The organism is Methanothrix soehngenii GP6 (genome assembly GCF_000204415.1).
Taxonomy (GTDB): domain Archaea; phylum Halobacteriota; class Methanosarcinia; order Methanotrichales; family Methanotrichaceae; genus Methanothrix; species Methanothrix soehngenii.
Genome location: NC_015416.1, coordinates 1,825,221 through 1,882,891, shown reverse-complemented (window position 1 = coordinate 1,882,891; position 57,671 = coordinate 1,825,221). Strand labels below are relative to the sequence as shown.

At 45.9% G+C, this 57,671-nt stretch carries 48 protein-coding genes and 5 pseudogenes (1 of these 53 only partly in view); 27 read left to right on the top strand and 26 right to left on the bottom strand.

Annotated features, from left to right (window positions below):
* Positions 1-58: 58 nt before the first annotated feature.
* Together MCON_RS09460 and MCON_RS09455 are read right to left on the bottom strand one after the other, a co-directional pair.
* Entirely contained in the window at positions 59-373 is a 315-nt protein-coding gene (locus MCON_RS09460) for a hypothetical protein (protein ID WP_013719761.1), read from the bottom strand.
* Positions 374-395: 22 nt separating this feature from the next.
* Positions 396-1,709: an IS4 family transposase gene (locus tag MCON_RS09455; RefSeq protein ID WP_083804753.1), complete on the bottom strand. Its 1,314-nt coding sequence runs from the start codon at positions 1,707-1,709 to the stop codon at positions 396-398.
* Positions 1,710-2,254: 545 nt separating this feature from the next.
* Here MCON_RS09455 and MCON_RS16550 point away from each other — a divergent pair.
* On the top strand, positions 2,255-2,785 hold the full coding sequence (locus MCON_RS16550) for a zinc ribbon domain-containing protein (protein ID WP_013719760.1): 531 nt from the start codon (positions 2,255-2,257) through the stop codon (positions 2,783-2,785).
* A gap of 450 nt (positions 2,786-3,235) precedes the next feature.
* Positions 3,236-4,054 (top strand): hypothetical protein, encoded by an 819-nt coding sequence (locus tag MCON_RS09445; protein WP_162144972.1) that lies wholly within the window; start codon positions 3,236-3,238, stop codon positions 4,052-4,054.
* 416 nt (positions 4,055-4,470) lie between these two features.
* Here the strand turns inward: MCON_RS09445 and MCON_RS09440 are convergent, their stop codons facing one another.
* Positions 4,471-4,719 carry a hypothetical protein gene (locus tag MCON_RS09440; protein ID WP_048132275.1) on the bottom strand — a complete coding sequence of 83 codons (249 nt, stop codon included), beginning with the start codon at positions 4,717-4,719 and terminating at the stop codon, positions 4,471-4,473.
* Between the two features lie 115 nt (positions 4,720-4,834).
* Between MCON_RS09440 and MCON_RS09435 the strand changes: the two genes are divergently transcribed.
* Both MCON_RS09435 and MCON_RS09430 read left to right on the top strand, forming a co-directional pair.
* The gene (locus tag MCON_RS09435; RefSeq protein WP_157863765.1) at positions 4,835-5,131 is read left to right on the top strand and encodes a MarR family transcriptional regulator; all 297 of its coding nucleotides are present in this window, start codon (positions 4,835-4,837) and stop codon (positions 5,129-5,131) included.
* A gap of 118 nt (positions 5,132-5,249) precedes the next feature.
* Positions 5,250-5,675, top strand: a pseudogene (locus MCON_RS09430) (ABC transporter substrate-binding protein); the annotation flags it as partial.
* A 243-nt stretch (positions 5,676-5,918) separates the two neighbouring features.
* On the opposite strand, the gene cobN reads toward MCON_RS09430, so the two are convergent.
* Both cobN and MCON_RS09420 read right to left on the bottom strand, forming a co-directional pair.
* On the bottom strand, positions 5,919-9,638 hold the full coding sequence (gene cobN, locus MCON_RS09425) for a cobaltochelatase subunit CobN (protein ID WP_013719755.1): 3,720 nt from the start codon (positions 9,636-9,638) through the stop codon (positions 5,919-5,921).
* Between the two features lie 143 nt (positions 9,639-9,781).
* Positions 9,782-10,858 carry an ABC transporter substrate-binding protein gene (locus tag MCON_RS09420; protein ID WP_157863764.1) on the bottom strand — a complete coding sequence of 359 codons (1,077 nt, stop codon included), beginning with the start codon at positions 10,856-10,858 and terminating at the stop codon, positions 9,782-9,784.
* Between the two features lie 466 nt (positions 10,859-11,324).
* Between MCON_RS09420 and MCON_RS09410 the strand changes: the two genes are divergently transcribed.
* The gene (locus MCON_RS09410; RefSeq protein WP_013719753.1) at positions 11,325-11,525 is read left to right on the top strand and encodes a PUA domain-containing protein; all 201 of its coding nucleotides are present in this window, start codon (positions 11,325-11,327) and stop codon (positions 11,523-11,525) included.
* A gap of 209 nt (positions 11,526-11,734) precedes the next feature.
* On the opposite strand, the gene MCON_RS09405 is transcribed toward MCON_RS09410, so the two are convergent.
* Positions 11,735-12,097, bottom strand: a complete 363-nt coding sequence (locus tag MCON_RS09405; RefSeq protein ID WP_013719752.1) for a hypothetical protein — start codon at positions 12,095-12,097, stop codon at positions 11,735-11,737.
* A gap of 170 nt (positions 12,098-12,267) precedes the next feature.
* Between MCON_RS09405 and MCON_RS09400 the strand changes: the two genes are divergently transcribed.
* Positions 12,268-13,398 (top strand): hypothetical protein, encoded by a 1,131-nt coding sequence (locus MCON_RS09400; RefSeq protein ID WP_157863762.1) that lies wholly within the window; start codon positions 12,268-12,270, stop codon positions 13,396-13,398.
* 1 nt (position 13,399) lies between these two features.
* Positions 13,400-14,980, top strand: a complete 1,581-nt coding sequence (locus MCON_RS09395; protein ID WP_013719750.1) for a COG1361 family protein — start codon at positions 13,400-13,402, stop codon at positions 14,978-14,980.
* On the opposite strand, the gene MCON_RS09390 is transcribed toward MCON_RS09395, so the two are convergent.
* Both MCON_RS09390 and MCON_RS09385 read right to left on the bottom strand, forming a co-directional pair.
* Entirely contained in the window at positions 14,940-15,740 is an 801-nt protein-coding gene (locus MCON_RS09390) for an ATP-binding cassette domain-containing protein (RefSeq protein ID WP_013719749.1), read from the bottom strand. The genes MCON_RS09395 and MCON_RS09390 overlap by 41 nt on opposite strands.
* Positions 15,731-16,666 (bottom strand): ABC transporter ATP-binding protein, encoded by a 936-nt coding sequence (locus MCON_RS09385; RefSeq protein ID WP_013719748.1) that lies wholly within the window; start codon positions 16,664-16,666, stop codon positions 15,731-15,733. Before MCON_RS09385 ends, MCON_RS09390 begins: the two co-directional genes overlap by 10 nt.
* A gap of 230 nt (positions 16,667-16,896) precedes the next feature.
* On the opposite strand from MCON_RS09385, the gene MCON_RS17145 reads away from it, so the two are divergent.
* Both MCON_RS17145 and MCON_RS09375 read left to right on the top strand, forming a co-directional pair.
* Positions 16,897-17,061, top strand: a complete 165-nt coding sequence (locus MCON_RS17145) for a DUF1670 domain-containing protein (RefSeq protein ID WP_013719747.1) — start codon at positions 16,897-16,899, stop codon at positions 17,059-17,061.
* Positions 17,062-17,627: 566 nt separating this feature from the next.
* Entirely contained in the window at positions 17,628-17,987 is a 360-nt protein-coding gene (locus MCON_RS09375) for a DUF1670 domain-containing protein (protein ID WP_013719746.1), read from the top strand.
* A gap of 35 nt (positions 17,988-18,022) precedes the next feature.
* Here the strand turns inward: MCON_RS09375 and MCON_RS17140 are convergent, their stop codons facing one another.
* Entirely contained in the window at positions 18,023-18,304 is a 282-nt protein-coding gene (locus MCON_RS17140) for a helix-turn-helix domain-containing protein (RefSeq protein ID WP_013719745.1), read from the bottom strand.
* Positions 18,305-18,742: 438 nt separating this feature from the next.
* On the opposite strand from MCON_RS17140, the gene MCON_RS09365 reads away from it, so the two are divergent.
* Together MCON_RS09365 and MCON_RS09360 are read left to right on the top strand one after the other, a co-directional pair.
* Positions 18,743-20,356, top strand: a complete 1,614-nt coding sequence (locus MCON_RS09365; RefSeq protein ID WP_013719744.1) for a right-handed parallel beta-helix repeat-containing protein — start codon at positions 18,743-18,745, stop codon at positions 20,354-20,356.
* A 157-nt stretch (positions 20,357-20,513) separates the two neighbouring features.
* Positions 20,514-21,671, top strand: a complete 1,158-nt coding sequence (locus MCON_RS09360) for a hypothetical protein (RefSeq protein ID WP_048132269.1) — start codon at positions 20,514-20,516, stop codon at positions 21,669-21,671.
* Positions 21,672-22,210: 539 nt separating this feature from the next.
* Here the strand turns inward: MCON_RS09360 and MCON_RS09355 are convergent.
* Positions 22,211-23,131, bottom strand: a complete 921-nt coding sequence (locus tag MCON_RS09355) for a cyanobactin maturation protease PatG family protein (protein WP_013719742.1) — start codon at positions 23,129-23,131, stop codon at positions 22,211-22,213.
* Positions 23,132-23,466: 335 nt separating this feature from the next.
* On the opposite strand from MCON_RS09355, the gene MCON_RS09350 reads away from it, so the two are divergent.
* Positions 23,467-24,642 (top strand): hypothetical protein, encoded by a 1,176-nt coding sequence (locus MCON_RS09350; protein ID WP_013719741.1) that lies wholly within the window; start codon positions 23,467-23,469, stop codon positions 24,640-24,642.
* A gap of 240 nt (positions 24,643-24,882) precedes the next feature.
* Here MCON_RS09350 and MCON_RS09345 read toward each other — a convergent pair whose 3' ends face one another.
* Positions 24,883-25,815, bottom strand: a complete 933-nt coding sequence (locus MCON_RS09345) for a cyanobactin maturation protease PatG family protein (RefSeq protein WP_013719740.1) — start codon at positions 25,813-25,815, stop codon at positions 24,883-24,885.
* A 335-nt stretch (positions 25,816-26,150) separates the two neighbouring features.
* Between MCON_RS09345 and MCON_RS09340 the strand changes: the two genes are divergently transcribed.
* A complete protein-coding gene (locus MCON_RS09340; RefSeq protein ID WP_013719739.1) occupies positions 26,151-27,296 on the top strand; it encodes a hypothetical protein in 1,146 nt (381 codons plus the stop codon).
* A gap of 346 nt (positions 27,297-27,642) precedes the next feature.
* On the opposite strand, the gene MCON_RS09335 is transcribed toward MCON_RS09340, so the two are convergent.
* Complete coding sequence (locus MCON_RS09335; RefSeq protein ID WP_013719738.1) at positions 27,643-28,563, bottom strand: cyanobactin maturation protease PatG family protein; 921 nt, start codon at positions 28,561-28,563, stop codon at positions 27,643-27,645.
* A gap of 336 nt (positions 28,564-28,899) precedes the next feature.
* Between MCON_RS09335 and MCON_RS09330 the strand changes: the two genes are divergently transcribed.
* The gene (locus tag MCON_RS09330) at positions 28,900-30,024 is read left to right on the top strand and encodes a hypothetical protein (RefSeq protein WP_013719737.1); all 1,125 of its coding nucleotides are present in this window, start codon (positions 28,900-28,902) and stop codon (positions 30,022-30,024) included.
* Between the two features lie 69 nt (positions 30,025-30,093).
* Here the strand turns inward: MCON_RS09330 and MCON_RS09325 are convergent.
* From MCON_RS09325 to MCON_RS09305, 5 genes and pseudogenes are all read right to left on the bottom strand, one after another.
* Positions 30,094-30,741: pseudogene (locus MCON_RS09325) on the bottom strand (IS701-like element ISMco3 family transposase); the annotation flags it as partial.
* A gap of 92 nt (positions 30,742-30,833) precedes the next feature.
* The gene (gene istB / locus MCON_RS09320; RefSeq protein ID WP_013719735.1) at positions 30,834-31,607 is read right to left on the bottom strand and encodes an IS21-like element helper ATPase IstB; all 774 of its coding nucleotides are present in this window, start codon (positions 31,605-31,607) and stop codon (positions 30,834-30,836) included.
* Positions 31,604-32,848, bottom strand: coding sequence for an IS21 family transposase (gene istA / locus MCON_RS09315; protein ID WP_048133126.1), 1,245 nt, complete (start codon positions 32,846-32,848; stop codon positions 31,604-31,606). The genes istB and istA overlap by 4 nt, the downstream gene beginning before the upstream one ends.
* Positions 32,849-32,932: 84 nt before the next feature.
* A pseudogene (locus MCON_RS09310) lies at positions 32,933-33,529 on the bottom strand (transposase); the annotation flags it as partial.
* A gap of 405 nt (positions 33,530-33,934) precedes the next feature.
* Positions 33,935-34,864 carry a cyanobactin maturation protease PatG family protein gene (locus tag MCON_RS09305; RefSeq protein WP_013719732.1) on the bottom strand — a complete coding sequence of 310 codons (930 nt, stop codon included), beginning with the start codon at positions 34,862-34,864 and terminating at the stop codon, positions 33,935-33,937.
* Positions 34,865-35,198: 334 nt separating this feature from the next.
* Here MCON_RS09305 and MCON_RS09300 point away from each other — a divergent pair, with 334 nt between their 5' ends.
* Positions 35,199-36,539 carry a right-handed parallel beta-helix repeat-containing protein gene (locus tag MCON_RS09300; protein WP_013719731.1) on the top strand — a complete coding sequence of 447 codons (1,341 nt, stop codon included), beginning with the start codon at positions 35,199-35,201 and terminating at the stop codon, positions 36,537-36,539.
* 129 nt (positions 36,540-36,668) lie between these two features.
* On the opposite strand, the gene MCON_RS09295 is transcribed toward MCON_RS09300, so the two are convergent.
* The 5 genes from MCON_RS09295 to MCON_RS09275 form a co-directional block, all read right to left on the bottom strand.
* Positions 36,669-37,094 carry a hypothetical protein gene (locus tag MCON_RS09295; RefSeq protein WP_048132264.1) on the bottom strand — a complete coding sequence of 142 codons (426 nt, stop codon included), beginning with the start codon at positions 37,092-37,094 and terminating at the stop codon, positions 36,669-36,671.
* A gap of 493 nt (positions 37,095-37,587) precedes the next feature.
* On the bottom strand, positions 37,588-38,838 hold the full coding sequence (locus tag MCON_RS09290) for an IS110 family RNA-guided transposase (RefSeq protein ID WP_013719730.1): 1,251 nt from the start codon (positions 38,836-38,838) through the stop codon (positions 37,588-37,590).
* A 314-nt stretch (positions 38,839-39,152) separates the two neighbouring features.
* Positions 39,153-40,298, bottom strand: a complete 1,146-nt coding sequence (locus MCON_RS09285) for a hypothetical protein (protein ID WP_048132262.1) — start codon at positions 40,296-40,298, stop codon at positions 39,153-39,155.
* A gap of 206 nt (positions 40,299-40,504) precedes the next feature.
* Positions 40,505-40,729, bottom strand: coding sequence for a helix-turn-helix transcriptional regulator (locus MCON_RS09280; RefSeq protein WP_013719728.1), 225 nt, complete (start codon positions 40,727-40,729; stop codon positions 40,505-40,507).
* The gene (locus MCON_RS09275) at positions 40,719-41,090 is read right to left on the bottom strand and encodes a DUF2178 domain-containing protein (RefSeq protein WP_013719727.1); all 372 of its coding nucleotides are present in this window, start codon (positions 41,088-41,090) and stop codon (positions 40,719-40,721) included. The genes MCON_RS09280 and MCON_RS09275 overlap by 11 nt, the downstream gene beginning before the upstream one ends.
* Before the next feature lie 167 nt (positions 41,091-41,257).
* On the opposite strand from MCON_RS09275, the pseudogene MCON_RS15660 reads away from it, so the two are divergent.
* The 6 genes and pseudogenes from MCON_RS15660 to MCON_RS09235 form a co-directional block, all read left to right on the top strand.
* A pseudogene (locus MCON_RS15660) lies at positions 41,258-42,203 on the top strand (IS66 family transposase); the annotation flags it as partial.
* A 402-nt stretch (positions 42,204-42,605) separates the two neighbouring features.
* Positions 42,606-43,738 (top strand): IS630 family transposase gene (locus MCON_RS15655; protein ID WP_157863761.1). Its coding sequence is split into 2 segments (ribosomal slippage): positions 42,606-43,032 and positions 43,032-43,738, totalling 1,134 coding nucleotides; the frame shifts between segments, so codons are not numbered across the junction.
* 9 nt (positions 43,739-43,747) lie between these two features.
* Positions 43,748-44,869, top strand: a pseudogene (locus tag MCON_RS09250) (IS4 family transposase); the annotation flags it as partial.
* A gap of 337 nt (positions 44,870-45,206) precedes the next feature.
* Entirely contained in the window at positions 45,207-46,316 is a 1,110-nt protein-coding gene (locus MCON_RS09245; protein ID WP_083804704.1) for an ABC transporter substrate-binding protein, read from the top strand.
* 18 nt (positions 46,317-46,334) lie between these two features.
* Positions 46,335-47,591: an ABC transporter substrate-binding protein gene (locus MCON_RS09240; RefSeq protein ID WP_048132257.1), complete on the top strand. Its 1,257-nt coding sequence runs from the start codon at positions 46,335-46,337 to the stop codon at positions 47,589-47,591.
* A 139-nt stretch (positions 47,592-47,730) separates the two neighbouring features.
* On the top strand, positions 47,731-48,672 hold the full coding sequence (locus MCON_RS09235; RefSeq protein WP_013719719.1) for a nucleoside recognition protein: 942 nt from the start codon (positions 47,731-47,733) through the stop codon (positions 48,670-48,672).
* 347 nt (positions 48,673-49,019) lie between these two features.
* On the opposite strand, the gene MCON_RS16235 is transcribed toward MCON_RS09235, so the two are convergent.
* On the bottom strand, positions 49,020-49,175 hold the full coding sequence (locus MCON_RS16235) for a hypothetical protein (protein ID WP_157863760.1): 156 nt from the start codon (positions 49,173-49,175) through the stop codon (positions 49,020-49,022).
* A gap of 52 nt (positions 49,176-49,227) precedes the next feature.
* Between MCON_RS16235 and MCON_RS15245 the strand changes: the two genes are divergently transcribed.
* From MCON_RS15245 to MCON_RS16710, 5 genes are all read left to right on the top strand, one after another.
* A complete protein-coding gene (locus tag MCON_RS15245; RefSeq protein WP_083804703.1) occupies positions 49,228-50,133 on the top strand; it encodes an ABC transporter substrate-binding protein in 906 nt (301 codons plus the stop codon).
* A gap of 265 nt (positions 50,134-50,398) precedes the next feature.
* Positions 50,399-51,112, top strand: coding sequence for a DUF4198 domain-containing protein (locus MCON_RS09225; RefSeq protein WP_013719718.1), 714 nt, complete (start codon positions 50,399-50,401; stop codon positions 51,110-51,112).
* Positions 51,109-51,894: an ATP-binding protein gene (locus MCON_RS09220; protein WP_013719717.1), complete on the top strand. Its 786-nt coding sequence runs from the start codon at positions 51,109-51,111 to the stop codon at positions 51,892-51,894. The genes MCON_RS09225 and MCON_RS09220 overlap by 4 nt, the downstream gene beginning before the upstream one ends.
* Complete coding sequence (locus tag MCON_RS09215) at positions 51,895-52,095, top strand: CooT family nickel-binding protein (protein ID WP_013719716.1); 201 nt, start codon at positions 51,895-51,897, stop codon at positions 52,093-52,095.
* A 151-nt stretch (positions 52,096-52,246) separates the two neighbouring features.
* Positions 52,247-52,996, top strand: coding sequence for a hypothetical protein (locus tag MCON_RS16710; protein ID WP_013719715.1), 750 nt, complete (start codon positions 52,247-52,249; stop codon positions 52,994-52,996).
* An 83-nt stretch (positions 52,997-53,079) separates the two neighbouring features.
* On the opposite strand, the gene MCON_RS09205 is transcribed toward MCON_RS16710, so the two are convergent.
* Positions 53,080-54,138: an IS5 family transposase gene (locus tag MCON_RS09205; RefSeq protein WP_013718487.1), complete on the bottom strand. Its 1,059-nt coding sequence runs from the start codon at positions 54,136-54,138 to the stop codon at positions 53,080-53,082.
* A 41-nt stretch (positions 54,139-54,179) separates the two neighbouring features.
* Here MCON_RS09205 and MCON_RS09200 point away from each other — a divergent pair, with 41 nt between their 5' ends.
* The gene (locus tag MCON_RS09200) at positions 54,180-54,830 is read left to right on the top strand and encodes an ABC transporter substrate-binding protein (protein ID WP_013719714.1); all 651 of its coding nucleotides are present in this window, start codon (positions 54,180-54,182) and stop codon (positions 54,828-54,830) included.
* A gap of 292 nt (positions 54,831-55,122) precedes the next feature.
* On the opposite strand, the gene MCON_RS09195 is transcribed toward MCON_RS09200, so the two are convergent.
* Both MCON_RS09195 and MCON_RS09190 read right to left on the bottom strand, forming a co-directional pair.
* Positions 55,123-56,790: a right-handed parallel beta-helix repeat-containing protein gene (locus tag MCON_RS09195; protein ID WP_013719713.1), complete on the bottom strand. Its 1,668-nt coding sequence runs from the start codon at positions 56,788-56,790 to the stop codon at positions 55,123-55,125.
* 842 nt (positions 56,791-57,632) lie between these two features.
* Positions 57,633-57,671, bottom strand: the 3' end of a protein-coding gene (locus MCON_RS09190) for an ABC transporter permease (RefSeq protein ID WP_013719712.1). It continues 816 nt past the right edge of the window; 39 of the gene's 855 nt are visible here — the last part of the coding sequence; the start codon falls outside the window, past its right edge; the stop codon is at positions 57,633-57,635.

Genomic DNA, 57,671 nt, shown 5'->3' with positions numbered 1-57,671 from the left:
AATTCCCATGATACACGTGGGTGCTAAACACATACCAAAAATCAATCTGCAATTTTCCTCAAAAAAAAAAAAATGAGATGGTAGATCTAAATGCGTCTAATTCGATCTTTGCGGGCAGCGTACCGTTATGTTTTAAGGAGACTCTTGCCTTATTTAATCTGCGCATAGATTCTTTTTGGGCGATCTCTTTTCCGTCTGGCAATTTTTGATTAATAAAATCAAAATACTTCATAAAACTTAAATCATTTCCTCCAGAATTCAAGTATTCTGAAGATAAATGCAAAAAAAGCTCTGCGCTATCATGAAATGATAAAAGAGCAATGGAACATAAAGGCTCAGGCCCATGTGACTGCTGTAATCCTATATTATACATGTACTTTATCATGCGTCTTCGGTTAAGACCACAATCCCTCCCTGAATCGTTCTCTATTGACATGCGGATCAAGTGCCTCACTTGAACACACATTTAAGACTGTAGAGAAATCATGCTCTATTCCAAGGTAATCCAATATCGCAGACAATAGATGCGAGGAATTTTGGACAAAGATGTTACTCCATCTCAATTGAGTAAAGCGAACCATTTTGGCACCGGGATTTAGTTTTCGCACTATCGAATACAATTTTCTGCTGACAAGAAGCGTCAAAATTGAGACCCAGATTAAGGCCTCAATCGCGTATGGGCTCTTTGTTGTTATCTGATCTAGCGCATATCTGCTCTTCAATTCTTTGAAGATGAGTTCGACTTCCCATCTCCCAGAATAAACCGCTGCAACCTCTGAAGCATTTAATATATCTGATGAAATATTAGTTAGATAAAAGTGATGTTCTTCTGCTTCGGTATTATAAATGGCGACTAATCTAAATATCTTATTATCTTTTTTGCTCTCGCCGCGATAGGATCTTCGGTCAAATGATACTTCCACATTTACATCAAAAATATCATCGGATTTTTCTAGTTTAATATCTTTCAAATGTTTCCCGTTTAGATCAACGCCACGGGTATTGCGTACCTGATTTGTTCCTACTATTAAGGGATTTGCATTGCTCTTGAGGCGAGAGACAAAGGATCCGCCGTTTTCAACTATCCTGCTGAACAGTTGATATTTGTAAAATCCTAGATCTATTAATAATATTATATCTTTTACCCAGGGACCTATTTTTAAGGTCTTTACATCGTTGGTATTCTCAGGCAGTATCGAAATGCTTTTTGGACTATTGGCTATGGCACTTGTTAAAAATGCCACTTTTACTCCTGCAGCCACTTTTCGGGAACGAGTGGCTGGCCACTTATCAGCAAGGCTTTTATGAAGCCGAATAATAGTGCTATCTTGAATCATTACATCCCGAAAGCTAGCTAGACGGTCACCCAAAATCCTACTGGGTTCTTCAGAAATGTGCTCTATGCCGTGAATCACACATTCTCTGAGAAATTTTACCAGTTCTGGAGTGAAACGATCATGCCAACTGCTGTCTGAAATTGATACTTTCCCTCTGACTTCGTAAACGCGTTTCAACTCCACTATAGTTCGATACAACTGTGAGCCATAGCCGATAGCGAGAGTCCAAAACATTATCACTGGATCAATCTTTCTTTCTCTTTCGATCAATCCGCTCTCTCTTGCTTTATCTCGAATCCACTTGGATTCAAACATCCTGGTTAGTTCTTGCTCGACTATATCTTTCTCAATTTGTGATACTCCTTTTCGCATGCTAATCCCTTGGATTGAATATAGTATCACATATTCCATATAAATCTTATTAGATGAACTATTTCAGAAGATAAATTAATGTGCATTTATAACGATTGTGCTAGGAATGATCTGCTAACCGAAGACGCATGTGTACTTTATGAGTGCAAGTCTTCGAATAATGCTTTCTCCAAGCGGCATATTACAGTCCTCTCTTCTTCCCTGGGTAGCGTGCCGATTTTTCTGTAATTTGTTAAGCCCGTTATCCTGCCTCACGAGTCAATTCTCATCCGTGGATAAATACCTTGGCTCCTCGCTATTTGGTATGGATGGACTTGAATCGCAATTTCCCTGTGTCTCCACGTCTCATTGGTGAACCGCTATTCCCTTACCCAACCTCAAGAGCTCATGATTCTCACGCAGGGATCATGCGCAAGCATGAAAACCAGTATGCTTTAAGGTTTTTTCATGCCATAATCACTGCTGGGCCCACCCACATAGATTCAGCGAAAAGCCACCCAAATTTATATAAGGTCACAGGACTAGTGATAATTTGGTGATGAGCAATGCCATATTGCTGGAAATGCGGATCTGAGTATCAAGAAGGGAGCAATTTTTGTCAGTCATGTGGCTATAATCTAGGTGCAGCATCCGATGCCCATCAACACACCGATTCCTCAGTTTCCAAAATGGAAAGATGGACTGGAGAATATGCCTACGACAAATCGGGATTATTTAAATCATTGCTTTCTCAAATTAGTGGCGCATCTAGAAATACTGTAGCTTTTTCGGCAGATCTGGTCTTTGATGGCAACAGGTTGTCTGGCACGATGAAAGAGGTCAACACATTTCTCACTGTTTATGGGGAAGACAGCCCCCGATACTTAATTTCCAATATTAGCGGCTATATAGATGGTAATGAAATTATATTTGATAAAAATTATGATGGCGGAGGAGGTTATGGGCACACAGTAAGATACAAAGGGAAATTTGATGCCGATGTGGAGAATATTTTTGGAGCTTGGGTATATCATGGTGAAAAAGGAAATTTTAAAATGAGCCGGATCTCAAAGGTGCTTCCTACTAGCTTAATCTAATTAGAATTTAAGATGCAGGATCTCTATAAAACGAATGCTGTATGAAATACTAGCGCATTGTTTGCGTCCTTGCCCGACTCTGAGTCGAGCTTGGGCGTAATCAAGCTATCGCAAATATGATCGGCTCCTTCAAGGAGGACACTGTGGATCGGTGTTTAAGCCCGCCTAGACTCAATTATTCCGCTCTTTGGGTTCCTATTAGTTTTCAGAACTCTCTTTCAGCAATGCTTGTGCTTCTGAATGAATGCTAGCTAGTTTCTTGGAGATTGAGTACTGCACGCCCGTGTTCCTGTTCTGCCAATCGAACTGCAACCATATGAAAAGGAAAGTGATATCTATTCGAAAGATTATGTGATCAAGGGTTCTGATTATGTGGCAACAGCGCTTAGGTTGGGTCTTTACCACTCCTATTATCGCAGCAGCATTACTGGTCTGTATATATATATATTATTGCCTGAGCAGCAGCTAAAGTGGTTCCTCCTTACACTTATTCTTTCAGCTGTAATATTATTTTTAATAGGTATATTAATATTTTATATAACTAAAAGTTTATCGAAAAGAGTTCTAGGGGAAGAGAAACGTAATGTTGATATCATTTTTGCGGGAGCGATTATTGTTGCATTATCTCAGTTGTTTGGCCCTTTGTTTGGTGCATCGTATCCATTGATTTTGGGGCCAGATGCCAGTAATTATAAATTATCGTTTTCATCCATGTACTATAATATAACATATGATGAAATATCAGAAAATTATACTTTTACATCCACAGATAATAATGGCACCATTGAAGATTATCATTTTCATAGAGGCGAATTAATTCGTATTCATACAAATATATCCGCTGAAAATAAAAACCCATTAATGAAATATGAGGATCAAATATTTTTAGATTTAGTGCCTCCTGCGAATGTAACGGCAAGCATAGCTAGGCCCGTTATTATGGTTGGTCAATCTTCTGATGTAATAATTGGTCTTTATGATCCCAATCCAGGTTCATATCCGATTAAAGTACATGGTATCGGAGCAGATGGAAAAACGCGTGATGCCATGACGGTTGTTGCAGTATCAAGCAAGATCGGAACAAGATCTTATGTGCCAAGTGGTGCCATTTCGATAGAAAAATTCATCCAGCTCTGGGGTAACTCCACCTGTGGAGCAATCAGCCTTGACTGGCAGCCTTGCGAAAATCAAAATTCATGCAGCCAGCCAGGGGCTTTTATCGTGGAAAGGCACGAGATAATAAGCCAGGGGCAGGAAACATATGATTGAACCACTCCACAGTGGACAAAATGTTAAGCAATGCCGACATATGGGGAGAAGTGCATGAAGAAGACAAGGCGACGTACGACCAGGACTTCAATATATCAGTATTGCCAAACTTGAGACAGTCAAGCCACTTGCTCAGATCTTCCCTACAGCTTCGGCAGATTCTGGGGCCATTGTGGGCCTGCACGGGGAGTTAGTTCCGCCACAGGGAGGACAGGTCTTTGAATTCGGGGGTTATATGCATGCCACCGGCCTTACAAACAACTGCGAAGATGAGCTTCGTCCTTTTGGCCTCACACATCCTTCACACACGGTCGATTGCTCGGTCGCATGCGTCTCATGGGTCACACCCTAAGATTAGATGCAAGCGATCAATCAAAAACCTTTTTCTCAGCTTCGCGATTGCCCTCAAAACGCGGTCAGGCCCGCTCTTTCATCTGCCTGCACTCCTCTATCCCGAGCTCTGTGAGCTGATAGGTCATCTCATTTCTTGTTGGATGCCTGGCGACATATCCTTTGCTGACCAACTTTCCCAGGGCCTTCTTGACCCTGTGCCCCAGGTTGGGGAATCTGCGAACAAGGACATGCTCGGGCAAATGTGCGGCCTTTGCCATGCCCGTCTCCTGGCACAGTTTAACGAGAATAGCCCTTTCGAAGTCGGTTATCACGCATAATACTATATGATATTTGGATTTAAGCCTTTTGATCTACCATTTGACATATCATTTTTTGCAATGACATATATCAAAAGGCTTAAATATGTTCAAGAGAATTGGACTGCATATGCAGTCTATTCAGAAAGCCACCCTGGTCAGGACGGCAAAAGCCGAGGACGATGAGTGGGACCTCTACGAAAAGATCAGCGAGGCACCCAGCTTAAACGTCTATGAGCTGGCAAAACGGATGGGCTGGTCTACCGGCAAAACGCGGGGGGCAGTAAAGAGACTGGAGGAGGAAGGCCTCATCAAGATAGAAAAGTCTATACGCAATGGGAGGGCGGTGGACCTGGTGACGGCTACTCCCTGGCAGGATATGCTCACGCCAGAAGAGCGGGATGAGTTCAAGCGGATGGAAATCTGAATTCTCCAAAACCCGTTTCTCCTATGCAGTAGGCTTATCGAGCATGCACGAGCATGATAAACCATTAGATAAAATTCGGTGAAATCTCTACTATAACTCCAGTTACGGCAGAGGCTCAAGCGGCGATGCGATGTGCAGCTCCACCGGAGGACGGAACATTGCTGGCGATCTCGATGAGTACCCCAAGCTGGACAGCGAATGGATCCTCAAGGAGAACCCGGATGTCATAATCAAGCTTCTGGCACCGGGAGGCGGAAAAGCGGGCTGGAACAGCACAAAAGAAGCTGATCAGATCCTGAATGGCTATTTAGAGGAACGTCCGGGATGGAGCAATCTGGATGCGGCGAAGAACAACAGGGTCCATCTGCTGAGCACTGAGATCGCCTGGGGACCTGACGGCATCGTGGGCCTCGCCTATTGCGCAGCGTGGCTGCACCCCGAGATGAATATAGATCCCGGGAAGATCTATCGGGAATACCTGGAGCAATTCCTGGAAGTGGAATATCCCGAGGGAGCGGTGCTGGGGTATCCTGCAGCAGCATGAGAGGCTCCTCAAAGCTTCTCCAGTAATCCAGCTAGCTCACTTGGTTCATCCTGATGTTGCCCCCAGTGCGAAAAAGAAGGCGGTGATGTAAAGCAGAGGAGCGGCCACCTTCGCCAGCAGATAATTGGGAAGGCTCCTATGCAAGGCTGCCAGATCGGCCCATAGGATAGCATAAGCCCCCTCTGCCCCCTTGCAGGAATCAAGCTCACCAGAAGTCCGTTCATCGTTATGCTTGGCCCCGGTTCAATCTCCCAGAACCTTGCTCATCCTCTTCTTCCAGGCAAGAACCTCATCGGCATTGAAGACATCGATCGATCCACCCTGGATCTCGCCCTCCACGTCTCCCATTCTCTCCTCTATCCAGCCCTCGATCTCCAGGTAAAGGTTCTTGAGGGCATCTAAAACCTCAGGATCTGCCTTCCACAGGCCTCTCTGCTCGGCCTCCAACAGCCTCCTGCTCATCTCTTCCATCGCCCAGGGATTGTTCTCCTGGAAGAACTTGCGGTTCTCCTCGTCCATGACGAAGGTCCGGGCAATGTCGTCGAATATCCAGTCATCCACCTCTTGTGTCGTCGCCTCCCAGCCGTAGACCCGGCCTACGCGTTTGGAGATGTCCCCTGCTCCCTTATAGCCGTGCCTTTTCATCCCCGCGATCCACTTGGGATTGAGCAGTTTGGTGCGAACGACCCGCCTGACCTCATCGCTCAGGGTGCGAACCTCCACCCGATCGGCATCTCTGGTATCACCATAGTAGGCCTCAACATGGTGCCCCGAGACCTCCCGGGCGGCCGCAGTCATACCTCCCTGGTTTCCAAAGTAACAGCAGCAGCCGAACAGATCCTTCTCATCCGTGGTGGTCTTGTTGAAGGTGACGTCCACGCTCTTCAGCTGCTTGATCAAACCATCCTGGGATTCCTCGCCGAAGACGCCCTTGCCGTAAGCGTAACCATTCCAGTAGATGAACACGTCCGAAAGATCCTTATCCGCTTTCCAGGCGCTGGCATAGACTGCCAGGTTCACTCCATTGCCATAGGTTCCTGGGCGGCTGGCGAAGATGCGATGATGAGATCCGTTCTCCAGGTCATGCTTATGCAGAAAGTTCATATCTTGTGGCTCGTCCAGTGCTGCGACCTCACAGATGGCCTGGTCCATGATCTCAATGCAGTTGTAAAAGCAGTCTCGGGTGATGCCTGAGACCCTCACGGTCAGGTCTATCCTGGGCCGGCCCAGTTCCTCGAGAGGTATCACTTCATAGCCCTTCAGCTTCCCCCCCTTCCAGACCGGCATGACGCCGATGAGATGGAACATCTGGGACATCTGCTCCCCATCGGCATACATCACATCGCCTGCCATCCAGAACATCCCCACGTTCTCAGGAAGCCGTCCCTGCTCTTTTTCATACTTCTCCAGCAGGCTGTCGGCCAGCCTTCGTCCCACCATCCAGGCGGCCTCGGTGGGAACTGCCGAGGGGTCCAGGGAGAAGAAGTTCCTCCCCGTGGGCAGGATCTCGATCTTTCCCTTGCTCATCAGCCCCGATGGTCCTGGCTCGATGAATCCTGCGGAAAAGCCCCTCAATAGGCTTTCCATCTCCCTGGACTCCTCGATCCTCCAGCTGAGCTCTTCTATTCGATCTCGCAAGAGGTCTAAGGCCGGGCTTTCCTTTCCAATAGAGCGCTCCTCCAGCAGTCTCGATATACTGCTCTTTTCCTGGCCTTCGATCTTGCCTCTCCTGTCGGCTATGATTGCCCGGACCAGGTCCCCACCCAGTCCGTCCAACTCTCTAAGATCCTCGATATTGGCCGTGACCTCCCGTCCCAGCAGGAGGGCAGCAGCTCCTCTCACCTCAGCCCGGAGAATGGCCCGGATCATCTCCTCTCTTCTCTTGCCCGCGGGAAGCTCTCCGAATATATGCATACCGTCGGGGATCTGGGTATTGTAGAGCTGGGAGATCTTGTCGTGTGCCCTCTCCAGGATCTCTTCGAAGCTCGCGCCGCTGGCGATGAGCCTCTTCAGATTGATCTCGCCTGCCAGGTTGCTCTTCTCCAGCAGATTTAGGATGATATGCTCGAGGGCATGGGCTCTTCCGCCCTCCGAGAGGACCGCCCGTCTGTACTCGGAGATCCTGTCCTCCAGCTCTTTAAGCTCTCCATAGAGTTCGGAGTCAGTCATCACCACCTGCATGTGGTCGACTAAAGTGGCATAGCTCCTTCTCTTGGCTATGGTCCCTTCCGGGGGGTTGTCCGAGTTGTAGATGTAAAGGTGCGGCATATCGCCGATCGCGATATCGGGATAGCAGTCGGCGGAGAGGCCCACCGACTTTCCGGGCAGAAACTCCAGGTTGCCATGGGTTCCTACATGCACAATCAGGTCTGCGCCAAAGCAGCTCTCGATATAGCGGTAGGTGGCCAGATACTGATGAGTGGGCGGCACCTGGGGATCGTGCAATATCTTGCAGACCTGGCCATCGCAGCGAGACCCGGCGCACCCCCTCTTGGGCTGGGTGCAGACCAGGGCATTTCCGTATTCCACCCCAGTGATAACGATCTTCCCCTGATAGAGCATGGCAGCGGGAATTCCGTCCTTCTCCTCCCCTGGCGGCCTTCCCCAGGCCTCGATCATCTGATCCCGGACGACGGGGGATAGCAGGTCGAACCATTGCCGGTATTCCTCTTCGCTCAAGAGGGCGAGGGCTCCTCCTCGCTTGATGATCTCCTCGATCGAGGTCCAGCGAAACTCCGATATCGCCTTTCTGGCCATGATGGTCTCAATCAGCTCCTTTCCCGTCTTGGGTGGGCTCTGCAGCGAGTATCCGGCCTGGACCATCCGGTCCATGATGCGAGCAACGCTCTCCAGGGTATCGATATGCGCTCCGCCACCAACTGAAGCCTCCACTGAAGCACAGGGATTGTTGTGCAGGATGAAAGCCACCCGGCGCTCGGATACCGGCTTGTTCTTCAGGGCGACCCATTTTTTGACCCTTCTCGCGAGCTTTGAAACCCTCTCCGGGATGGGCACATGCTTCTCTATCTGTGCCCCGTCCATCTCAGAGCGGCTCGTCGCTCCTATCATCAGAGGCTCTATCACTCCTTCAAACTCCGGCATGGCCACAGACCAGCCCACCTCGCTGCTGGACAGGCCGTGCACATCATCCTTCCATTCCTCCTCTGTCTTATGATAGACGACCGCAGGATGGAATATGGGCACATTCAGGGCTTTCATGGTCTGGAGTGCCTCATCGCTGTTTCTGGAGCGGAAGATGGGCTGGAGGTTGACTATAGCCTCCACTCTTCCTGAGAAGAACCTCTTGGCCACCTCTACGCTGGACCAGGCGCCCAGATCGGAATCTCCCATGCCGAAACAGAATGCAGGGAGGACGTCGAACTCCTTTTCCAGCTCCAGTATGGCGGCATCTACGACCTTCAGATCCTCGTTTGCCCAGGAGGTGCGGGAGAAGATCAGGCCCACCCACGATCGTTCCTTGCCCTGATACCATTCCAGGTACTCATCAACGGTTGCGAAGGCCGTCTCAGATCGGGGATGATAGAGCCCCTGCCAGAGGATCTCCTCTGGCGGTTCGAGCTGGAAGCTCGTCTTCAGGGCCTGGTTGCAGGCATACTTGAGCAGGTTCTTGAAGTTCTTCCGCCCGCCGAACAGGGCATAGCGGTTGACGGTCAGGGTAGTATCCATCGGGACATTGGCCACGGTCCAGAGCGATGGGTCCCGGCCAAAGGAGATCACTGGCGTGCTGGGGCTGAGGGAGGGAATGATCTCATCCCAGCAGGGGTCGTTCGATGGATGGATCAGGACCATCTGAGCGCTTTTCAGTGATTTCAGGCATTTCTCCAGTTGGACGGGATCGTCAAGCTGGGTATAGGACCAGGCCTCCAGGTTAAAGGAGAGCTCTCTGGCCCCCTGCATCAGGTGGGGCAGCTCACTGCTCCAGGTTATAGAGACTAACTTCATTCGATTACCTGCCGATTGAGGGATTGCAATTTGGTGTGATGTATTCTGTTTTTCTTGTATTCTATTAATAACTATTTCGGATCAAATAACATAAAAACCCATCTAAAAAAGAATAAGGATGCCTCACAGGCATCTTGTTGCGATCAATCCTCAATCTCCGGATAGACCATCGTCCTTCCCTCGGGATACTCAAGGCCCAGACGCTCTAAATATTCGCGGTATACCTCCTCCGGATTGAGATCCACGTCGGGGTGGAGCACCTTCGCCAGATAGGTCGCGCCCACCACCTGGTCCAGGCCGTTCATGATATCCCAATCTATGAAATAGATCCGGTCGGACTTTGCGGCTGAGGTTCCGCTTGCTCCTGATCTGTCCAGAAGCTCATTCTTCGCAGCCTGCAGTTTTGAGGCCTCCTGTGAGGGAGCAGACTCCCAGCCGATCTCGGTATGTCCTGCTGGTTGGGTCTGTCTCACGATGATTATCTCAGGATTTTCTGTTACCACCCATTCCCAGTCCACCTTTGGATAGCTCTCTTCCAGGGCGCTGGCGATGTTGTAGCCCTTTGCCACTTTCAGCACCTGGTCAAATGCAGACCCCGGGCCCAGAGTGGAAATATCGCCGCCACTGGAGCTCCACTCCACATATGCCTCGGGCAAGTTCATCCCGTCCACTGCATCCTTGACAGAGTTGATCTTTTCATCATACCAGCTAATGTAATCGGAAGCTTGCTCCTCCTTGCCCAGGATCTGGCCTAAAACCTCGATCTCGCGGGTCATGTTCTGCGGCTTGGTGAACTCCAGCGCTACCGCCTTGATGTTCTCGAAGGGCTCCAGTCCCTCCTCCAGGCCGTATATGCCGTAGCTCTTGTCCGGATAGCTGTAGCCAATGACCACGATATCTGGCACAATGGCATCCTCTCCATCGCTGGCGATCGCGCCGATCATCTCATAGTCCAGAGCATTCCATTTCCCTACACTCTGCTTTCCCTTGAGATCGGGGAAGTAGTAGCCCTTATTCTTCACTGTATCTGAGATTCCTACCACCTTATCTGCCGCTCCCAGCATCACAACTGCCTCGGCAGCATCCGAGCTGGTGACGATCACCCTCTCAATAGGCTGGTTGAAGGTGACCTCTCTTCCTGCAGAGTCGGTGATGGTCAGGGGATATTCAGCTGCCCATGCCGATGCCATCAGCATAGATGCTATCAGGCAAAGGGCCATAGGCGCGGAAAACAGTCGTATTTGCATATCAATTCCTCATATGAACTGTGGTTATTAAGACTAGGCGAAGTATAAATCGTTTTTGTTAATAATTATGTGCTTGCACATCCGAAAAAAAGCATGAAGATCATGCGGCCAGCCCAACGTTTGCACTAAGCCAGTATGCTGCCTCTCAAGCACCCGCCTGAATATCTCTCCCCTCGCGGCCAAGTTGCTGGCGAGGTCCGTCCTCTCAAAAGCTGGCAGGTTTAAATTAAGCATGCAGCCGCCAGCTCGTCCGGGGCCATTGTCATACTCCAACCGGCATCATTCGGGGATCAGAGACGATGAGATCGAGGCATGGGATATTGAGGACGCCCGGTTTGGCCGGACCCTTAACCATGGTAATAATTCAATCAAAAAGTTTATTACTTAATAAGATCTATATCCCTATTAATCACAGATAAAGGATAGAGGTGGTTGTGCAATGTGGAGTGATAAAAACGATTCGTCGGTTAGCAAAGTGGTGATCTCGGATGCGGCGGTGCCTTTTGTCGCCCGGGGGGGACGCTTATTCCCCGGGCAAGTGATCGCAACGGATCCGGGAATCGAGAATGGCGAAGATGTTCTGATTGTGGACAGGAAGGAAAGGCCGGTCAGGATGCTTAAAATCTACACCGGTCAGTGAAGTGCGGAGGTGATGATAGCAGAAAGCAGCATGTGTATGCAGGAATTAATAGCCCTCTAGTTTAGATGCCATTATGGATGCCTGGCCGCAATGGGTTTAGGAAGAGTGAGGACATCTTGCGGCCAGGGTGTCCTCTTCTGGGGTATTTTCTATGGATCTTCCAGTATTGTTGCGCCCTTATCGATGATCGCGGATTTGGTTCTCTTCTCTCATTTCAGCTCTGCCGGTCCATCAGAGCCATCAAGCGGGGCGGTCCTGTACTTGAGCAGCTCTCCGCCAATCAGCATGGCCAATCCGGCGCAGAGCAGTATCATGCTTACCAGCAGAAGGTCAAAGGATAGCTGTGCCTCTATTCCCGCAATGGATGCCAACTGAGGTGCCAGGATCATGGAGAATCCGGCCAGGGTTAAGAAGAGTCCATTGATTATTCTGCGCTCAGCTCTCACATATCTGTCCTCCTTCTTCTCGATCCCCCTCTCCAGCATGAACATCTGCTTCTTGTGAATCAGATAATAGACCAGGGCCAGGAAGGGCACTCCCTCCACTACCAAAAGCATGATGGCAGTATCCATCAATTATCTCATCCTCTCGATGGCTTTATCTCAACCTCTCGTAGATAATACTTTCGTTATGAGGAATAAAATATCCGATTTAAAATCTATTCAATAGACTAATATTAACATGAATCTTAATTTTTTGCTTACCAAATGATATTTAAAGCATCATGGCGCATTTGATATACATGAGGTGCAGTCCATTGCCTGGGAGAAGAGATACAACATTTGCTTTTATTCTCACCGCCCTTTTCGGGGCTAGCATTCTGCTTTCAATCATCATTCCCACCCAGATATGCCTTGCCAGCGGGGAGGAGACGAATCTCTCAACTGATGCTGCACCATCGAACTTGACGGAAGGGAATACATCGGCAAAAGAAGGAATCCCAGTACACGTCTATATCACGAACAATGACAATGAGAAGCTTGATGTCTCCCTGTTTATAGATTCGGAATTGATAGACCGCAAGTCGATCTCCTCAGGAGCGGATCAAAAGATAGACAGCTACCCTCTGGAGAAGGGGAGTCATACTTTCAAGATAAGCTGGTGGGATGAGGACGTGAAGAGTTCCTTTGAGGTGGAGGAGACAAAGGATATCACGGCCGAGACATCGGTAAACCTTTACACTACCCTCAATGAGGAGCCTGAGGAGTTTGAGATAACAGTGAATCTGGTCAATGAGAACTCACGGGAGCTGGAGGCATTTCTCTATGCAGACGGCAGCTTCGAGAAGAGCAAAAAGGTGGGAAAGGAGAGCAGTGCTGAGCTGGGTACGATAAAGCTCAAAGAGGGCATTCACAATCTATCGGTCAGATGGCAGGATGATGATACCAGAATAGAGTATGAAAAGACGAAAAAGCTAATGGTAAAGCGCGATGAGGTGGTCATATTCTATGCCCCCAAAGGGGTATCCTTTGAGGCTAAGAATGCCTCCTCCGGTGCAGAGGATCTCTCCTCTGGTGATAGCGATGAAAAAACGAGCATAAAGGATGAGCAGATCGACAAAGAGGATCCCGTCGATGAGCCGGATGATGACAGCGAGAATTCTTCAAAGACCGATAGTACCTCTGCAGAGGTCGATGATGAGAAGAAGGGAGCAAAGGGCGATGCTATTGAGACGAAAGATGATGCGTCAAGCCGGTATGGGATTGGATCGAGTGCCAGCACAGATAACCCTCTGCAGGATAGCTCGTGGGGAAAAAGCTCCCCAGCAAAGAATGCCAACTCCATGATCGGAGGCTCATTGGAGGACGGAAATCGATTGTACATCTATGCGGCATTGATCATGCTGACGATCTATCTGCTCTTAAGGCATTGAGATGATCAGAGCCTTTTTGATCCTGATCTTGGCGGTCTCCACCGCTCAGGCAACAGTCTGGGGCCAGGGGGTCTCAGGCGAGCTTCACTGGAAAGAGCAATTGACATTGGAGGACTACACCCTGACCCTGGCCGACTTCTCCCTGGAGGAGAAGCTCATGGTCTTGGTGGAGCTGCAGGAGGATGAACGCCCCATTGCTCGCCGGGCTCTTCATGCTGGCGAGTGGTTCGTCATAAACGATTCCTTGAGGATCAGCGCCCTGAAGATCGTAGAGGGAGCGGACAAGGATGAGCCTTATGCCATTGTGAGAATGCAGCTTCCCAGCGCCCCGGAGATATCTCTGATTTTAAGCTTCGATAACGATATCTACCGGGGCGGGGAGGACATCAAAATGCTACTGTCCGTGGAGAATCGAGGCGCCGTTGATGCAGAAGACCTGAAGATAACCGTCGATTCCAGTCCGCCGATATTCAGCAGGAGGTTCAACATATCAAGCCTTTTGGCGGGATCCGCCTGGGATGATAAGAAAAAGACGGCCCAAACCGATCCCATCAGGATCGATCTGGTGGCTCCATATATGCTCGAAGCGGGCGATCTGCAGGTCAGGGTGCATGCTCAATACACTGATCCGGATGGAAATTCCCATCAGTCATGGGGCGGCGGCAAAGCGCATATATCCGGCCCTCTCCGGCTTTACAAGAGGGTTGAAGAGACACAGGAGTTATCTGAAAGCTACTATGTGATCAATTCCCTCAGCAACTATGGAAACAGGACATTTTCCGTGGATCTGTCCGACTCCACGGGAAAGGAATTTCACAGCAATGAAACCCTCCAGTGGAAGATCGTTCTCGAGCCGGGTCAGACGAAGACGGTCAGCTATTGTATCAAGCCCATAGAGCCAGCCATGGGCATCTCTCTTCCTGATGCCGTAGCCTCGTTCCGCATGGGGAAGAGGATTTACACCATCCATTCCAACAGGCCGGTGATAGATGTTACCGGACCCTTGATCGATGCCAAGAGAAGCATCAGCCCCAAGAGGGTAAAGGCAGGCGAAGAGGTGATGATATCTTTGGAGCTGGAGAATCGAGGCAACAGAAAAGCGGTGCTGACGATGGCGGAGATGGTTCCCCAGGGAGCAGAGCTGATCTCGGGAGAGCTGAATGAATCCTTCATGCTCTCCCCAGGCGAGAAGGCCGCCCGGAAGATTCGGCTGCGGGTGATGGATCCGGATGGAATCAGCATTCCCTCCTCCATGGTGAGATATCGGGATGTGCGGGGGAATGATTATAGCACCAGAACTTCTGCCCTCCGGGTTACGGTGGAGGAAGAGGAGGTGAGCAGCCCGTCCGATCCTTCCCGGAATGATACCGGCGGAAGTGGAATGTCCAAAGTGAGCGATCTGGGAGATGGCCAGGCAGATTATCCATCGCCTGATCGCGAGAACCGGGATGATGAACGGCTAATTCCAGGGAGCATTGATCATCGAGTGGTTGAGAGCGGATCCGGCCTGGGGCATAGGTTATCGATTTTATTGATACTGATCATATTGTTGCTCTCAGTGGCTCTGGGTCGATACCTTTGATGCGGTCACAAATTCTCTCTCCTGTGGCATCTGATGCCCTGCTGTATCTCGTCTGCTGCACAACATCCGTTATCCTTCCCTCTTTCATAACGGCAATGCGATCGCTCATATGTCTTACCACCTCCATATCATGGGAAATGAAGAGCATTGTCAGGCAGAACTTTCTTTTCAGATCCATCATAAGCCTCAATATCTGGGCCTGAACAGAGACATCCAGCGAGGCGGTTGGCTCATCTGCGACGATGAACTCCGGATTTATCGCCAGGATTCTGGCCAGGACTACTCTCTGGTTCTGCCCGCCGCTGAGCTGATGAGGAAAGCGGTTGATATGCTCTGGATTCAGCCCCACGACATCTACAAGCTCTAAAACCCGATCTCTGATCTCAATTTTGGTCATCTTTCCATGCAGCTTTAGCCGGAAGGGCTCAGCTATGCTCTCTCCGATGCGCATCCTGGGATTGAGAGATGACTCGGGATCTTGAAAGATCATCTGCATCCTGGGGCGGAGCTTTCTCATCTCTTTCCTATTCAGCCTGGTTATGTCCCTACTATCAAAGATTATGCTGCCGGATGTGGGCTCGATGAGCCGCAGTAGCAGCCGTCCTACGGTGGTCTTGCCGCAGCCGCTCTCTCCCACCAGGCCAAGGGTCTCGCCCTGATCGATATGAAATGAAACGCTATCTACCGCTCTGGAGCATTGCTTGCTTATCAATCCAGAGGAATAATGCTTTCTCAGATCTCGAACCTCTATCAGCCGCATAAGAAACACCTCGATGAATGCCCGTTCTCCAGCCGCATCATCTGGGGATGCTCGCTCTTGCAGACCTCCATCGCATAGGGGCAACGGGGATGGAATCTGCAGCCAGAAGGAGGATCTATGAGGGATGGGCTGGATCCGGATATGGGATGCAATCCCCGGCTTGGCAGCGAGCGTATGAATCCCTGGGTATAGGGGTGCTGGGGATCGTTCAATATGGTCTCTGCCGAAGCCTCCTCCAAAATCTCACCTGCATACATGACTGCAATCCGGTCGCATATCTCACCAGCAGCGGCAAGATCGTGTGTGATCATGAGCATCGATCGCCCGGTGGTCATGTCCCTTATCAGGTTGACGATCTCCGCTTTGGTGCGGGCATCAAGCCCCTTGGTGGGTTCATCGGCGATGACAAAAGAGGGATGACTGGCCAGGCCCATGGCGATCATCACCCTCTCCTTCATCCCTCCGGAGAGCTCATGGGGATACTGGTCCGCCCTCCTCTCCGCCTCGGGAATCATGGCTGCTTCCAGCATCTGCACCGCTCTGGCTTTTGCCTCCTTTTTGCCCAGGCCTTTGTGCAGACTGATCACCTCAGCGATCTGGTCTCCCACCTTTAAGACGGGATTGAGGGAGGTGGTGGGATTCTGCAGGATCATGGCGATCTCCCTACCTCGCAACTGCCTCATCTCCTCCTCTGTCAGATGGAGGAGGTCCTGTCCATTGTAGATTATCTGGCCTTCCACCCCGGCCGAGGAGGGCAGCAGGCGGATGATGGACATGCCAAGCACAGTCTTGCCGCAGCCGGTCTCGCCGATCAGCCCCAATCGCTCGTTGTCTTTTATTTGCAGGTCCACTGAATTCACTGCTTTGACCAGGCCGTCTGGGGAGGAGAAATGGGCCTTAAGATCAATTATGTCGAGCATAGCCATTGATAGACTAAGATGATTTCATCATAATAAAGATTGCTACACAATTTACAATTAATGATTTTTATTCATAAAAAGCATTTGAAGAGGTGAATTAGCATACTCGCAGCAATTACATCGCCGCCATATGTCGCAATATTTAACATCATGGATCCCATATGTGATATCGGGTGTAATGATGCCTGCTGCGGGAACGAACACCAAATCACTGACTAACGCCTGGAAGAAGACCAATGGTCGTTCCCACTCGTGACGAGATACAGGACATCGGACCAACTGTCTCCCATAAAATGAATATCATCAAACTCTTCCTAAAAGGATACGAACACACTGAGATCGAACAGAGAACTCGTCATACCGGTGAGTCCATCAAACGATACATCAGCGGCTTCTCATAGGTTGTTCTTCTCTCGAATCAAGGATATTCCATCCTCCAAATCAGAGAACTCACCAATTCCTCTGAGAAAGTTGTTACCGAGTATCTCACGTTATACGAAACCTAGAAAAATGTCGGCTCGGATCGCTTCTCTCAGATCGCCTCATTGTCGGTTGAAAAGCTCGATTCGAAAAAAAGGGGCTTGGGGTCAACAAATGACATCATCAGCCGCACCTCCTGGGAATGAGATACATGGTGTAATCAAACACCTCTTGGAAGAGCAATATGCATTTGTCGGCGGCGATCGCGTCCAGGACATGCTCATCGGAGACTTGATTCGGATTTTTCAGCAGTATCGCGTGATTAACGGAAGCTCGAAGTAGGACATATGGATGAAAAGCCAGGTCCTAGGAAGACACTTGCCAAGATGGGGGTGGTATCCACGATCTTCTCCATAATACATGAGGTGGATAAGCAGATGCAAACCAATGGCTATTCCCATCATTAAGTGAGGAGATATCGTGTGGCCAGATTGCTGAAGGAAGCGTATGCTCAGAAAGGAGTGCTAACGCAAGCTATGTTGCCGAGTTGACCGGTGTCAGCGCCGGAACGATAGGCAAGAACATCAAAGCATATCAGACGGAGCAGGGGGTTATCCTGCCATATTGGGGAACCATACGTGATATTGGACCTTCAATGACACAGGTGATTATCGCCAAGTTTCTCCGGGGTATCCCTGCACCGCATATTGCCAGAACGACACAGCATACAGAGGGGACATGTGATCGATATATCAAGGCCTTTAAGAAAGTCAGAATGTTGAATGGCAAGATGAAACCACTGGAAATTGCTCGAATACTTGAGATGAGCGAACGATTGGTGAAGGAGTATATTGTACTAATCGACGAGCAAAGAGCTATTGAAGAGGAGGGTAATCATGTTAGCTGAACAGATTTCATGGGAAGGCGACATATGTCGTCATTTTAGTTCGATGCCTTTATGGCTTCGGCCAATCTGTGCCCTTTCTTTGTCAGCTCATAATATACCCATTGATTTATTTTGTCCTCTTTCACGACCAATCCGGCCTTAACCAATACGCTCAAATTGTCATAGATCGTCGATTTTGGAAGGCCAGAGGTTCTAGATAGCTCAGTCACAGTCATACGCCTCGAAGAAAGATTCCTGATAATAGTAGTTCTCTTACTTAAGGCCGGGACCTTGAGTGCTTTGCTACTAAGAGCTTTATCGGATAGTAGATCGCTCATAGATATACCTTTTCGTTTTTGGATCGAACATAGTGCATAAACTTTGGATTATAATTCTGATAATGATAGATGCAGTCTTGAGAATATTAAAATTACGTTCAGCTTAAAGTTACGTAAGTATAATTCCAATAAGTTAGCTTGAACCAAGCAAAAATACCTGTATTTAATCAGCAATTGAGAGGATAATGTTTGAAAATTTTATATTTAATTAATTTTATATATTTTGTTTGTCGGCTGAGATTTGAAAAATAATTGCTCGTGCCGAGGCATTTAGAGAATTAATTGCTATCTATGAAGGTAGTAATATAATTAAATCCGTTTTCTATATTGCCTGAGAAAGCTATTCTTTTTCTAATAGTAAAGTTTATATTACATAATGTTATATACACATTACATAGGAGTAATATGACTCCATGACTTATAAGGAGAGTGGGTAGTTTGACTAAGAAAATAGGATTATTTCTAGGCTTATTCGCCATGATTGGACTGGCTATTAGCACAGGAGTCTCAGAATTCAAAGTTGATTCGATGACCTTCCGCCTGGCTAGCGATTACGTAAACATCTCTAGCAATGCTGACCTCATGAAGTTCAAAGGAAGCGGCACGGCCGATGACCCTTATATTATCGATGGCTTGAATCTGAACAACCATATTGGAAACGGAATAGTGATAAGAAATACAGATGCCTACATCTTGATAAAGAACTGCACAATGGCTAACTTAACAGGAAATTATTATGGCCTATATGATGTAAACGGAATAAATATTGATGATGCCAAGAACGTTCGCGTAGAGAATTGCAGGCTGTCAGGCAGCGGAAGCAGTCTTAGCGTTAGCAGTGCTGAAAATATTCAGATCACGAACTATAGGGGCAAGAACATAATGTTTAATGGCGTCAAAAATGGCTTGATCGAGAACTGCAACTCCGAGCATATTCTTGTTCAAGAAAAGATAGAGCTCATGCCGTCCCCTAGGGTAACAACGGATTTTATGCCTGAGACCAGTGTTCCTTCCCAGAACTGCTTGATAAAGGATTGTAAATCGGCATATGAGATCGTATTATTAAGCCCCAAGAACTGTATTGTGGAGAACTGCTATGTTAAAGACGGATGGCTTATGGCTTTCACCCCTATCAATACCTCATTCACTAATAGCACTGTAGTAAATGCCACAATGGAGATGGATTTCTCTTCAAATACAACCCTTGAGAATATGACTTTAGTTGACCTTAAGGGCATAAACCTCGGGGGATTCAGCCCAGAGAGCTATTCGCCGGTGGTGAAGAACAGCACAGCAAATGGTGAAAAGATCTACTACTATCATGATCAGAAAGGGTTGCACTTGGAAAACCTGACTGCAGGGTATATATGGCTGGTTGACTGCCCAGAAACCAGGATCGAAGGGGTTGAAGCTGGGGGCATTTTTGCGATCAACTCAAACAGTAGCACTATAGAGGGATCAAAGGCTAATCAGATTATTCTTGCCTTCTCAAAGGATGTACTGATTACCAACAACACTTTGAGAGGTTCAAGCGCCAGGGAAGCAATAAAGCTAGATACGGGCACAAGTAACATCACTCTATACCATAACATTATAACCAAGAGCGAACGGTATTTCGGCGAAAACTTATTTGCTTCGGGTATTGATGCCTCGCAATCCGATGGTAACAACACATTCGAGAACAATATAATCACGGATTCAGGATACGGCATACAGGCTGGAGGCAACAACACTTTCACGGGAAATACGATAGCAAACAACATCGTCAGCATCAAAGTCTCCGGCAACAACAACAGGGTCACCCAGAATAACTTCATCTACAACGGCGTCGATGCCGAACAGAGCAGCTATATGAACATCAGCTTTGCCAACAATATCTGGGACGGAAATTTCTGGGCTACTTACAAGGGCGTTGAAAAGGATAAAACTGGATTAGGAAGTACGCCCTATGTAGAGAACATACCCTTCCCGAGGCCGGGCGAGCCTTCGCCTCAAGTGCAGGAGCCGGTAATAGATAAAGTTCCAAGTATAGTGCCGATAAGCAAAACTTAGTGAGCAAAACTGCGATAAAACGAATAGTAGGGTCGTATAAGACAGTAGGTAAGCTTAGAGGAACAGCAACTGCTGCCTTCCACAATATATTTCACAGAAATGCAACCGATTTAAGAGGCGATATATTTTGAAGATAGTATTAATATTAGGGTTGACAATGCTGATGCTAGGCATTTTAGGCGCTTCAGCTCAGCCTGAAGAGGTATGGAACAAAACCTTTGGTGGATCGGGTATCGACCTTGGTAGCCAAGCACAAGAAACCGAAGATGGTGGATATATCCTCGTAGGCAGCACTGAATCATATGGTGCTGGTAGAGAAGATGCCTGGCTAATAAAAACTGATTCCAATGGCAACGAACTATGGAATAGGATCTTTGGCGGTCCAAAAGAGGATAACGGGTATTCTGTTCAGAAGACAGAAGATGGTGGATACATTACTGTGGGTGCCACTAAATCCTATGGCTCCGGGGATTCAGATGCATGGCTAATAAAGACAGATGTTGCTGGAAATAAACAATGGGATAAAACCTTTGGCGGAAGAGATATAGATGAGGGTAGATCCGTTCTACAGGCAAATGATGGGGGTTATATCATTGCTGGCTTAACACGCTCCTTTGGCGCTGGAGATTCAGATGCCTGGCTGATAAAGACGGATCCCTCTGGTAAAGAGCAATGGAACAGAACCTTTGGCGGACCGGGTTATGATGCAGGCTGGGCAGTTGATAAGACAAACGATGGTGGATATATCATCACAGGCCCCACAGAGTCTTATGGCCCTGATGGAAGTAGTAATTTTTGGCTGATAAAAACTAACTCTACTGGAATCACACAATGGGAAAAGACATTTGGTGGTTCAGCCTGGGATGGCTGCAGAGCAGTCCGAGAAACAAAAGATGGCGGCTATATTCTAGTAGGTGATACGCAGTCTTTTAGTGCAGGCGCACAGGACGTTTGGGTAATAAAGACCGACCCCTCTGGTAAAGAGCAATGGAATAAAACCTATGGAGGATCTGGCTATGATTGGGGATTCTCAATACAGCAGACTAACGATAGTGGCTATATTATCGCAGGTTCAACGGAATCTTACGGCTTATTAGTGACTACCTCAGGACCTGAGAAACGTATCCCGGGTAATGCTTGGCTAATAAAAACAGATTCTAATGGCAACGAACTATGGAATACGACCTTTGGCGGAAAGGGAACTGATGGTGCCTACTCAATACAAGAAACCAAAGCTGGAGGATATATTATTGAAGGCAGTACTACTTCATATGGTAACAAAAGCGTAGATGCATGGCTGATAAGGGTAAATTGAGAGGTAACTATCTTAAAAGCTCTATTTTTATATTATCTGTCAAGTTACTTGATTATGGAGAGACGTGATGGTATGTTATTATTCACCACCTGTTGCTGCATAAATTACTGTACTTTCCAAGTTTTTCATTTCAACCACCAACTTTATAAACTGAATCCAATTCCCACATAATTGACCAGTAATAGATATCCTTTTTGTGCTAATATCATGCTATTTAATAATATTTGCTTTACCTCTCTACTGCATTGCGTATGCAAAATCAAAAACTTGGAAACTACAGTAAATTATAGAATTAAAAAAAATAGAAAATATTATTCTGAGGAACACTTAGTTACTAGCAGTAGTAGTCAGGAGCTATATACGTATGCTGGTACGCTGGTACAGAGGAACCACATTGTGCTCTGAACGCCGAAAGAGCTGCAGAGCATGCTGAACCCACGTAGAAGCTGCAGTAAGTAGGTCCTACACAACCGTCGGATGGTGTGCTAGTCCAATAGCAGCAATAACATGTCATTTCTTTTCACCTCATTTCAAATTGTTCACCTGTCGTAGTACGACGCCATCTTGGTGACCAGGAATGGAAACTCTTCGCTCACATCCACGCGGACAAAGTACTTCTCAGTGACATCGGTTTCCCTGTTAGTGTAGGAGAAGATCACAGAGACAATTTTTCGCGCACCGCTTAGCCTTGATGGCCTGGCTTCTACCCCTGTCAGGGAGAAGTTGTGCTCGAACTCCTCTGCCGCCTTGGCATAGATTGCAGGATATCGAACGGCCAGGTAATTCAGCGCCCTGTGCTCGTCATTGGCTCCAGTATTGTCCGCCATTTGCAGGATCCTGTCGAACAGCTCATTGGCGGCAGCTCTGAACTTCCCCTCCTGCTTTTCGGGAATCGACTCAGGCCTCGGAATAGATTTGATGAAGGCATCTCTGTCGAATGAGAAGAGCTGATCGAATCCGACCAACGGGACTTGCAGCCCGCTGCACATTTCAGGAAGAGCAACTGGTCCCTTTGAGCCGACCACGACATCTATGTCCGCTTTATCCTGTTGAGGCTTAACGGATTCCACCAGACGATCAAAATCCAATGGATCCTTCGGCAACAGGATATAGGTGGCCATGCCCTCTATGGCCAGCGTCCAACACAGATCACGTACCAGATACCGGTTTTCCTTTTTTGACAGAACAGAGTAGAATGCTTGTGAATCTGTCATTCCTGCGGTCTCTGCTCTTCCCATAGCCTGAGCAAACTCCCGCTCAGCAGACATGTTCGGGAAGTGCGGCTCGATGCGTCCCAGAGAATAAACATATTGAGTCGCTTTGGATTTCGCACCTTCTCCGCATCCACAGCTACGCTTTCCAACCTCCTGAGAGGTGGCTTTGTTTTCCTGGCTCTCCTGGCAAGGTGTCTGGTTCACAGGCAGGCCTGCCAGCTTATCTTTTGCTTCTTTTTCTTCCATATCAATTCCCCACTCTTTACTCGCTCAACTGTGCCTTTTGGAAGCACAACCACTGATACTACTCATAACTAGATAAATCTATTGAATTTGTCCGGCTTTCCCGAACAAGAAGCAAATATCTAAATACATAATATCTCAATTTGTTCGGAAAATCCGAACAAAAAGAAAAGGTTTAAATAGAGCAATCTCCTTTCTAACCTTCCATCAATAGGGATTTTAGCTTTAATGAGTATGCCGTAGACTTTCCGCAATTACTGTGCGTTTATTAATAGTAAAGTTTAAATTACATAATGTCATTAGAAGCTTACATAGAGCAGTACGAGGAGAGTGGGTAGTTGATCAAAAAAGTAGTAATATTATGGTTGGCATTGCTGATGCTTGATACTTTAGGCGCTTCAGCTCAGCCTAAAGAGGAATGGAACAAAACGTACGGTGGGCCAGGTGATGAGTCAGGCTTCGCCATTCAGGAGATAAAAGATTATGGATATATCATCGTAGGTAAGACGGATTCTTTTGGAACAGGAAAAGATGATATTTGGCTGATAAAGACTGACTCAAAAGGAAATGAACTTTGGAACAGGACCTTTGGCGGACCGAGAGATGATATTGGCTATTCAATCCAAGAAACAAGCGATAGTGGATATATAATCGCAGGCCTTACAGAGTCCTACGGCGCTGGCGGCAAAGATATTTGGCTAATAAAGGCGAACTCTAAAGGGGATAAAGAATGGGATAGAACCTTTGGTAAACCTAGCGATGACATATGTTGGTCAATTCAAGAAACAAGTGATCATGGATATATTCTCTTAGGCGATACAAAATCATATAATGCAGGTGATTTTGATATCTGGCTAATAAAAACAGACTCAAATGGGACTAAAATGTGGGATAGGACTTTCGGTAAATCAGGCAATGATGCTGGTAGATCAGTCAAGCAAACGAAAGATGGCGGATATGTAATCGCAGGTTGGACTGAACTAAAAGATATTGATAAAGCTTATGTCTGGATCATAAAAACAGACCCATCTGGCACAGAGCTATGGAATAAAACAATTGGTGGGTCGTCATGGGATGGTGCGCGGTCAATTCAAGAAACTAAAGATGGTGGATACATTGTTATCGGTGATACACGACAAAAGGATGCTAATGATCAGGATATTTGGTTAATAAAAACCGATTCAAAGGGTAATGAAGAATGGAACAAAACCTTCGGCGGTTCGGATGTTGATTGGGGCATGTCAGTTCAGCAGGCCAGAGATGGTGGATATATCATCGCTGGTGAGACAAGGTCCTATGGTACCGGTGGAAGCGATGCCTGGGTAATAAAGACAGACCAAAATGGTATAGAGCAATGGAACAGGACTTTTGGTAGTACAGGCACGTCGGGGGCCTTTCTAGCCCAAGAGGCAGACGATGATGAATATATTATGCTAGGTGACACAGATTCGTATGGCTCAGGCGGCTTCGATATATTTATGGTAAAAATGAAATTGAGTAATTTAAAAAAATGAGAGTGTAGAATACTCTCACGGCTAATAGCAGGCTGCACAATCAACCCATGGTTTATCTTGTATATGCTGGTACCCTTGTACGTAGCCACAGATAGTCCAAAACCATGACAGAGCTTCGGAATCTGCCCAGCCCCAATCGCAGCTGCATATATGTCGTCCTTCACAACCGCCGGTACGACGACTTGTATACCAGAAGCATTTGCATGCCGTCATTTATTTTTTCACCTCCATTTAGTTTATTCACCTGTCGTAGTATGGCGCCGTCTTGGTGACCAGGAATGGAAACTCTTCGCTCACATCCACGCGGACAAAGTACTTCTCAGTGACATCGGTTTCCCTGTTAGTGTAGGAGAAGATCACAGAGACAATTTTTCGCGCACCGCTTAGCCTTGATGGCCTGGCTTCTACCCCTGTCAGGGAGAAGTTGTGCTCGAACTCCTCTGCCGCCTTGGCATAGATTGCTGGATATCGAACCGCCAGGTAATTCAGCGCCCTGTGCTCGTCAGTGGCTCCAGTATTGTCCGCCATCTGCAGGATCCTGTCGAACAGCTCATTGGCTGCAGTTCTGAACTTCTCCTCCTGCTTCTCGGGAATCGACTCAGGCCTCGGAATAGATTTGATGAAGGCATCTCTATTGAATGAGAAGAGCTGATCGAATCCGACCAACGGGACTTGCAGCCCGCTGCACATTTCAGGCGGAGCAACCGGCCCCTTTAATCCGACCACGACATCCATGCCCGCTTTATCCTGTTGAGGCTTGACGGATTCCACCAGACGATCAAAATCCAATGGGTCCTTGGGCAGCAGGATATAGGCGGCCACACCTTCTATGGTTAGAGTCCAACACAGATCACGTACCAGATACCTATTTTCCTTCTTTGACAGAACCGAGTAGAAGGCCTGTTGATCCGTAAGCCCGGTTGTCTCCGCCCTGCCAGTAGCCTGTGCAAACTCTCTTTCCACGGCCATGCTTCGAAAGCGAGGGTCGATCTTTCCAAGGGCGTAGACGTATTGGGGCGCATTTGTGCCCTTGGCTTTCGCATCTTCTCCGCATCCACAGCTACGCTTTGCCATTCCTTGAGAGGAGGAGGCTTTGTTTTCCTGGCTCTCCTGGCAAGGTGCCTGGTTCATAGGCAGGCTTGCCAGCTTATCTTTTGCTTCTTTTTCTTCCATATCAATTCCCCACTCTTTGCTCGCTCAACTGTGCCTTTTGGAAGCACAACCACTGATACTACTCATAACTAGATAAATCTATTGAATTTGTCCGGGTTTCCCGAACAAGAAGCAAATATCTAAATACATAATATCTCAATTTGTTCGGAAAATCCGAACAAAAAGAAAAGGTTTAAATAGAGCTATCTCCTTTCTAACCTTCCATCAATAGGGATTTTAGCTTTAATGAGTATGCCGTAGACTTTCCGCAATTACCGTGCGTTTATTAATAGTAAAGTTTAAATTACATAATGTCATTAGAAGCTTACATAGAGCAGTACGAGGAGAGTGGGTAGTTGATCAAAAAAGTAGTAATATTATGGTTGGCATTGCTGATGCTTGATACTTTAGGCGCTTCAGCTCAGCCTGAAGAGGAATGGAACAAAACTTTCGGCGGTTCTGGATCGGATGTTGGAAACTCAGTCATAGAGGCCGAAGATGGCGGGTATATCATTGCAGGCTGGACGGACTCATTTGGCATGGGCCAGAATGATGTCTGGCTAACAAAAACCGATTCCAAAGGTTTTGAAGAATGGAATCGCACTTATGGCGGGACAGGAGATGATATTGGCCGTTCTGTTATGAATGTAGGCGATGGTTATTTTATTGTGGGTTCTACAAGATCACATGGCTCTGAGGATTTCGATCTTTGGCTGATAAAGACTGACTCCGAAGGGAATAAAGTATGGGATAAAACTTTTGGAGGACCTGGCGATGATTTAGGTAATGCAATTATCGGGACAAAAGATGGCGATTATATTATTGGCGGATCAAAACATCAGAGTGATGAAGATGTCGATGACTGGTTGATAAAAATAGACTCAAACGGACAAGAAAAATGGAATAGGACCCTCGGAGATACAGGTTATGAGACTATTATAGCGCTCCAGGAGACGGATGGAGAATACGTAACCGCTGGACAAACTAACTCATATGGATCCGGAAATATTGATATCTGGATAGTAAAGACCGACTCAAATGGGGATGAGTTATGGAATAGAACTCTTGGAAGTCCGGGATCCGATATATGTAACTCAATTAAGCAAACGAGGGACGGAGGATTTATCCTTGTTGGAAGAACTGATTATTACGGCACAGGAAAACCTGACCTCTGGCTGATGAAAGTCGATTCAAATGGAAACAAATTATGGGATAAGGTTTTTGGTGGGCCTGAATGGGATGAGGGCACTTCTATCATAGAAACAAACGATGGCTATATGATTGCAGGTTCTACCTCTTCTTATATCTGGTTGGTGAAGACTGATTCAAGCGGCGATAAAACATGGGATAAGAGGCTTGCAATGTCTCCTTCGCTCTCGATTCCAATAGCTAGCTCCATCAGGCAGGTAAAAGATGGAGGATATGTTATCTTGGGTGCTGTAAATTATTTAGGCGAAGACAAACGGATAACTTGGGATACGATACTAATAAGACTAAAATGACAGAGATATGCAAAAGCACGATAGAACCTTTCTGCTTTAATGGAGGTCATATACTTTAGGGAAATGCAATAAAAAAATATTATGAACCCAAAATGATGTATGCTCTTAAATACACCGTTCCGGGTTACAGTACGACGGAGATGCAGGGAAATGATGAGAGACTGCGTATCCGCTTGCCCAGCCGCAAGTCGTCCATCTGAACGAGGCGGCATTGGAGCATGCAGCAGGCCAATTATCCCATACAAAACACGTTGGCGTAGTACACAGTACATTACCAAGAGGATACTCAACTGTTTGATAACATCCCCAACATTGTGCCATTTCATTTCACCTCCATTTAGTTTATTCACCTATCGTAGTATGGCGCCATCTTGGTGACCATGAATGGAAACTCCTCGCTCACATCCACGCGGACGAAGAATTTTTCCGTGACATCGGTCTCTCTGTTAGTGTAGGAGAAGATCACAGAGACAATTTTTCGCGCACCGCTTAGCCTTGATGGCCTGACTTCTACGCCTGTCAGGGAGAAGTTGTGCTCGAACTCCTCTGCCGCCTTGGCATAGATTGCAGGATATCGAACCGCCAGGTAATTCAGCGCCCTATGCTCGTCATTGGCTCCAGTATTGTCCGCCATTTGCAGGATCCTGTCGAACAGCTCATTGGCTGTAGCTCTGAACTTCTCCTCCTGCTTCTCGGGAATCGACTCAGGCCTCGGAATAGATTTGATGAAGGCATTTCTGTCGAATGAGAAGAGCTGATCGAATCCGACCAACGGGACTTGCAGCCCGCTGCACATTTCAGGCGGAGCAACTGGTCCCATTAGGCCGATTACTACATCTATATCCGCTTTAGCGGACATGGGCCGTACGGATTCTACTAGCAGATCCAAATCCAGAGGATCTTTCGGCAGCAGAATGCAAGCTGCCACACTTTCGATGGTCAGAACCCAGCATAGCTCACGTACAAGGTACCGGTTCTCCTTCTTTGACAGAACAAAGTAGAATGCTTGTGGATCTATCATTCCTGCGGTCTCTGCTCTTCCCATAGCCTGAGCAAACTCCCGCTCAGCAGACATGTTCGGGAAGCGTGGCTCGATGCGTCCCAGAGAATAAACATATTGAGTCGCTTTGGATTTCGCACCTTCTCCGCATCCACAGCTACGCTTTCCAACCTCCTGAGAGGAGGCTTTGTTTTCCTGGCTCTCCTGGCAAGGTGCCTGGTTCATAGGCAAGCTTGCTGGATTATCCTTTGCTTCTTTTTCTTCCATATCAATTCCCCACTCTTTACTCGCTCAACTGTGCCCTTTTAGAAGCACAACCACTGATACTACTCATAACTAGATAAATCTATTGAATTTGTCCGGGTTTCCCGAACAAGAAGCAAATATCTAAATACATAATATCTCAATTTGTTCGGAAAATCCGAACAAAAAGAAAAGGTTTAAATAGAGCTATCTCCTTTCTAACCTTCCATCAATAGGGATTTTAGCTTTAATGAGTATGCCGTAAACTTTCCGCAATTACTGTGCGTTTATTAATAGTAAAGTTTAAATTACATAATGTCATTAAAAGCTTACATAGAGCAGTACGAGGAGAGTGGGTAGTTGATCAAAAAAGTAGTAATATTATGGTTGGCATTGCTGATGCTTGATACTTTAGGCGCTTCAGCTCAGCCTGAAGAGGAATGGAACAAAACGTTCGGCGGTTCTGGATCGGATGTTGGAAACTCAGTCATAGAGGCCGAAGATGGCGGGTATATCATTGCAGGCTGGACGGACTCATTTGGCATGGGCCAGAATGATGTCTGGCTAACAAAAACCGATTCCAAAGGTTTTGAAGAATGGAATCGCACTTATGGCGGGACAGGAGATGATATTGGCCGTTCTGTTATGAATGTAGGCGATGGTTATTTTATTGTGGGTTCTACAAGATCACATGGCTCTGGGGATTTCGATCTTTGGCTGATAAAGACTGACTCCGAAGGGAATAAAGTATGGGATAAAACTTTTGGAGGACCTGACTTTGATTGGGGCAACACAGCCCAGCAGACAGAAGACGGGGGATACATTGTAGCCGGCACGACATACTCGTTCGGTGCTGGTAGAGGCGATTTCTGGCTGATAAAGACTGATTTGAATGGCAATGAGATGTGGAACAAGACTTTTGGCGGTATAAATCTTGACGCTGCGTTTTCCATGGTTCAAAGTTCAAAAGATGGTGGATATGTGATTGTTGGTTCTACCAGATCCTATGGAGGTGGTGAAAGTGACGTCTGGCTGATTAAAGTCGATTCAAAAGGCTTTGAGCAATGGAACAGAACTTTCGGAGGGGCGGATATTGATGAAGGCAGATCAGTCCAACAAGCGGACGATGGAGGATATATAATAGCAGGCAAAACAAAATCTTATGGTGCTGGTGACTTCGACTTATGGTTGATAAAAACCGATTCCGATGGAAATGAAGAATGGAATAGAACATTTGGCGGATCGGAATGGGATGATGGATTCTCTGTAGCAACTGTTGAAGACGGAGGTTATCTCGTCACAGGTTCCACGCATTCCGATGCCCCAATCCCTAGCCGATCGAAGACTTGGCTCATAAAGACAGACGGCTCAGGAAATGAACAATGGAACCGAACTTTCGCGGGGTCCCTAGGCGCGTCTATCTATAGAACAAAGGATGGTGGATATATTATTGGAGGTTTTGAAGAGCTAATAAAGCTAATTTAATAAAAAATATCGAGATCCTGTACTTTCCAAGTTTCTCCCTTGTTTATAATTTTTAATTTATCTTATTATTCATATCTTCATTCCAAGGCTCTTGAGTATATATAGCAATCCCCCATCAGGTACAGGCAAATTAAAATATGTCATGACAAATTCAAATGTTTCTCCAACAGCTTGCATTTTTACTCTATCGACCATGTCGCCCATCGTTCTTGATTTTGAGCCATCTTTAGGTGGCGGATTATCTATTTCCCATAAGAGAATTGCAGTCCATACTGAAAAAACCATTTGAATAAATCTTTCAATTGAGTGTTTATCTCTTAATTGGTAATCTTTAAATCCTAATTTTTGATTTGCCTCTCTATGAGCTGTTTCTATATCCCATCTGTCCTCGTAAATTGAGAGTATTTCTTTCAATGAAAGCGATCCATTAGTGCTGATTATATATTTTGTCGTGCTATCTTTTTTTCTCTTGGAGATAACAAGCTTAACTTCGCCTACCTTGTCTATGATTACCTTCTTTTCAAATGCATAATAGGTCTTCTTTTTTCCACGAACGCTAACTGTTGTCTTAATAAAAAATTTATCTTCAATTTGATTCGCTAGATCTCTGACTTGGAAATACATATCCTTATTTATTCCGACTTTCTTATCAGACTTGATTTGGCATACGATATTATGCCCTAGCTTAAGGCACTTGCTAAATAGATCAGAAGAAAACTGTCAACGCCGGGATAAAACTGTCCAATTATGGCGGAATAAAACTGTCCAGTTCTACTTAAGGCTTCTGCCCAGCCATATCTCAACGCACCTTATCCTGAAAAGCTCTGAGGAATTATCCCCTGCCTCTTGCGATCCTTAAGTCGATAGCTATCGCCTTTTATATTGACAGTAGTGCAATGATGGAGAATCCTATCAAGAATAGCCGCTGCAATGACATGATCTTTGAAGATGTCTCCCCATTCGCCATAGGACTTGTTTGAGGTGAAGATAATCGAAGCTCTTTCGTAACGCCTGGAAACGAGCTGAAAGAAGCAGTGAGCGCCAAAGTCATCAAACGGCAGATAACCCATCTCATCAATAATGATAAGCTGAAACCTCGATAGTTCCCTAATCATCTCTTCAAGTCTCTTCTCTCGGTCAGCTTTTGCAAGACGCTCGATCAGAGCTGAAGCGTTGGCGAATTGAACTCTGAATCCCGCCCTGACAGCTTCAATTCCTAAGGCGATGGCAAGATGGGTCTTTCCCACACCAGGCGGACCTAGCAAGACCACGTTCTCTGCATTATGGATAAACTTTAGAGATGCGATCTCATTGATGACACTCTTATCCAGAGACGGCTGAAATTCAAAATCGAAATCATCTAGCCTCTTCTCCATAGGAAAGCCCGCCTTTCGCGTTCTGAGAGCCAAAGACCGAGACTCCTTGCTTCTTAATTCCCGGTCCACCAGATAATCGAGGATCTCGATAGTTGATTTCTTCTCTTTAGCGGCGATCTCCAGATAGTTGTCGAGAACCGACTCAAAGGTCCCCAGTTTCAGGAGCTTAAGATTATGATGAAGTCTTTCGTATTCGAAATTTGTCATCTGCTATCTCCCTCACCAAGTCGATCATAAACAGAAAGCGGTCGATGCTCGACATCTGTGTCCACAAACTTAAGAATTGACGGATTACTATCTCGGAGCGTGCAGTTCTGCTTCAGGATCTCACTCAGAAGCCCTTTGAAGTGCTCTTTGACTCGCATCACTTTTCCATGACCAGGTTGAATCTCGTGAGTGCAGATCTCATCTGATCCAACAATTATCTTAAAGGTCAAGTCAGAAATCTGCAATCGTGCGGTCATCCCAGCGTATCGATATGGTACAGAATAGAGGTTGCCCAGGTAAGAGACGAATGAGTCCCTGGAAATCTTTCGGCTCTCATCTCTACGATTATGATAGGACGGAGCATTTCCGATCTTCTGGAGACCTTCCTGCTTAAAACGTTCAATCGGAATCTCATGGGTTGTGCCGTTAGGTATCGAGTTTACTCTGGACAGCCATTTCTGAAGCTGGGAGTTAAGATCAGTGAACGAAGTGAACCTGCCACCCATAAAGAAATCCTTCTTCACGAATCCCACAGTCCTCTCTATTTTCCCTTTGGTCTGAGGTCGATAGGGACGACACAACCGGGGAATGAAACCGTAGTGCTCGAAGAAGTCCTGGAAATGAGAATTCCAGGTGGAATCCGATGATTTTGGGGCTCGCTTCTTCACGATTTGCGTTATGTTATCATATAGAAGCTCTTGGGGATAACCTCCAAAATACCCAAACGCATTTATGTGGCACTGGATAAGGGTATAAACGTCTATTCGCAGAGTAAATTCGGCATATCTCATTCGCGAATAACCGAGAACCATGGTGAAACAGTAGAGTTTCCTTTTCTCCCCATCGATATCGATGTAACCACATTCTGCCCAGTCAACTTGAGCCTGAACTCCTGGTTTGGTCTCGTAGCGGTATATCGCCGGAACTCCAATTTCAGGCCGGACTTCACGCACGAAATCCTTTACAATTGTATACTTCCCCGTGAATCCCCTATCCTGGATCTCACGATAAATACGGCTAGCGGAAAGAGGGAACTCTTTGAGTCTATCAATTATGTATTCCCTGTGACCATCCAGTTTGCTCGGCTTTTTGGATCGCTTCTGGGGCAATGGGGGAACCTGTGAGTTCAGATACTTCCGCACCGTCACACGGCTGTGTCCAGTCTGTCTGGCGATCTTGCTGATGCTCAATTCTTCGTTGAATAAATCTCGCAACGTGAGGAACTCCTCCATATCTATCATCCACATGACCCCTGGGTTTCAATCCAGGGAATTGGCAGGTGGACAATTTTATCCCGCCACTATTGGACACTTTTAGACCGCCATTGACAAAAACCACCAGCTATCGAAAACGATATAAAGATCGATGCTTTTTGGGACAACTAATGGTTTGATGATCTCTTCAAAGGCAATCTCCATTTTTGTTTTAAAATTCTCATTTTCGTCATCATTCTTAATATACATCTTAGCTTTATGTGGAATAAATAGTCCTTTTGATTGGACAACAGAGGTAACGAAATTGTTACCCCAAATATAGGCTTCTTTACTATGATCGTAAAATTTGCCCACACCATCTGTTTGGTTTCCTTCTTTCTCATTGTATGTATCATCAATTATTAATAATATTTTATCGTTCTTTTTCAAACATAAACTATCGATGAAAAGATCCACCTTGCGTTGTGCAACTTCATTTTCATCCCAATTCGCATCGCTAAAGAACCAATTATATGAAGAACGTGATTTTTTCCCTTTGCTGCAATCTGCCATAGTATCACAAAGGTTAGAAACGGTCTTGGATTTATCACATACGCTCAACGCGCCACACAGATCTCGAAATGATCCGTAACTCGGTTTTGTGAAGAGATCCCTAAACTTATCTAAAAACGGCTCCAATTGCAACGGTACCTTTACTATTTTGATCATTTTACTCCCGAAGAAGGGATTCTGATCCAAGTATAAAAGCTTTAATTTTCTATGGGAAATTTATGGTTTGAGTTAACAGGAGAATATTATAAATCTGTTAAAAAGTTGGAAAGTACAGGAGATCCTGAAACCTTCTACTTAAGAAGGCTCCAGAGTCTCTTTTGATTTTTTAACTGGCACAGCAGTCAAGGACAGTACGATGGCGGTGCACTGAATGTGTGATTCCGTGCATAGCCGCTATATGGGCAATCTATATACCTGTATTGTGCCGCCAGAGAACACGCAGTACCGCAATCCCATGCATATTTGGACCGCGTAGTACATATTGTATGTCCAATTGGATTTTCTACTCCAATATAGCAACCACAACATTGTGCCATTTCTTTTCACCTCCTTTCAAACTATTCACCTGTCGTAGTATGGCGCCATCTTGGTGACCATGAATGGAAACTCCTCACTCACATCCACGCGGACGAAGAATTTTTCCGTGACATCTGTCTCTCTGTTAGTGTAGGAGAAGATCACAGAGACTATCTTTCGCTCTCCGCTTAGCCTCGATGGCCTGGCTTCTACGCCTGTCAGGGAGAAATTGCGCTCGAATTCCTCTGCGGCATTGGCATAGATTGCTGGATATCGAACGGCCAGGTAATTCAGCGCCCTGTGCTCGTCAGTGGCTCCAGTATTGTCCGCCATCTGCAGGATCCTGTCGAACAGCTCATTGGCGGCAGCTCTGAACTTCTCCTCCTGCTTTTCAGGAATCGATTCTGGACGTGGAATAGACCTAATGAACTCTTCTCTATTGAATGAGAAAAGCTGATCGAACCCAACTATGGGAACCTGCAGCCCAGCGCACATCTCTGGCAGAGCAACTGGTCCCTTTGAGCCGACCACGACATCTATGCCCGCTTTATCCTGTTGAGGCTTGACGGATTCCACCAGACGATCGAAATCCAATGGGTCCTTCGGCAACAGGATATAGGCGGCCACACCTTCTATGGCCAGGGTCCAACACAGATCACGTACCAGATACCTATTTTCCTTCTTTGACAGAACCGAGTAGAAGGCCTGTTGATCCGTAAGCCCGGTTGTCTCCGCCCTGCCAGTAGCCTGGACAAACTCTCTTTCCACGGCCATGCTTCGAAAGCGAGGTTCGATCTTTCCAAGGGCATAGACGTATTGGGGCGCATTTGTGCCCTTGGCTTTCGCATCTTCTCCGCATCCACAGCTACGCTTTGCCATTCCTTGAGAGGAGGCTTTGTTTTCCTGGCTCTCCTGACAAGGTGCCTGGTTCACAGGCAGGCTTGCCAGCTTATCTTTTGCTTCTTTTTCTTCCATATCAATTCCCCACTCTTTTATCGCACAACTGTGCCTTTTGGAAGCACAACCACTGATACTACTCATAACTAGATAAATCTATTGAATTTGTCCGGGTTTCCCGAACAAGAAGCAAATATCTAAATACATAATATCTCAATTTGTTCGGAAAATCCGAACAAAAAGAAAAGGTTTAAATAAGACTATTTTCTCTTTAACCATCCATCGATAGGGATTTTAGCCTTAATGCGTATGCCGTAAACTTTCCACAATTACTATGCTATTACTAATAGTAAAGTTTAAATTACATAATGTCATCTGGATATTACATAGAGATTTATGGAGAGTGGGTAATTTGATTAAAAAGATAGGATTACTTATCAGCCTGTTCGCCACTATAGGGCTTGTGATGGGAATTGACATCTTGGAATTTAAAATTGACCATATGGCCGTTCCATCAGCTAGCGAGTACATAAATATCTCAAGCAATGCCGATTTGACAAAGTACGAAGGAAGCGGCACTGTCGAAGATCCGTATATTATAAGAGACATAGTTATTATAAATCATACAGGAAATGGTATTGTAATTAGCAATACGAATGCACATATATTGATAAAAAATTGTACTATAGAAAATCCAAATGGAAAATATAATCGTAGGTTTTCAAAGGGAGTTTATATCAAGAATGCTAAAAATATACAAATTAACGATTGTAGATTAAATGGCTGTGAGATATTTTTAGAAAATGCAGAAACGTGCCAAATTAAAAGATCTTCTGCGCCTATTACGGTAAGTAATGAATCTAGATCGTCGGGTTTATCAAATCTAAAATCACAATTAAAATCACAAGATTGCCTAATTGAAGGATGCAAGATAGATAATGGTGGTTTAGCTTTTTTCGAGGCGACTAATTTTATTATAAAGGATTGTTATTTAGAAAATGGACCCATTATAATGGAGCATCCAATAAACTTCACATTCTCTAATGTTACTCTATTGAATAGTAGTCTGGATATCTTCTCGCCTTCCAATGTTAGCTTTACGGGCGTCAATCTCATTGAACCGAAGATTAACCTAATGTTTGGTTTAGATGGATACCCCTTAGAGATAAAAAATAGCACAGTGAATGGATTAAATATATACTATTACAAAAATAAACATGGTATAAAGATTAGGAACCTTAAGGCAGGATATATATGGCTTGCCAATTGTACCAAGGCCGAGTTAAACAAGACTGAGTCTCTTGGAATATTTTTACTAAGATCTAATAATTCTGTAATAGAGAATTCAAAGGTCAATGATGTCGGCCATGGAATCCTGTTATCGTTATCTGAGAATTGTATCATGGAAAACGTAAGTTTGCCTAACTCGAGAAAGGGCATAACAATAGGCTACGGCAGTGACAATACTACATTAAACCAGAGCTTCATAAAGAGTGAAACCATAGGAGTTGACATATACTCCAATAGGAATAAAATTACCAATAACTTAATCACAGATTCTTATATCGGCATCAGTCTTTTTGGGTCAAATAGTACTATCATGCAAAACACCTTGATTAATAACAGTATTGGTATTGATGCTAAAGTTAGTAATAGCATAGAGCATAACAATTTATCTTATAATCTTATCGATGTAAAACGGGATGGAATAGGCATGAATAATCACATAGGGCTTGAAGATAATATCTCATGAATACAGCCTATTTATTTTTAATAAATGAAAGGTCAAGAAAGTTAGTTAACAATCTTGACCATAGATTTTATGTTACCGCTAAATGGCCTATATTATTTTGCCTTAAAGCACAACTATATGCACTTAAGATTAGCAGTTCCAATACTGGTTCATATACCATAAGTAGGCGTCATAGTATTGCTGTATCCCAGTGTAGTCCCACATACAATATTCATATCGTGCCATCCAAAGATAGTGCTGACACAGGTAATACTGATTTCCTGTTGAGTAATACATGTCTAAATAGTACTGTGCAGTGGAAAGATAATCTTCGCATATCTGCGTCGTCCTCATTGGGCTAATTCCTGTAGGTCTTGCTGTTGTCATGGGTGCTCTAGGACCTATTCCATAGGTTCTTCCTGCGAAAGGTGCGGCAGATACAGGTGCTACTTCGCCCATTAGAGGCGCCGTTCTTGGCATAAATTTTGGAATGTTTTCCCCTATTGGGCACGTCTTTTCCAGCCTATCTCCGAAGTTCGTTTCCTCTCCAAACATGTTTATTCCAAGCTTTCTCATTTTTTCACCTCGTATTCTTTTTAAAGTGCTTCTTTGGAAGCACAACCACTGATATTACTCATAACCAGATAAATCTATTGAAATTGTTCGGATTTTCCGAACAAAAAGAGAACATTTAAATACACAAGTATTCATTTTGTTCGGAAAATCCGAACAAAAAGCAAAGGCTTAAATAAGGCTATTTTCGTTCTAACCCTCCATCGATAGGGATTCTAGCTTTAACGCATATATCAGAGACGTTTTTACCATTGTTCTCATTGTATATTATTACTATGCAAATCGATAAGCGAATGACATAACTCCTTCCGAATGTACCATTATTTTTATAGGAATACCCCGATGCTTGCATCGGGGATAAAGGGCATCCGTGTCCAACTTGGGATTGAATCAGATCCGAGTAGTACTATCTTTATGCGGCGACGCCTCGGATGCCACGTCTGCTTGCAGCGGGGTGCGTCGCTGCCGTTTCGCATGAAAAACCCGAAAAATTGATTTAACCGAACCCTCCTATGCTATCGCTCTTCGTAACAACATAACCTGCCCGCACGATGTAGTCAATCATCTCTTGGATCGACATCTCAATAGGAGACGGCGGTATTAAGGGCTTATGATGCATATTCTTCTTATCTCTGTCTTCAAGATACATTTCTTGATTTATGAGAAGATGGTGAAGAATGCATAGGACCTTTCTTGCCAGAGCAACCGCTGCTACTTTAGATCCCTTCTTGGCTTGAATCCTCAAGAAGAATTTCTTCAGCTTGGAATCCTTGGTTCTCGATATGGCATAGGCGACCTGAATCAGCATTCTTCGGATATGCTTGGAGCCTTGTTTGGTTATCCCTCCAAGGATTGTCTTTTCTGCTGACTGATATAAAGAAGGAACAAGGCCACACCATGCGGCAAGCTGCTCTGGCTTTTCGAAATCAGTATAGTTGCCAATTTCCGCCAGAATGGCAGTAGCAGAAACAAAACCTGTCCCAGGTATAGACATTGCAATGGCTAAATCATTCTTACGATATTGAATTCTGGCGCTAATCTCCCCATCCAGCTCATCTATCCTCTCCTGGATGGATTTCATCAAGCTCAGAGAGCCCCTAATCAAAATGACCTGAGAGACATCCAGACGACTCTTGATAGACTCTTTAATTTGATCCGCCTTTTTCTTAAGTCGTCCAGATGGAATGCCGTCAATTATATCATCAATCTCTCTTCCTTCTAGAACGCAATTCAAGAGGTACATCCCGGACTTGCCAAAAATATCAGAGATAACTGAGGCCAACTTGATGCATGCAGAATCGAGAGATTGGTGTATCTTGTTCTTTTCCTGAGTCATCTGCTTGACGTAACCCTCTCTGGCTCTGGTTAGCCTTCTTAACTCTCGATCATCTTTAGGAAAAATCCTGGAAGGCTCAATCATGCCGTTGAGACAAAGTTCAGCAATCCATTCGGAATCGCTGACATCAGTCTTTCTTCCTGGCGTGTGCTTAATTTTGTAGGAATTCGCCACAATCAAGTCGATCTTTCCCTCAAGAACAGAGTGAACAGGATGCCAATAGATTCCAGTTGATTCTATGGCAACCTGTTCACATCCATTTTCGATAACCCAATCTCTAAATTTTAAGAGATCTTCCAGGGTAACGCTAAAGCGTTGAGTATCCTTCTTCCCGTCTCGGCAAAGGATTGTTGCTATCAGAAATCGTTTGTGCACGTCAATGCCACAAACTTTATTCCTCTGCAGTTCCATGATTGTTCCCGTCCTGATATGGGCGGATAACTTAATCCTCAAAGGGTGCTCATTCGCATTCGCGTTCTACTGACGCATTCTTGCATCCGCGGGATTTGGCTAGTTTCACTAACGAGGTCTACGCCCCTAAACGGCGGACTGCCTTCACCGCCCATATCAAGCAATTAATGGCTTTGCAATGATATCAGGTTTTCATCCTTCTTGCATGAGCAATGTGCTCATGTGGGTTTCACTCTGAAATTATTTCGCACAAATAATTAGCACAGAAAATGTTGGAAAAAGAGAACTACTTGAAAAAATAGCTATGAATTCATTTAAGACTGTATTCTCTCCGCCATTTTCATCAGCCAGGCATCGACACTGCCGGAAGAGATCGTCCAGCCCGTACTGATGTAGCTGCCATCTCCAGCTTGCTGAACTGATAAGCCCTCATTTCTGCCCGACTCATCGAAGACTTCATCCCATTGCTTCATACCTACGTTATCGTTTTTTATCAGCCATGAGTATATCCCAGCACCTAAACCGTAACCTGCAAGGATATAGCCGCCATCCGTTGTCTCTTGAGCTGCGGTGCCAATATTATAGTCCGAATCCCCAAAGCTGAAAATCCTGCCCCACTGCATAGTGCCATTGGAGTCAGTCCTTATCAGCCAGGCATCGCCCATGAGAGATTTATTAGCCAGAGGAGCATTTGCGCCTCCTGCGATGATGTAGCCACCATCTTTTACCTGCTGGACTGATTCTCCGCGGTCGTCCCTCGATCCCCCGAAAGTTATATTCCAAAGCTCATTGCCAGCTGAATCCGTCTTTATCAGCCAGACATCTTTGCCGCCTGCACCATAAGACTCTGTGAAACCTGCAATAACATAGCCGTCATCCTTGGTCCTTCGTATCGCATGGCTACCGTCGTCTTTCGGCCCTCCGAAGGTTCTATTCCATAGTTCGTTGCCAGTGGAATCAGTCTTTATCAGCCAGGCATCGCTTCCACCGACTCCATAGGATCTCGTCTCACCAGCGATGATATAGCCACCATCTTTTATCTCCTGAACCGAGTAACCCCAATCGTAGCTGGCCCCTCCATAGGTTTTGTTCCAGCGCTCTTTTCCATCAGAGTTGGTCTTTATTAGCCAGGCATCAAAATCTCCTGCGCCAAAGGAGCTTGTCGCGCCGGCAAAGATATAGCTGCCGTCATTAATCTGCATTACTGATACGCCAGAATCGTCATCAGAACCGCCAAAAGTCCTGTTCCACTTCTCATTGCCATTTTGATCCGCCTCTACTAGCCAGGCATCATCTTTTCCAGCACCATAAGAGCTAGTAGTGCCTGCAATGATATATCCGCCATCTTTTACCTCTAATACAGAGTTTCCAACATCCGAGCCAGCACCGCCATAGGATCTATGCCACATCTCCTCCTGAGGCGCAAAGGTCCCAAAGGTATACAGCAGTAGTAATAACATTAGTAATATGGCCAGCCCTAATATTAACGGGTCCTCGCTGAACTTTGTAGATGCGATGGATGATTTTATTTTGCGGATAAGGAGTTGGATAGAAGACTCTTTGTTCACCTATAGGTCAACTCCATCAAGAGCGCTTCCGCGAAATTTATAACCATATTTCCACCTTCGATTGTAGCCAAACTCATCCAGAGGTTAATCATACTAATCTAAATGCCTTCTACGTCGTTTTTCTCCTGAGGATCTTCATAGATGAAAATCTCCTCAATTTTAACGCCGAAGATCTTCGCCATTTTAAAGGCAAGGTCTAGAGATGGGCTATATTTGCCCTTTTCGATGGCTAACACTGTCTGTCTGGTCACTCCAATCTTTTTGGCAAGTTCCTCCTGTGTTAGATCGTTTATGGCCCGATAAACCCTGACTCTATTCTTCATTTGGAGGCTCGTATCCATATTTCTTGTTGTAATATCCATACAGAAGCGAATATAATATCATCAAAGAGGAGGCAGAGAATGCCAGGGTAAAGCCGATATTTGTATACTCTGAGTATCTATACCTGAGCGCAATCAAGACAACACCTATCAAGATGTTTGTCGCAGCGAAGATCTCTATGGCCAGCTTGGATGCCTTTTCGCTTACCTTAACATCTCTCTCATCCTCTACGACCTCTTTGATTTTCGATTTGCATAAGTAGAGTAGAACCACACCTGCTGTTATAGAAATCGCCACTAAAAGGGCATTTCCAGCAGCCGTAAACCAGCCAACCAAAGCTACCATGGATACAATGATCGCCATTCTGCAAATCTTCGACCCTCTTACATCCATGATATCTCCTTGCATTGCATTAGGTTATATAAGCTCTGCTTACGTACGTGTTTAGCTCCTATCACACTTATGCAAGTTTTACCCAAGATCAATTAAACCAAAGAATTAAATAATAATTATATTCATCAATTAAGAGTATACACGAAGAAGAAATAATCAAGCAACTTCAAGAAGAGAATGAGCTGTTAAGACGTGAGATCGAGTTGCTTAAGGCAAAAATAATCGTGCTTGAAGCCCGGCCAGAAGATAGGGTCTAAAGGTATAACGAGTCCAAATGCAGTTCCGGATAGCCAAGTAGAAGTCGCAGCAGATCTATGTCCCGATTGGGGAGCAAAGCTTGGTGCCCCTTTTGGAATAGAATCGAAGTTATCGAAGAAATTCCCAAACCTCAGCCGGTCATGGTTACTGAATATAATATAGCTAATTACAGATGTCCGGGCTGCCCGAAAGAAGTTGTTGCCAGCGATGCAGAATGTCCCTCTGAAGGCTGATTCGGAAATAACATAATTGCGCAGACAGCTTTGCTGAAGTACGAGGATAGACTGCCTCATAGGAAAATCCAGGATGCACTGAGGCGACTGCATGGATTGAATACGAGTCCGGCTACGGTAGTCGATCTAACCCGTCGCGCTGCTGAAGTGGTACAATCGGAATACGATGCCATTTTGAACAAGATTCGATGTGCTCCAATCATGATTCAAGGGCATAATTGTATGCGATGGAGGGAAACCATATGCCAGATTCACAAAGCGATTGCAGCGATGCTGGGCACACATACTTCGGGAATCGAAGGACCTAGCTGAGAGGTTCGAGGAAGCAATTCCCTGCATAAAGCGCTCAAGGTGCTTTATGAATCGCTAACCACAGCTCTTGAAACCGATCCACCGAGAAGAGCTCCGGCATTGGATCGAGATAGAGTACTTTTGCGAGAGGGTCCAGAAATTCATTGGCAATATCCGCAACGGATTCGAGTACTGGTTCACTTTCATCATTAATCCAGGTGTGGAGCCGACAAATAATAGAGCAGAAAGGGCACTACGCCCGCAGGTCGTTTTGAGGCAGATTTTGGGAACTCTGCGCAATACCACATTGGTCATCGGTTAAGGACATTTAGGACGAGTGTTATGTAATATTGCCTTTTTGTACTTAGTATATTTTTAATTCATGTTTAGATATATATAGGAGCTGTGATCTAATTATCCCTCAAGAAGGGGTAGCAAATGGCAGCAGAACGCTCGTTAGCAGAGCAAAGTTTCATAGAGAAGGATCTATGCACGATGTTCTCGCCGGACTTTTTGAGGAAAACTGCGGCAGAGACTGGTCTAATAAAGCGTGAACGTAAAATCGATGCAGTAATCATATTTTGGGTTTTGGTTCTGAGTTTCGGAGTCCGTCTTCAGAGATCGCTGGCTAGTGTCGCGTCATTAATTAAATGTCGTAAAGTATAAGATGTATTAGCTCATATTCTATCCTGGAGAATAGGATATGAAGAAGTATATCGTTACGTTAACTGAAGAAGAACGCAAAACTCTCAGTGACATTGCATCAAAGGGAAAGCAGAGATCACAGAAAATTCTAAATGCATTGATTTTGCTGGGTTGCGACAAAGGCGATTACCAAACAGAACACTCGACCAATGAAGAAATGTCTCGTGTGCTTCAAATCAGCATGAGAAAGATCGATCGCGTGAAAAAGCGATTTGTCGAAGGAGGTCTCGATGCTGCACTTGATAAAAGGACAGGGAACCGCATCTATGCCAAGAAAACCGATGGGGATTTTGAAGCCCATTTGATTGCATTAAGCTGCAGCGAGCCGCCAGAAGGTTTCGCACGGTGGTCTTTAAGGCTACTGGCTGATAAAGTCGTTGAGCTCAACTATATTGACAGCATTTCCCATGAGACTGTGAGGCGAATTTTAAAAAAAACGAGATCAAGCCTTGGCAACAAAAGGGATGGGTGATTCCACCAGATCAAAACGGTAGCTTTGTCGCGAACATGGAAATGGTGTTAGACGTATATAAGCGACCCTTTGATCAGCTTCATCCAATCATATGCATGGATGAGTCTCCAAAGCAACTGATATCTGAAACAAGAAAACCAATTCCTGCCTCGCCCGGACGGTCTGCCAAATATGATTATGAATACAAACGCTGCGGTATGGCCAATATCTTTCTTGCCTGCGAGCCATTGGCGGGGAAGCGCATGATAAAGGTCACTGAAAGAAGGACTGCGTTGGACTGGGCTGGCTTTATAGAAGAGATCGCTGCTCAATATGAACAAGCAGAAAAAATAACATTAGTTATGGATAACCTCAACACCCATAAAGCAGGATCATTTTATGAGAAGTTTCCGCCAGAAAAAGCAAAGGCGTTATGGGATAGGTTTGAGTTCGTGCACACTCCAAAACATGGCAGCTGGCTGAACATAGCTGAAATAGAACTAAATGTGCTTTGGGGACAATGTCTGAACAGAAGAATCGACGATATTGAAACTGTTAGGAAAGAAGCAGTGGCATGGCAAGATATCAGAAATAACAAAAATGCAAAGGTAAATTGGCAATTCGCTACTGCCGATGCCAGAGTTAAGCTTTCTCGTCTTTATCCGACGTTAAATAGTTGACGCGACACTAGTTTGAAGAGAAGTTATGAAAAAGAAGCTCATGAAAAACTAAGTGATAGTAGCTGGTATTACAGATTTACTCCAGAACTTGTGGAATTTCTCAAAGCATGTGTTCTTCATGGAATTGAATACCTTGCGCAAGAACAGAGTTATAATCTCAATAAGAAGTTATTTCAGTTTCGAGACGTCTTGATCCAAGATAGCACAATAGTTCGACTTCATTCAAGTCTGGCAAAGCTCTACCCAGCGGCCCGATCCAAAGGAGAAGCTGCTGGCCTTAAGATTGCGGTTCTTGTCAGTGCAGTTGGAAACACCCCAGAAAGCGTTGCTATACACAACGAACGTACCAATGAGCTAAAGACTATTAAAGTCGGCCCCTGGATAAAAGGGAAAATACTGCTCATTGATCTTGGTTTCTATAAATATCAACTATTTGCCAGAATAGCTGAGAACGGAGGTTTTTTAGTCTCTCGATTAAAGGATAATTCGAATCCAATGATCATAAAGGCAAATAGGTCCTGGAGAGGTCAGAGTATAGATGTGTGCGGTGCATATCTACAAGATGTGTTACCCAAGCTCAAACGACAAATTTTGGATGTGGAGATCGAGGTTTCCTTTAAACGCAGAGCATATAAAGGAGTAAAAAGACCCGATACACATCGATTCCGTCTTGTCGCTATCTATAATGATGAAGATGAAAAATATCATACATATATTACTAATATTAACTCAGATATTCTTGAACCGGAGGATATCGGAAAGCTTTACGGAGCTAGATGGGATATCGAATTGATGTTTAAAGAGCTAAAGAGCAGGTATGCATTAGACGCCCTGGATACTAAAAATCCTTTGATAATTGAAGCTCTTATATGGGTTGCGATTTTAACACTTCTTGTTAGCAGGAGAACATATTTTAATGTTAGGAAAATTCATCCGGGAAAAAATATTGTAAGATTCACTCAACTTCGATGGAGCATTATCTTCGCGGAGAATGCAGATGATCAGTTGACTCTTATTCTACGATATCTGGGAATAACAAGGACTTGGGAAACTCTAGCAGGTGTTTACGATAGTCAAGCCCTAGACCCCCATGTAAACCGCGAACGCTTTAGAGCTGAGTGGTGGGCTTAACCGATGACCAATGCGCAATACCAAAGGAACTTCGATTCACGAACGAATCATGACCGTATTGGCAACCTAGAGACAAAGAGAACTGGATAATCTCCAAATGCTAACGGCAAGGCTTGCCAGCTAAACACATACACATATTTAATACCAGTCGTATAGCTTTTCACGATCAATAGCTCTGATCTATCACTTATCATACTACGTGAGAAAATGCTTCCATAGCTGCAACCTAAACGGGCCGAAAGTATTATAAGCAAATTACAAAGTAACAATAATTAATATCATGTTTGGATTAGTGGCATTAAAGGATAATTGTCTGTCCAGACATTGAACCTGGTAGGTGTTCAAATTGAAGAGTAATAAGCATCTAATAGCGTTGGCTTTGTCGATCGGATTTTTGCTGGCGGTCAGCGTCATCAATGCCAGCTCAGAGGGGACCGAATTTCCTTTGACAATAACAGATTCTGCGGGAAGGGTGGTGACCCTCCCCGAGCCCGTGCAGGGGATCATAGTTCTGAATACCGATGCAGCGGAAGCCGTATCTGCTCTAGGAGCCTCGGACCTGATTGTTGGATTGGCGGAGGGAATAAAAGAGGATTATGCATTTCAGGGACTGAAGGAAAGGCCATCGATTGGCACATGGAGCGATATAGACTTTGAGAAGATCGGAGAGATCGGCAGCAAGAGAAATGGCACAGGCATCATCGTCTTAGGATTTGTCTATCCTGGAAAGCCGAATGGAGTTGAGGCAGTTTCCAAGAACCTGGAGCCATTTAGCGGAATTGTCGCCCTGGGGCTGGACTTCTACAAAGAGGAGAACCTCAGCAGGGAGTTGAGGCTTTTAGGCTCGATACTTGGCCGGGAGGATCGAGCAGAAGAGCTAATCGACTGGCATGACCGGCATGTGGCAGAGGTTGAGCAGGGGGCAAAGAACCTGGACCGTCCAAGAGTCTTTATCGAGGGGAGCTCAAGGGGGCTTGGCGATATCACCACATTTGGAGGGAGTTCGGCCTCAGGAATGCTCCTGGAAAAGGCGGGAGGAAGCAATGTGATGGAGGAGGATGAAGCCTATCCCAAGGTGGAATGGGAGTGGGTTGTCTCTCAGGATCCCGAGGTCATTATCAAGACTGACTATCTCAAATCTTCCGATGGCCTGCCGGGATGGAGCCTGACATCCTCTGGCGATGTCAAAGCTCTGGAGGAGATGAGAAACGATATATTAAGCCGTCCCGGAGCCCAGAATATATCGGCGGTGAAGAACGATCGTGTCTATGTCGTATCCGCCCAAACCCTATTCGGCCTGGATAATGTTGCCGGCCTGCAGCGCCTGGCAGAGATCCTCCATCCCGGGATCGCTCTCGAGCCAGAAGAGGCCTATGGGGAGTATCTTGATTTCATGAGACTGGAGGAGCAGAGCGATAGAATGTTCGTCTTTCCGGCTGTTGATTAGGAATCGAAGTTGATGAAAATGAAAAGATCATCTGAGTTTGTAATGCTGCTGATAGCGTTATGTGCCAGCTCATGCGCAATATGCTCTTCTTCGCTGGCTTTCAGCTATACCCTGAATATATTTGGCAACGCCAATATGGATGATGCCATCAATGAGTCTGATATCGCTTATCTGGAGGACGTGATAGCCGGCAGGAGCCCAGCAACGGAGCTATCTGATGCCAATCTCGATGGTATTGTGGATGGGAAGGATATCGAGCAGGTAGAGAGGCTGATTGATGGGACTGGAGAGCAGCTCACCCTCAAGGCCTACACCATATACGAAGAATTGATGAATGTCACCATTCCCATGCCGGTGGAGAGGATTGTGGTTCTCAACCTGGCCTGTGCAGAGTCGGTTCGAGGCATAAAGGCGCAGGATAAGATCGTGGGCGTCGGCTCATCCCTGGTGGAGGGAGCGAACAGGGATTTCTTCCCAGAGATGATCGACCTTCCCACGGTGGGAAAATGGAGCGAGCCGGATATCGAGGCCATCATCAGCCTCAATCCCGATATCGTGATTGCTGATTTGAGGACACCGGATCCAGAGAAGCTGGAAGACAAATTAGAAGGCACAGGCATTACAGTGGTTCGCATGGGCTTTACCTATCCCGACTACTCTTCGTCGGAGATCATGGCCCTGGGCTATATCCTGGACCGGAAAGATGATGCCCGAGAGCTGAACAGTTTCGCGGGAAAATACTCAGACCTCATCGAGGAACGGTTATCATCGATCGCTGAGAGTGAAAGGCCCCGGGTCTATCCCATATACTATACTTCGGCCGATCTGTGGAAGACGGGATCCAACGGCTCCATCGTGGATATGCTCTGCGGCCTTGCCGGGGGCGAGAATATCGCCCATGATCTGACCGGAGGAACAGGCGGGATGTATCCCACTGTGGACCCGGAATGGGTGGTAGGAGAGAATCCCCAGATAATCTTCACCTGGAGCTCTCCTGGAGGCTACAGCCTGGCCAATGACAGTGCCATGAGAGAGCTATGGACGAAGATCGTCCAGGCTCCTGAGCTATCACGGGTGGATGCAGCAAAGGACGAGCGGGTGCATCTCATGACCACAGAGATCACCAGCCGGCCAAGGTGGTTTGTGGGCCTTTCATATCTGGCCAAGTGGTTTTATCCGGAGAAGTTCCTGGATTTGGATCCAGAGGCCATACACAAAGAATATCTGGAGAGGTTCCAGGGGCTAGAATATCAGGGGATCTTTGTATATCCATAGCCCCATGGGCGAATGATATCCCGGGAGAGATGGATGCATTCTCCTGGGAATCGCCCCCATGCCGCCTTTTTCAACTTCAATCCGGGAGCTTAATGCTCGACAGCTTTAAAGGATATTCGATTATTATTAGAGAATGGAAATGCTCCATCTATTAGCTGAATCACTGGTCGCCACCGCCAGCACCATGTCAATAGTATTCATAATGCTATTCCTAACTGGCCTGATGAATGAGCTGGGCTTATTCTACAAGATCTCTTATCTGGCAAAACCTTTGATATCGTTCTCCCATCTTCCTGCTGTCTCTGCATCCACATTTGTGGTGAGCCTGGGGTCGGCCCTGGCCGCGAACACAATGATCGCCCGGATGAAAGATGAGGGCAGTCTGACTGAGCGTCAGGCATTTTTTTGTGCCATCATGAACAGCGTTCCCGTCTACTTTCGAGAGCTGTTCACATATCATCTGGCCTTTGTTGTCCCGGTGCTGGGGCTGTTTGCAGGAGGGATTTATGCCATTGTTGCTCTATCCACAGGGATCATCAAGCTCTTTATAGTGGTGATCCTGGGGAGGGCCTATCTCCCTGAAGGCTCTGATGCTTCGAAAGATGCGGATATTCCCGAAAATAAAACGACCATCTTCCAGGCTGTTTTGAGATCCCTGCATGGACAGGGACGGCTGTTTTTGCGTATATCATCCCTGTTTTTCATAATGACCTTTCTCGTTTTATACCTGAGCGAGAAGGGAATCCTCCAGTCGATCAATGCCCTTCCCATCGCCCAGATCTTCAGAGTGCCACCGGAGACTATAGTCCCTCTGACCATCTATGTGGCCAGCCCCAAGGCGGGCATCACCCTTTTGGGGCCGATGATCAGCAACGGCAGCATAAGCGAGGTAAAGGCACTGATAGTCCTGATGCTGGGCAGCATGTTCATGCTTCCCTTCTACTCCATCCGCTCGCTCATGCCCAATTATACCTCAGTCTTTGGAGTGAGGTTGGGGTTGTCGCTGGTTGTAATATCCACGGGGATCAGCGTGCTGGTCCGGCTGCTGGTCTTGATCGTATTGATGGTACTGGCTGGATAAAGAAGCATTCTCTCCGGGGATTCTATCAGGGGGGTGATGGCACTCGACACATCTTTCTCAGAAGCTCAAAAAGGCCTTTGCTTATTGCTCTAAGTAAAATCTTGATATATATTAATCTTAATAAATCATACTTTTATCGACATACTTATAAGCAGATGGGTCAATTTCAGTTCAGACTTGGCAATTGAGGTGACGGGACTGTGAATAAAGCAATCTACGCATTGATCTCATTAGGATTATTGCTGATCCTATCCGCATCCGCCCATGAGTTCACCCTGGATATCTTCGGCAATGCAAATGGGGATGAGCTGATAGATGAGGAGGACAGAAATTATGTGCAGGGCATCCTAGACGGCAAGAATAAAGAGACCGCTCTCTCTGATGCCAACCAGGATGGAAAGGTCGATGAAGAAGATCTGGATCAGATCAAGAAGATCATCCAGGGGACTGAATCCGAAATTTATTATATCGATGCCTTTGGCAATGCCAGCCGGGTCAAGCATCCCTTAGAGAGGATCATTCTGGTATACGCCATTACGGCAGAGATCATTCGGCATCCTGGGTGCAGAAGAGCGGGTAGTCGGGGTGGATTCAGAGGGAAGCTCCGGTACCCTTGGAAAGTATCCCACCTACTTCCCCCAGTTCATCCAGACCGCTTCCATCGGCAACAGAAACGATTGCGATGTGGAGGCAATCCTGAAGCTCCAACCGGATGCAATAATCATCGGCACAAAGACCGGCTGCCCTTATCTTGAGGAGAAACTCAGGGGGTCGGACATAGATGTGGTCTATCTGGAGACCTGGAGCAAAGGGACGCCATCTCTTTTCACCCTCGCCTGTATGCTGGATGAGGTGGATAGAGCATTGGAGTATCAGGAATGGAAGGATGGATATCTGGATATGGTTGCTGAGAGGGTAGCTACTATTCCAGAGGGCGAGAGGGTGAAGGTCTTCGTTGACCGGCCGGGTAATACCACAGTCGTCCGGGGAAGCGGCTACTCTGAGGCGATAGAGCTTGCCGGGGGAATAAACATTGCTGCGGACCTGGCCGATAGCCTCCGGGTGGATGCTGGCATCTCCTCAAAGAACACCCTGCCCCCAGTGGAGACCGAATGGGTGCTGGAACAGAATCCGGATGCGATCATTGGACTGTCCTGGAATGGTGGCTATGAGGTCGATGATGAATCCGTTCTGAAGGAGCGCTATGATGAGATCATGGGAACAGCTGGATTCGGCGAGACCAATGCAGGAAAGAATGGCAGAATCTATGTGACCTATTTCATAAACACCCTGGGAGCAGGAGATCATATTGGCGTCCTGTACTTTGCCAAGTGGCTTTATCCCGACCTATTCGGGGACCTCGATCCAGAACAGGTGCATCAGGAATATATCGATCGGTTCCAGAACGTGGACTATGATCTAAAGGAGCATGGGGCATTCGTTTATCCTCCGATGAGTTAGATGCTACAAGAAGGCTCTTCCTGATTTAATGAGCGGTAAATGCAATAATTGAGTCCTCCCTGAACTCTGCGGCTTTGCATCTGCGGATCTGATCTTCCGCCTTCCATGTTCTCTGATTGGAGGACCAATCCAGAGCTCGGGGGGTAACATCATTTTTGCTTTTAATTTAATATATTATTACTAAATACTATTGATAAAGGAAAACTTATTAATAAACAAACCCTATAAACCCAATCAATCACATCGGTAATGAGGAATGGAGCATATGCAAGAGAGAAATTTGTCATTGATGATTCAGGGCCATGAGATCTGGCTGGAGAGATCGAAGATCGAGAATGATGATGTTGAGCTGTCCCTTGTCTATGGCCACAACATGCGCCAGGATGGCGTGGCTGATATCAGCAGGTTTTTGCCATTTGTCTTTCTTCCCGATGGAATCCGGGGAGAGGCAGTTCTATCTGCGGGCGATGATCGCCATTCAATGAAGTTCAAGGCAGAGAATGCCGGCCATTACATCGCTTTCGTCGACATGGGCACGACCGTCTGGTCGCAGACCAAGGATGGCTACAACCAGGGTCCAAAATTCCAGTTCAAGGATGTGATCTATGCTGGAGCTTACAACCAGATGGCTAAGACCATAATCTCTGTGGGAAATGGCAGCGACTACATTGGCCGCCCATTGCACGGGATTCTGGAGATAGTGCCAAAAGAGCCTTTCTGCCGCTCTGGGCAGGAGATCGAGCTCTCCGTCCTGTACGAAGAGAAGCCTCTAGCATTTGCGGATATCAAAGCCGTCTCCAAGAAAGAGGGACGAGAGATTGGATCCGCCAGAACAGACGAGAATGGTGTGGCAAGGATTCCCATCGACGTGGACGGCGAATGCATGTTTTTAGTCAGGCATGCGGACGGGACGAAGAGAGTGAACGAGGAGTTCGACGAAACCGTATTTGTCAATACGCTGGTTCTGGAGTCCCGATGAAACGGATAATTTTCTCAGGAAAGGGTGGTGTGGGCAAGACCACCATCCTTTCCAATCTGGCCAGGCTGCTGGCTCGGGATGGCTACAGGGTGCTGGTCATAGACTGCGATCCGAGCATGAATCTGGCCATGTCCCTGGGCATTCCTCTCAGCGATGTCGTCTCTCTGGCAAAGGATAGCAGCCATCTTTGGGAAAGGCTCGGGCCGCAGGCAGAGGAGCAGGAGCATGGTGAGCACGGATTGGAGTGCACAGAGGAGGACCTCGATGAGTTCATTATCCCGGCAGCAGATGGTGTGAAGCTGATTGTGATGGGGACGATACCCTTCGGCGGCGCAGGCTGTCTGTGCGCACCCATATCTCTGGTCCGGCTGCTGGTGAACTACCTGGCATCCGGTCCGGAAGAGCACGACTTCATCTTCGTGGACTCTCAGGCCGGGGTAGAGATCTTCGGCCGAGGACTGGCCTCGGAGTTCGACCTCTCCTTCGTCATCACTGAGCCCACCCCGAAGTCCCTGGAGGTGGCAAAGCACGGCCTGAAGCTGGCTGGGGATCTGGGGGTCAAGAGGCAGATAGTGGTGGTGAACAAGGTAGAGGTCGATGAAGACCTTCTGATGGCAAAAAGAGAGCTGGATGGAAATGCTCAGCAGATAATGTCTGTGAGCTATGATCGGGAGGTGGTGGAAGCGGACAAAAAAGGAGCATTGCTCCTCGATTATGCCCCGCATTCCAGCTCCTTGAGGGATATTGTCAGGGTAGAGCAGTTCATGCTTTCGGAGGCATAAATGTGTGAATTCACGGTATATCTGTTGGGCGATAACCAAAAGGATCGTCAGATGATGGCGAAAGACATTCTCGTCGCCAGGAGAAAGGAAGGAAAAGTGCTCTTGATGGATGCTTTCGGCAGCATTACACCGGTGGAGAATGCCACTATCGAGGAGGTGAATACCCTTTCTCAGGAGATGATACTGAAGAGGATGAATTAGAAATGATTAATATCCGGCATGGGGTGATGGCAATGGCGATCGAGATGAGCTTGTACGCCTCACTCATTTTACCTGGATTGCTTATGGATTGCTAAGTATTGCAAATATAGCCATAAATATTATTTGATTGCAATCGGTTGGAGTGTTTATTATGATTGATAAAGGATGTATGATGATCTCATTGTGTATCTTATTCTTCGCCGTGTCCCCGGCGGATGCCCTTGATGTGCGGCTGGATGTCTTTGGCAATGCCAATCTGGATGACATCATCGATGAAGAGGACATTGCATATGTGAAGGATATAATGAAGGGATCGGCAGAGACAACAGAGCTTGCAGATGCTAATTATGATCAGGAGGTCGATGAAGAGGATATCGCTCAGATCGAGAGGATAATCAATGGCACAGAGAGCAGCCTCACCTTCATCGATATATTCGGAGATGCGGAGACGGTCAATAAGCCCATAAACCACGTGGCTGCACTGGGCTATATTGGTCCCCAGCTATTGCGTCTCATCGGCGCGGAGGATAGGATGCTGCCTGTGGTTGGACCTGATTATTCCAATTATCCAGTATTTTGGGGAGAGATAAGCCAATGGCATTCGGTAGGGAATACTCCGCCCGATGTTGACTTTGAGCATGTTCTCTCCCTTTCGCCAGATGCCGTTCAGACGAATCTGGAATTTTTGAACTATGCAAATGATGCAGGCAGAAAGATGAAAGAGGAGTTCCACAGGAATCTTCCTGGAATTCCATTGATCTGTCTTAATGCGCGCGAGCCGGAGCATACATCTGCAACTGTCCTGATCTATGGATATATCTTTGAGGGTTTCGATTTAGCACCAATTAGAAGAGCTTTAAATTCCTGCGTTAATATTTTCAATCTTTATGGTTGTTTTTAGGTCAATTCATCCATTATGTAGCCTCTTTTTCTGCATTTTGCCTTGCTTTTTCTCTATTCTCTCGTGCACTTTCATAGCCTCCGCTATGTTGAAGGAACACGCCCTAAATATTTCAACTGCTCTATGTTGTAAACGATTGAATTCATCATGAATTTTATCCCTGCTCTGGCGATAGTCGTTACAGAAACATGACCTGCATTATGGGCTCGTTTCATAACCGCAAAACATCTTTCGATTTGCGATCGCTTTCTACTGATCCTTTTATTTCTCAGAATGTCTTTGATTCCCAGCTTATGACCTCTTGCAGCTTTTTTCATCGCAGCATCGTATCCTTGTGTCTTGGCACCGCTATATCCTTTATCGGCGTAACGTGGTAATCCATTGATTCCAAGGTCCACCTGACTATCATGAAGAGATGCTGTTGTTGTCTCGATTTTTCGGATAAGATGGTACTCGGTATCGATTAGAATATGGCCCTTATAACCGAAAAATGATTTGCTGCCCTTTTTTGCCCAAGTCCCCTCATTTATTGGACCATCATCGAGTCTCTTTGGTTTGGCATTGCTGCTAACGATATTATTAGAAATATTGAGCAAGTCTTTATCAAAATCAGGAGTCGGTCTCGCCTTGATGGCTTCTAAATTGGGATCCTTTTTATCTTGGTCTTTCTGATCTTTTTTATTCCTCTTTTGCCCTGGATCAGATGTTATGAAAGTAGCATCCTGAATTGTGCCCTTCTTTACGGCAAATCCTTTCTCATCAAGCTGATTCTGGAGCTCTTTCCAAAGATCCTCGTATCTGCCACATTCGATCAGTCGCTCGCGAAATAGCCAAACTGTGCTGAAATCTGGAATCACTTCTGTGGTGCCAAGAAAAATTCGAAATGAGATTCTGTCCGTAACTTGGCGTTCCAGTTCTGGGTCTGATAAACCAAACCAACTCTGAAGTACAAGTGCCTTCACCATAATTACAATATCAATGTTTGGACGACCTCCACGGCTAGTTTTATTCTTATAGATCAATGGTTCTAAAAATCTGAATCGATCCCAATTGATTAAAGAGTTAATATCGGAGAGATCATCGCCGAGAGCTTTAACCCGAGAATATTCTTCTCGCATGGCAAAATCTATGAGCGTCCTCATACATCAAATATTATGATATTAATAGTATATAAACATTTCGATTGATTAGTTTTTCGAAACCCTCCTTTGATGAAGAAGAGAAGGCAAGAGATTTTGCCGCCTGGCATCAAGAGACTTACAATAGGATAAAGAGGATATCCGATCAGATCCCTGAAGAGGATAAGCCTGAGGTCCTCTTCAACTCCCATGAGTTGGGCACAAAATACACTGCAGGAGGCAGCAGATATGATCAATCGCTCAAGCTGGCCGGGGCAAGAAACCTGATAGACAAAATAGTGAAGGAAGATAGTCCCTTTTACGGGAAGACCAGCGTCGATGTGGAGCCTGAATGGGTGATGGAGCAGAATCCAGAGTATATATTCACATCTTATTTGAATCCAAATAGCAATGCAGGCTTTGAGACCGAGGACGTATCCGGCGCAGCAGAATCCGTCCAGGCCATATCGAATCAGACGGAGTTCTCCGAGCTGGATGCCATCAAGAATGGCAACGTGTATTATATCGACAACTTTCTGGTGGGAGGTGGAGGATTGAATCCAATAGGTGCAGCGTACCTGGGAAAGCTGCTTCATCCGGAGGAGTTCGAAGAGATAAAACCGGATGAGCTACTGAGAGAGTACCTGGCCTTTTATAGCACAGAGACAGAGCCTAAAGGGGTATTTTTATACCCTTTTCTGGAGGAACAGGTTTAGAACCATTCTCAGATATCCAGGCGGCTACGTTCAGTATAGATCTCCGGATCAGTTCGAATTAGTGATTGCTTTAAATGCCGTTGCTTAACTACCTGTCTACTATCAAGGGTTCACTCCGCTGCGTCTCTACTATGCTATTTTATCTGCATCTCATCCGTCTCTATAGCTCCTCATCGATGCTGATCCTTCCCCTAGCCAGCACAATGCATGGCTCAAGCGGTGACTTCTTCTTTGGTTTCTGCAAGGAAAAATGGTTTGCATCCCAGCCTATTGGCTGAGATACATTATTCATTTATTCAACTTCTGCGGGCGAATAGATGTTATCTGGAGTATTATTAGTTGCCAGGCCCGTATTACCCACCTGATTACCAAGCGGTTCTATGAAAATACCACCACCTTCTTTTGCACAGTTATTTGAGATTATAGCGTTTCTCAGGTCGAGCGTGCCTCGGTTATAAATTGCTCCACCCTTTTCTTTTGCCTGGTTATCGATGATGGTTACTTTGCCATCCAGCCTTATTTGGCTTCCTTCATCTATGTAGATCGCACCTCCTTTTCTGGCAGCGTAATTCCTTTCAATTGTAACATCGTTCAATGTGGCGTTACCGATGATAAAAATGCCGCCGCCATCTCCGCCAATAGTATCAGGAATGCTGTCGGTTAGATCAACTCGTTCACAGTCCGTTTCGGTGCATTTAGATAAGCTTACAGAAGTTAATGTTATTCTTTCAGGCAATTTAATACTTTTAGCTACGTTATCTGAGATTATTCCGCCATTTACGATTAAATTGCCTTTAAATACATTTATGCCTCCTCCGTAAAATGCCTTGTTGCGTCGTATATCACAGTTATCCACAGTCACATTCGATTCTGAAGCATAAATACCGCCGCCAGTCCCACATGTTTCATGCAAATTCTCAACCATGGCTTCGTTATCGAGAAGGGAACAATTCTCAATAAGCGCATTTTGTCCGAAGATGAAAACGCTGGCTCCAATACCGGCGTTAAAACAGTTATCCGCCATCTTACTGTTCAGAATTTTGCAGCCCGTGGCTATTAATGGGCAATTAAAGGCGTAAATCGCGCCCCCAGATCCTCTATTGGATTCGAAGGATGTCGAATCTATTATAAGACTGCCGCCTTCATTACTGATGGCACCTCCTGTATCTCCACGGTTGTATGAAATGGTGCAATTTCTCACGATCACCTGCATGCCACTCCCGAAATCATTCCTGTATTCTTCACGGATCTTCTGCAGGTCATAGCTATCTTTTCGCAGCACGGCTCCCTTACTGGAGATGCCACTTCCCATAGATGCTATATTTTGGGAAAATGTGCTGTTTTCCACGATCAATTTTCCTCCCTCGTTAACCACTGTACCATCATGCATAGCGAAGTTATTCGTTACTAAGCTGTCATTTATCCACACTTCACCGTATTTATTGTAAATACTTGAACCATTGTATGCTATATTGTTACCTAATAGGCAATCATCCAAGATCAGCATTTTGCCATGGTTGAGTATAGCCGCGCCAGTCTCACCTTTGCAGTTTATCAATTTGATATTAGATAGTTTTACTTTTACTTGTGGATTGCTTTTACCTATGGCCAATGCACTGCGCAATCTTCGACCGTCTATGATTACCATCCCTTGTCCTTTCAGGGTCAGGTTCTTATCAATCTCTACAAGAAATCCCGAAGAATTCTGGTCAGATATATACCAGCCTGGCTGTAATTCGATGGTATCACCATCTACAGCATTGTCTATCAACTGCTGTAAAGTATCATTATATGAAGGCAGAGATACCAGTTCAACGCCGTAAATGCTAGTCCAAACCCGCCCGTAGCCTGATCGCAGATCCACATCCCCCATAACTGCGTGTTCAAGCTCATCCGCCTGTCCATATACTTCCCCTAATGTGATTAAGAATATTGCTAATGCCAGCAATTTTACGTTCATAACTGATTTCCTCCTAGCAGGTAACTAAGCATAACAATGCAAACCTGAGCTATCCCAATGTCCATACAAACAGCATACATGCGAGCTTGAATAGCTAAAACAATTGGGACAATGCCCATCAACATAACAGTTATTGGAATATTGGCATGTACCTGAATATATAGTGGCACAGGATATTATGTGCCAACTAACTTCATCATCAAGGGCTCCTTTTTCTCGATCACTGCAGTTTGTCCTTTGCTCACATTTTGTATCATTTTCAATAAGACTACTGTTATTCCTTGCAGTCCTTTCCAAACCAATCGGTGTCGATGTTGACTGATTCAAAGCGACGCTATTATTTGGCAAAGGAACAACCTCAGTGTTAGACTGACTCTCTTGTAGTTCGAGTTCTGTTTCTGCACCTTGATTCTCATTACCTTGAACAGACATTACGACATGCATACAAGAAAGTAGTATGCATACCATTAATACATTCCATTTCAGTAGCATACCTCCTGATTATCAATACGAAACACAATTATATTCTAAATATTTAAAGATATTGGAATGCACGGAGTGCACACCTGATTGTCCTTTACCACATCGACATTGGCCAGTTCGCTTCGATCGAGGACTTGATCTCTTGATGCGATCATCTTGGAGAGATCGTCCCGCCTGAGGAGAGGCCGATAATCAACAGCCTTACCTGGACGGCATGCTACCTGTTTGTGGGGGCAGGGACATATGCCGGAGTAATTATGATGGCCGGGGGGCATAACCAGATGCCGTTCCTGATAACCGGCGCACTCTATGCCCTGACAGCATTCCTATTTTATGCATTCCTTGGCCGCAATTCGCTGCTAGGATAGATTGAATGGATTGCCTTTTCTTGGGTCCAG

What these genes read in the sequence shown, in the direction of transcription:
- MCON_RS09460 (WP_013719761.1), bottom strand. Translation starts at nt 373, where the DNA reads ATGTATAATATAGGATTACAGCAGTCACATGGGCCTGAGCCTTTATGT.
- MCON_RS09455 (WP_083804753.1), bottom strand. Translation starts at nt 1,709, where the DNA reads ATGCGAAAAGGAGTATCACAAATTGAGAAAGATATAGTCGAGCAAGAA.
- MCON_RS16550 (WP_013719760.1), top strand. Translation starts at nt 2,255, where the DNA reads ATGCCATATTGCTGGAAATGCGGATCTGAGTATCAAGAAGGGAGCAAT.
- MCON_RS09435 (WP_157863765.1), top strand. Translation starts at nt 4,835, where the DNA reads ATGCAGTCTATTCAGAAAGCCACCCTGGTCAGGACGGCAAAAGCCGAG.
- cobN (WP_013719755.1), bottom strand. Translation starts at nt 9,638, where the DNA reads ATGAAGTTAGTCTCTATAACCTGGAGCAGTGAGCTGCCCCACCTGATG.
- MCON_RS09420 (WP_157863764.1), bottom strand. Translation starts at nt 10,858, where the DNA reads ATGGCCCTTTGCCTGATAGCATCTATGCTGATGGCATCGGCATGGGCA.
- MCON_RS09410 (WP_013719753.1), top strand. Translation starts at nt 11,325, where the DNA reads ATGTGGAGTGATAAAAACGATTCGTCGGTTAGCAAAGTGGTGATCTCG.
- MCON_RS09405 (WP_013719752.1), bottom strand. Translation starts at nt 12,097, where the DNA reads ATGGATACTGCCATCATGCTTTTGGTAGTGGAGGGAGTGCCCTTCCTG.
- MCON_RS09400 (WP_157863762.1), top strand. Translation starts at nt 12,268, where the DNA reads ATGAGGTGCAGTCCATTGCCTGGGAGAAGAGATACAACATTTGCTTTT.
- MCON_RS09395 (WP_013719750.1), top strand. Translation starts at nt 13,400, where the DNA reads ATGATCAGAGCCTTTTTGATCCTGATCTTGGCGGTCTCCACCGCTCAG.
- MCON_RS09390 (WP_013719749.1), bottom strand. Translation starts at nt 15,740, where the DNA reads ATGCGGCTGATAGAGGTTCGAGATCTGAGAAAGCATTATTCCTCTGGA.
- MCON_RS09385 (WP_013719748.1), bottom strand. Translation starts at nt 16,666, where the DNA reads ATGGCTATGCTCGACATAATTGATCTTAAGGCCCATTTCTCCTCCCCA.
- MCON_RS17145 (WP_013719747.1), top strand. Translation starts at nt 16,897, where the DNA reads ATGGTCGTTCCCACTCGTGACGAGATACAGGACATCGGACCAACTGTC.
- MCON_RS17140 (WP_013719745.1), bottom strand. Translation starts at nt 18,304, where the DNA reads ATGAGCGATCTACTATCCGATAAAGCTCTTAGTAGCAAAGCACTCAAG.
- MCON_RS09360 (WP_048132269.1), top strand. Translation starts at nt 20,514, where the DNA reads ATGCTGATGCTAGGCATTTTAGGCGCTTCAGCTCAGCCTGAAGAGGTA.
- MCON_RS09355 (WP_013719742.1), bottom strand. Translation starts at nt 23,131, where the DNA reads ATGGAAGAAAAAGAAGCAAAAGATAAGCTGGCAGGCCTGCCTGTGAAC.
- MCON_RS09345 (WP_013719740.1), bottom strand. Translation starts at nt 25,815, where the DNA reads ATGGAAGAAAAAGAAGCAAAAGATAAGCTGGCAAGCCTGCCTATGAAC.
- MCON_RS09335 (WP_013719738.1), bottom strand. Translation starts at nt 28,563, where the DNA reads ATGGAAGAAAAAGAAGCAAAGGATAATCCAGCAAGCTTGCCTATGAAC.
- istB (WP_013719735.1), bottom strand. Translation starts at nt 31,607, where the DNA reads ATGACAAATTTCGAATACGAAAGACTTCATCATAATCTTAAGCTCCTG.
- istA (WP_048133126.1), bottom strand. Translation starts at nt 32,848, where the DNA reads ATGATAGATATGGAGGAGTTCCTCACGTTGCGAGATTTATTCAACGAA.
- MCON_RS09305 (WP_013719732.1), bottom strand. Translation starts at nt 34,864, where the DNA reads ATGGAAGAAAAAGAAGCAAAAGATAAGCTGGCAAGCCTGCCTGTGAAC.
- MCON_RS09295 (WP_048132264.1), bottom strand. Translation starts at nt 37,094, where the DNA reads ATGAGAAAGCTTGGAATAAACATGTTTGGAGAGGAAACGAACTTCGGA.
- MCON_RS09290 (WP_013719730.1), bottom strand. Translation starts at nt 38,838, where the DNA reads ATGGAACTGCAGAGGAATAAAGTTTGTGGCATTGACGTGCACAAACGA.
- MCON_RS09285 (WP_048132262.1), bottom strand. Translation starts at nt 40,298, where the DNA reads ATGTTATTACTACTGCTGTATACCTTTGGGACCTTTGCGCCTCAGGAG.
- MCON_RS09280 (WP_013719728.1), bottom strand. Translation starts at nt 40,729, where the DNA reads ATGAAGAATAGAGTCAGGGTTTATCGGGCCATAAACGATCTAACACAG.
- MCON_RS09275 (WP_013719727.1), bottom strand. Translation starts at nt 41,090, where the DNA reads ATGGCGATCATTGTATCCATGGTAGCTTTGGTTGGCTGGTTTACGGCT.
- MCON_RS09240 (WP_048132257.1), top strand. Translation starts at nt 46,335, where the DNA reads ATGAAAAGATCATCTGAGTTTGTAATGCTGCTGATAGCGTTATGTGCC.
- MCON_RS09235 (WP_013719719.1), top strand. Translation starts at nt 47,731, where the DNA reads ATGCTCCATCTATTAGCTGAATCACTGGTCGCCACCGCCAGCACCATG.
- MCON_RS16235 (WP_157863760.1), bottom strand. Translation starts at nt 49,175, where the DNA reads ATGCTTGACCCGGCTGGCATTGCCAAAGGCATCGATATAATAAATTTC.
- MCON_RS09225 (WP_013719718.1), top strand. Translation starts at nt 50,399, where the DNA reads ATGCAAGAGAGAAATTTGTCATTGATGATTCAGGGCCATGAGATCTGG.
- MCON_RS09220 (WP_013719717.1), top strand. Translation starts at nt 51,109, where the DNA reads ATGAAACGGATAATTTTCTCAGGAAAGGGTGGTGTGGGCAAGACCACC.
- MCON_RS09215 (WP_013719716.1), top strand. Translation starts at nt 51,895, where the DNA reads ATGTGTGAATTCACGGTATATCTGTTGGGCGATAACCAAAAGGATCGT.
- MCON_RS16710 (WP_013719715.1), top strand. Translation starts at nt 52,247, where the DNA reads ATGATTGATAAAGGATGTATGATGATCTCATTGTGTATCTTATTCTTC.
- MCON_RS09205 (WP_013718487.1), bottom strand. Translation starts at nt 54,138, where the DNA reads ATGAGGACGCTCATAGATTTTGCCATGCGAGAAGAATATTCTCGGGTT.
- MCON_RS09195 (WP_013719713.1), bottom strand. Translation starts at nt 56,790, where the DNA reads ATGAACGTAAAATTGCTGGCATTAGCAATATTCTTAATCACATTAGGG.